Raw genomic sequence first — 57,369 nt, 5'->3', positions numbered from 1 at the left:
TATCTGCTCGAAGTCAAAACCGCGAGACTGCATAAAACGAAAGCGTTTTGCTTTTTCTTTCTGCGTCTCCATTGGCGTTTCACCATATTTACGTTGTGCCACAGCCCTGGCGTGCTCAAACCAATCAATTTCATGGACCGCCATGACTTGTTCAATCACTTGGCTATTCACCCCTTTCAGTTCCATCTCTTGTCTGATCCGCAACTCACCCCACCCTTTAGCAATACCATTACGTATCGTGGTGCCAGCATAGCGGACATCATCAAGCCACTTATAGTCTTGGCAAAAATCTATCGCTTGCTCAATATCGCCATGACTATAACCACGCCGCTTAAGCTTTTGCCTTAGCTCTTTTTCCGCATGGTCACGGCGAGATAAATACGCGACCGCAGCTTCTTTTACTGGTGGTAGCGGCCTTTTCTTACGCGGCGTGCTTTCATCTGTCATCTTGATTTCCTGTGATAAAACAAAACGGGCCCTGTATCGAATACAGAGCCCGCTGTTTACTTAGTCATTCGCTGTGCGAGAAGGAAGCCGTGATTAAAACGCTTCACCTTCTTCTGCATCGATATCTTCGATATCCGCACTTTCAGCATCTTCAAGTGGTGCTGTGTTTAGCAGCATGTCACGCAGTGCTTTTTCAATTTCAGCCGCAATCGCTGGGTTTTCTACCAAGTATTTGCATGAGTTTGCTTTACCTTGGCCGATCTTATCGCCCTTGTAGCTGTACCATGCACCCGCTTTTTCTACTAGCTTGTGCTTAACACCTAGGTCGATTAGCTCACCGTTACGGTTAAAGCCTTGACCGTAAAGAATTTGAGTCTCAGCTTGTTTAAACGGAGCTGCAACCTTGTTCTTCACCACTTTAATACGTGTTTCGTTACCAACTACTTCGTCACCTTCTTTGATTGCGCCAGTACGACGAATATCAAGACGAACAGAAGCATAGAATTTCAGTGCGTTACCACCCGTAGTTGTTTCCGGATTACCGAACATCACACCAATCTTCATACGGATTTGGTTGATGAAGATACACATACAGTTAGACTGCTTTAGGTTACCTGTTAGCTTACGCATTGCTTGCGAAAGCATACGTGCTTGCAAACCCATGTGCGAGTCACCCATTTCACCTTCGATTTCCGCTTTTGGTGTTAGAGCGGCAACGGAGTCAACTACGATAAGGTCAACGGCACCTGAACGTGCTAGTGCGTCACAAATTTCCAGTGCTTGTTCGCCAGTATCTGGCTGAGAAACAAGTAGTTGGTCGATATCAACACCCAGTTTTTGAGCGTAGATAGGGTCAAGCGCGTGCTCGGCATCGATGAAAGCACAGGTCTTACCCGCTTTCTGTGCACAAGCAATCGCTTCAAGTGTCAGAGTTGTTTTACCTGAAGATTCAGGACCATAAATTTCAACAATACGACCCATTGGTAAGCCACCAGCACCTAGTGCGATATCTAGCGACAGTGAGCCTGTAGAGATAGTTTCGATATCCATCGTTCGGTTGTCGCCCAATTTCATAATTGAACCTTTACCGAATTGCTTTTCAATCTGGCCTAACGCTGCGGCAAGAGCCTTCTGTTTGTTGTCGTCCATTCGACTCTCCAACGGATGATGAAATAAGGTTGATGAGGGTTAGTATACTGTCTATTCATACAGTATCAAGCACTGGTTAAAACTTTTTTATGGTAAATAGCACCAAGATCACGCTCAGCCCAGTGATAGCAAGCGATCCCGCATACCTTGCAAAGCAAATAACACCGCTTGCTCGCGAACTTGAGCGCGATCACCCGTAAATATTTGGGTATTTGTACAGTACCATCCAGTAGTATCCGCCCAACCAAAACACACGGTGCCAACAGGCTTGGTCTCGGTGCCTCCTGATGGACCCGCAATACCACTGATCGCCACACTGATCTGCGCTGCTGAATGGGCTAATGCCCCTTGCGCCATTTGAGTGACCACCAACTCGCTCACCGCACCTTGGTCGATAAGCGCCTGCTCGGTCACTCCCAGCATTTCCATCTTGGCCTCATTACTATAAGTAATAAAAGCACGATCAAACCAAGCTGAACTGCCCGCTACCTCGGTGATCGCCATCGATACCCCGCCACCGGTACAAGACTCTGCAGTGGTAGCCACCCAGCCTTGTGCCTGTAGATCCTCACCAAGCCCTTGCGCTACATCGACAATTTGACGATTTACATTGTCTTCTATCATCGTCACTTCCCTCTTCCCCAAGTAATGCACCGATACTATACCTATGAACGAGTAAATAAAATCTCAGCTACCTCTTTGCCACTAAAACGGTTTCACGTATCCTTACTCTCCAGAATTTATCTGGCATATTTTGAACGAACTAAGTAGGCAATATCGTGACAGTGAAAGGTTTAGAAAAACACACCCCAATGATGCAGCAATATCTCAGGATCAAAGCTGAGAATCCAGACACGCTGCTGTTTTATCGTATGGGGGATTTCTACGAACTCTTTTTCGATGATGCGAAAAATGCATCGCAACTGTTAGATATTTCTCTGACCAAGCGTGGCTCTTCAAACGGTGAACCTATCCCGATGGCGGGTGTGCCATACCATGCGGTAGAAGGTTACCTTGCCAAGCTTGTTCAACAAGGTGTGTCTGTCGCGATCTGTGAACAGATCGGCGATCCAGCCACCAGCAAAGGACCGGTTGAACGCCAAGTGGTGCGTATTGTCACCCCGGGTACCGTCAGTGATGAAGCCTTACTGAATGAACGTCACGATAACCTGATCGCGGCTATCTTCCACTCTGGCACTAAGTTTGGCTACGCTACACTCGATATCACTTCTGGTCGTTTTATGCTGTCAGAGCCTGAAACCGAAGAAGCGATGCAAGCGGAGCTACAACGCACCAGCCCTGCCGAACTACTATACCCAGAAGATTTCAGCTTCCTGCACTTGGTAGAGCCAATCAAAGGCACACGCCGCCGTCCACTGTGGGAGTTTGAACTGGAAACGGCCCGCCAACAACTTACGATGCAATTTGGCACTCGTGACTTGGTCGGTTTTGGAGTAGAAAACGCTGAGCACGGTCTATGCGCTGCTGGTTGTTTGCTTCAGTACGTAAAAGATACTCAACGTACCGCCCTGCCTCACATTCGTGCGATCACGCTAGATCGCAAAGATCATGCAGTGATTTTGGATGCAGCGACCCGTCGTAACCTTGAGCTAACCCAAAACCTTGCGGGCGGATTTGATAATACCTTGGCATCGGTACTGGATCACACAGCAACCCCTATGGGTAGCCGCCTTCTTAAACGTTGGTTACACCAGCCGATCCGTGACCACCAGCAGCTTAATGGTCGCCTTGATGCCATTGCTGCTTTTAAAGATGCTGGCTTGTTTGTTGATGTGGCGGGCAACCTGCGCAACATGGGCGATCTTGAGCGTATCTTGGCGCGCCTTGCGTTACGTTCTGCGCGTCCACGCGACTTAGCGCGTATGCGCACCGCACTTCAGCACTTACCAGAGCTGACCGATATTCTATCTGAGCTTGAGCAAAGCCGTATCCAGCAGCTAGCCAAAGATGCCGCGCCAATGGATGAGATTTGCGAGCTATTAGAACGAGCAATCAAAGAAAACCCGCCAGTAGTGATCCGTGACGGTGGCGTGTTAGCTGAAGGCTACAATGCAGAGCTCGACGAATGGCGCGATCTAGCTGACGGCGCGACTCGTTACCTTGATGAGCTTGAACAACGCGAACGTGAACACCACGACATCGACAGCTTAAAAGTGGGCTTCAACCAAGTTCATGGTTTCTACATTCAAGTAAGCCGTGGCCAAAGCCACTTAGTACCAAGCCACTATGTTCGTCGCCAGACGCTGAAAAATGCTGAGCGTTACATTATCCCTGAGCTCAAAGAGCACGAAGACAAGGTACTGAACTCTAAGTCGAAAGCCCTCGCGCTTGAGAAAAAACTGTGGGAAGAGCTATTCGACATGCTATTGCCACACCTTGAGCAACTGCAATTAATCGCCAACGCCCTATCTGAGTTAGATGTATTGGCGAACTTAGCCGAGCGTGCTGACACCTTAAACTACTGTCGTCCTGAACTGTGCGAACAAACAGGGATCGACATCACCGCAGGTCGCCACCCAGTGGTTGAGCAAGTCCTGAGCGAACCATTCATCGCTAACCCAATCTCACTGCATCGCGATCGCCGTATGCTGATTGTGACCGGTCCAAACATGGGCGGTAAATCGACTTACATGCGTCAAACAGCGCTGATCGCCTTGATGGCACATGTCGGCTCTTTCGTGCCAGCAGAAGCAGTAAAAATTGGCCCACTCGATCGCATCTTTACCCGCATCGGTGCATCCGATGATTTGGCATCAGGTCGCTCGACCTTCATGGTTGAAATGACGGAAACAGCTAACATTCTGCACAATGCAACCGAAAACAGCTTAGTGCTGATGGATGAAATTGGCCGTGGTACCAGTACCTACGATGGCCTCTCGCTAGCATGGGCAAGTGCCGAATGGTTGGCAGAAAAAATCGCCGCAATGACACTGTTCGCCACTCACTACTTCGAGCTAACCGAACTGCCTTCGCTGATGGATGGTCTTGCCAACGTTCACCTTGACGCGGTTGAACACGGTGATGACATTGCCTTCATGCATGCAGTGCAAGAAGGTGCAGCGAGCAAGTCATACGGTCTAGCCGTTGCGAGTCTAGCGGGGGTACCGAAAGCGGTGATCAAACGCGCCAAGACAAAGCTTCAACAGCTTGAAGCCAGTGGCCATCAGCAAGCGGTGAAGCCGGCAGGTGGCGTACCAAAAGAAGAAAATCAGCTGACTCTGATCCCAGAGCCAAGCGAAGTGGAAGAAGCACTGTCAAACATCAACCCAGATGAAATGACACCGCGCCAAGCCCTCGATGAGCTATACCGCCTTAAAGCGCTGCTTTAATCGCGACGGGCTAAAACAAGCACACCAAAAAAGTAAGAGGACGCATTCAGCGTCCTCTTTTGGATTACAATTTATGACGTCCAACCGCTACAACATATCTTGGTTAAACAGCGATTCAATATTCAATCCTTGGTGAGTCAGCATATCTCGTAAACGACGTAGACCTTCCACTTGGATCTGACGTACGCGCTCACGGGTTAAACCAATTTCACGCCCCACATCTTCCAAAGTTGATGCCTCGTAGCCCAGCAAACCAAAGCGACGCGCCAAGACTTCGCGCTGTTTCGGGTTAAGTTCTTGGAGCCAAGCGACAATCGAATGTTTGATATCGTCATCTTGGGTCGAGGTTTCTGGTCCACCATTCTTTTCATCTGGAATGATATCAAGTAAGGCTTTTTCCGAGTCACCACCAATTGGGTTATCAACCGAGCCGACTCGCTCGTTTAAGCGCAGCATACGATTAACATCATCGACCGGCTTATCCAGTTTCTGGGCAATATCTTCAGCCGTCGGTTCATGATCCAGCTTTTGGGCAAGTTCACGAGCCGTACGCAAATAGACATTCAGCTCTTTCACCACGTGGATAGGCAAACGTATGGTGCGGGTTTGATTCATGATCGCCCGTTCAATGGTTTGACGGATCCACCATGTGGCGTAAGTGGAGAAACGGAAACCACGTTCAGGATCGAATTTCTCTACCGCACGGATCAAACCGAGGTTACCTTCTTCGACCAGATCCAGTAATGCTAATCCACGGTTACTGTAGCGGCGGGAAATTTTCACCACCAAGCGGAGGTTACTTTCGATCATACGTTTGCGGGCAACGTCATCACCACGGAGGGCGCGGCGGGCATAAAGCACTTCTTCTTCAGCAGTTAAGAGGGGGGAGAATCCGATTTCTCCTAAATAGAGTTGGGTCGCATCAAGTGCTTTTTGGGTGTTGCCGTAGCGTGAGAGTTCAACTTCATCGGCAGCGGCGTTTTCCGCCTCTGCCTTAGTTTCAATCTCGGTGGCATCCATTTCCATGTTTTCATCAAAATCAAAATTTTCGATGTTCTTGGCTGTGCTGCTTCTACTCATAGCGCCTCCCAGATGGCGAGTTAGCAAACATTTTTATCGTGGTATCAACCAGCGTGTGATATCACTATTTAGGCAAGTACCTCATTGGATTAACCGACTTACCTTTGTAACGGATCTCAAAGTGCAAACGGACGTTCTTGGTGCCAGAGCTACCCATAGAGGCAATCTTCTGACCAGCTTTCACCGCCTGCTTTTCCTTCACCAATAACTTGTCGTTGTGCGCATAAGCACTGAGGTAGTCATCGCTGTGCTTGATGATCACTAGGTTACCGTAACCACGGAGCGCGTTACCGGCATAAACAACATGGCCAGCCGCCGTTGCTTTTACCGCTTGTCCGCGTCGCCCTGCAATATCGATCCCCTTGTTACCGTTTTCTGCATTAGAGAAACCGACGATCACTCGACCTTGAGTTGGCCATAGCCAACTATCAACCTTGTTATTGGAACTGGATTTATTTGTAACAACTTTGTTACTTTTGCTCTGAGAGTACTCCTTTGTGCGACCTTGATCAACTTTTTTGTTGGCTGTTTTTTGTGCAGTTTGTGCCTGAGTCTTCTTCGCTGGGGCGGTAGACTTAGGTTTTGGCTTCGGCTTCGGTGCTGGTTTTGCCTTAGTTGCCTTTGATTTCGAAGGTGTTTTGGCGACGACCACAGGAGCAGCATGGCCATAAGAAGGCGCCTTGTACTTGGGCTTCCACAGCTGAAGTTTTTGTCCTGGGTAAATGGTATAGGGAGGGGTGAGTCGGTTATGGGCAATAATGTCTTTTACATCACGGCCTGTCACGTAAGAAATAAAATAGAGCGTGTCACCTTTGTTCACTTGGTAATAGCTACCACGAAAGCTACCACGCTCTATATTGTTGTATTTACTGTTAACGCTTGATACAGGTGCTGGCGGATGCGAACTACAGGCTGACAACAATAGCAAACTGCTTGCTACTGCAGACAAACGCCAATACTTCTTCCCCAACCCTGTTCGCTTCATGCTTTACGCTAACTCTCCTGCTACTAGCGGAACAAAACGTACAACTTCAATATCTTGAGACACATACTCATTGCCCTTACGAACAATCAGTTTCAGCACTTGCTGATGCTCACCAACAGGCACAATCAGACGACCACCATCACTTAATTGTACCAACAACTCTGCTGGAATCGATTCTGCTGCTGCTGTCACAATAATGGCATCAAATGGCCCTTTACTGCGCCAACCTTGCCAGCCGTCTCCATGTTTAGTCGAGATATTATGCAAATCTAGCATTTTTAGACGACGTTTTGCCTGCCATTGCAGGGCTTTTATGCGCTCAACCGACCAAACGTGCTCCACCAGCTGCGCCAAAACCGCAGTCTGGTAACCTGAGCCTGTCCCAATTTCCAACACTTTAGATTGCGGCGTTAACCCAAGCAACTGGGTCATCTTAGCCACAATGTAAGGTTGTGAAATCGTCTGGCCACTGCCGATCGGCAAGGCATTATTTTCATAAGCTTTATGAGAAAAGGCTTCGTCGACAAATAACTCACGTGGCACATTTTCTACCGCCGCTAGTACCGCCGTATCGGTGATCCCTTGCTGCTGTAAATAAGCCATCAAGCCATGTCGCTCTCTCACATAGCGCATCCTTAATCTTTCTCCACATCTTGGAGCCATTGCTGCATACCAGCAATAGCATCGTGCGCGGTGAGATCAACCTGTAGCGGGGTGATCGACACGGCACCTTGTTCTACGGCGTAAAAATCAGTCCCAGGACCTGCATCCTGACAAGCCCCCGGAGGACCGAGCCAATAAATCGTTTTGCCTCGCGGATCCGTTTCTTTGATCATGTTCTCAGCACGGTGACGCGCGCCTAAGCGAGTAATTTGCCACGGCTTAAGCGCGGCATACGGCACGTCCGGTACATTGATATTCAAGATCTTATTGGTTGGCAGCGGGTGAGTCTTGGATTGCTTAATCACATCTTTAACCACCTGCGCAGCCGTCGCAAAATGCTGATCGCCAACCAAAGACACGGCAATGGCAGGGACACCCAAAAAGTGTCCTTCCGTCGCTGCTGCAACAGTACCCGAGTACAGTACATCGTCACCTAAATTAGCGCCGTGGTTGATCCCCGCCACCACTAAATCAGGGCGGTAATCCAACCATTCGTTCAATGCAAAGTGCACACAATCACTCGGGGTACCTTCAACCGATACATGATTAGGTTGCGGTTGACGAATACGCAATGGCGTTTCGAGCGTTAACGAATTCGAGGCCCCTGAACGATTACGATCTGGCGCCACAACAACAACTTCGCCTAAATCCGCTAATGCGTGCGCGAGCGTGTTGATCCCTTCAGCAAAGATACCGTCATCATTACTGATCAGAATTCGCATAGGTACGTCCTTCCTGTTCACGCACTTGCATTAACTCGCGTACCACCGACGTTGCAAAACAACCGGCTGGTAATGCAAACGACACCACGATGTCATTTTCTTCCTGACGCCAAGCCAACTCCGTTGGTTTCAGCAGCGCAGGACGACGCTCGTGACGCATACGGTTATCGCGGATCAGCTTCAGTAAAAGTGGTTCGGCTTCAATCACAGCCATTTCAAACGCTTCTGCTTCACCCGCACTCGGCAATGCATTATCACCCACCATCGGAATGGTAATTGCCAACTCGCCAGCATCAACTTTCGCTTGCCATTCATCCGACACGGCTTCGATTAAAGTAAAATCGCTACGCTCAGGTGCTTGCAAGCAATCACCCTCAAGTACCGAGTGTACTTTTTGCTGTTCAATACGCGCTGATAGCACCATATTAAACAACCATGAACGTGCCGCTGATAGGTAAAAGCTACGCTTGCTTTTATCGCGTACGCGGAACTCGTCGTTACCCCATGCGCGTGCTTTCACGACATTATTGCCACCGTGACCAAAGCGTTGCTCACCAAAGTAGTTCGGCACACCAAGAGCTTTCACTTGTTCCAAGCGACGCAGGATATCAGCACTGTCTTCCAGCTCTGTTAAACGCAGCTCGAACCAGTTTCCTTGCAAATCACCTGGGCGTAATTTTTTATCGTGGCGTGCCGTTTCTAGCACAATCACACCTGGGTGCTCGGCTTCAAACTGAGATAGGTCCGGATCCGCTTTGCCCGGTAAATGCACACTCAGCCATTGCTCGGTCACTGCGTGACGGTCTTTTAGACCGGCCCAACTTACATCGCGAGATTTTACACCACAGGCTTTTGCCAGCTCGTTCACCACATACTTGGTGTTTTCACCAACTTTGCGGATTTTCACCATGAAGTGCTCACCGTGACCGGCAAAGCTAAAGCCAAGGTTTTCTTTTACTACAAAGTGCTCAGGTAGCACTTTGATAGCACCTTGACTGGTTGGCTGACCATGTAGCCAGTGGAAGTTGTCCATTACATCAGACATAGTAATACCGTGTGTTTGGCCGCGCGTTAGCCGACCTTGTGAATAAGAACAACTGCTTCACACGCAATCCCTTCTTTACGTCCAGTAAAACCTAAACGTTCAGAAGTGGTTGCTTTGACATTAATATTTTCGATGTCTGTTTCTAAGTCTTCAGCAATTGCCTGACACATCGCTTCAATATGCGGTGCCATTTTAGGAGCCTGAGCAATAATAGTAACGTCAAGGTTACCAAGACGGTAACCTTTTGCTTTTACTTTTTTGTATACATCACGCAGTAAGAAGCGGCTATCTGCCCCTTCCCACTCGGCATCGGTATCAGGGAAGTGTTTACCGATATCACCAGCCGCAATAGCACCAAGCAGTGCATCACTAACAGCATGCAGTGCAACATCACCGTCGGAATGAGCAAGCAAGCCTTGCTCGTATGGGATAGCAACACCACCGATGATCACTGGGCCTTCACCACCGAATTTGTGTACGTCGAAACCGTGTCCAATTCGCATCATGCTTGTTCCTTTCCCCATTGTTGCAAATAAAATTCAGCCAAGGCTAAGTCTTCTGGCTGCGTGACTTTAATATTATCAGCCCTACCTTTAACTAAGGCGGGCGTTTGACCGCAATACTCAAGCGCCGACGCTTCATCAGTCACCGTCGCGCCTTGGCGTAATGCGGTCTCCAGCGCGCTACGCAGCGCACCGGCTTTAAACATTTGTGGCGTTAGTGCGTGCCATAAATCAGCACGATCTACCGTAGTTGCAATACCTTGTGCACCATTACCACGCTTCATGGTATCGCGCACTGGCGCTGCTAAAATCGCACCGCAATCACTGCGCAATGCACCTGCGATCAACGCGTCTAAGTCGCTATGACGTAAACACGGGCGAGCAGCATCGTGTACCAAGACCCAATCATCCTCTGCCACTTGCGCTAACCCAGCAAAAACAGAATCAGCACGCTCTGCCCCACCATCAACCACGGTTACTCGTGGATCGTCACCTAAGGCTAAAGTCGAAAAGTACGGATCAGTCGCGCTGATCGCTATCACTACTCGAGCAATCGCAGGATGGCTAAGTAAGCGGTTAACGGTATGTTCAAGAATGGTTTTACCCGCAATGGATAAATACTGCTTAGGTCGGTCGGCAGCCATACGACTGCCTACTCCTGCCGCTGGCACGACAGCAGTGAATTGTTGGGTCATGTCTCGATGTTCACTATCAATCAAAAGACGATAAGCCCACGTTCAACGCTTACTTATCGCCAACAATACGGAAAAATGTTTCGCCCGGCTTAACCATACCCAGTTCATTACGGGCACGCTCTTCCACCGCTTCAACACCACGATGGAGATCGTAGATTTCGACATACATTTGTTGGTTTCGCTGTACCAACTCGGCATTGGCCTGCTGTTGGATCTCGACATTATCTTTGACTTGAAGGTAGTCCATCATGCCGTTTTTACCCAACCAGAAATCATATTGTAGCCAAGCCAGCACTGATAGCATCAGTACAGTTAACAAACGCATTGAAATCTCACTCATTGATTTTAGTTTTGTTTCTTTTCCGCCTTTGCTACCAAGAGTAGCAGCCAATCACAACGGGCGATCAGTATCGAAATCAAGGCGTTCCAGAGAGCGGTTTAATCATCCCACAATAGTGGTTTGGTGACTAGGGGCAGAGAGGGGGATAGGGATAAAAAAAACCGCCTCTATTGAGGCGGTTTGGCAATCTTAAGTTAAAGTTAATTCAATGAAGAATTAAGCTTGACCTTTAACTTCTTTAAGACCGTTGAAAGGTGCTTTTTCACCTAGAGCTTCTTCGATGCGGATAAGTTGGTTGTACTTAGCAACACGGTCAGAACGGCTCATAGAACCAGTTTTGATTTGACCTGCAGCAGTACCTACCGCTAGATCAGCGATAGTTGCATCTTCAGTTTCGCCAGAACGGTGAGAGATTACAGCTGTGTAACCTGCATCTTTAGCCATCTTGATTGCAGCTAGAGTCTCAGTTAGAGAACCGATTTGGTTGAACTTGATTAGGATTGAGTTAGCAACACCTTTCTCGATACCTTCAGCTAGGATCTTAGTGTTAGTAACGAATAGGTCATCACCTACTAGTTGAAGCTTGTCACCTAGTAGTTCAGTTTGGTGTTTGAAACCATCCCAGTCAGACTCGTCTAGACCGTCTTCGATAGAAACGATTGGGAATTGGTTAGCTAGCTCAGCTAGGTAGTGGTTGAACTCTTCAGAAGAGAAAGTTTTACCTTCGCCTTTCATGTTGTAGATGCCAGCTTCTTTGTCGAAGAACTCAGATGCTGCACAGTCCATAGCTAGAGTAACGTCTTTACCTAGTTCGTAACCAGCAGCTGCAACAGCTTCTGCGATAACTTCTAGAGCTTCAGCGTTAGACTTAAGGTTAGGAGCGAAACCACCTTCATCACCAACTGCAGTGCTGTAGCCTTTAGACTTAAGAACTTTAGCTAGGTTGTGGAATACTTCAGCACCGATACGTAGACCTTCTTTAAGAGTCTTAGCACCAACTGGTTGGATCATGAACTCTTGGATGTCAACGTTGTTATCTGCGTGCTCACCACCGTTGATGATGTTCATCATTGGTAGAGGCATAGAGAACTGACCAGCAGTACCGTTTAGCTCAGCGATGTGCTCGTATAGAGGCATGCCTTTAGCAGCAGCTGCTGCTTTAGCGTTCGCTAGAGAAACTGCTAGGATTGCGTTAGCACCGAAGTTAGATTTGTTTTCAGTACCGTCTAGGTCGATCATTACCTGGTCGATGTCAGCTTGTGCTTTCGCATCTTTGCCAACTAGTGCTTCAGCGATTGGGCCGTTTACAGCTGCAACTGCTTTAAGAACACCTTTACCTAGGAAACGTGCTTTGTCACCGTCACGTAGCTCAAGAGCTTCGCGAGAACCAGTAGATGCGCCAGATGGAGCTGCCGCCATACCAACGAAACCGCCTTCTAGGTGTACTTCCGCTTCAACTGTTGGGTTACCACGTGAATCGATAATTTCACGACCTAGAACTTTAACGATCTTAGACATTGTGTTTCCTCTTGCTTTATCTTCAATTTAAAAGCTAAAAAATAGCAGTAGCATCCCCCGCTACTGCTACCAGTAATCCTTACTTGTTAAGCTCACCGCGTTGGTTTACACCAGCCGCTTTTACAAAGCCTTCGAATAGTGGGTGACCATCGCGAGGCGTTGATGTGAACTCAGGGTGGAACTGAGCTGCCACGAACCATGGGTGGTTCGGGATCTCGATGATTTCCACCAATTTCTTGTCTGCTGATAGACCAGAAATTTTCAGACCTGCTTTCTCTAGTTTAGGAAGTAGGTTGTTGTTAACTTCGTAGCGGTGACGGTGACGTTCGTGCACTGTTGGGCTGTTGTATAGCTCACGTGCTTTTGAACCGTCCGCTAGGTGACATAGCTGAGAACCAAGACGCATAGTACCGCCTAGGTCAGATTTCTCTGTACGCTCTTCAACGTTACCTTCGTTATCAACCCACTCAGTAATTAGACCAACTACTGGGTTCTTGGTTTCTGCATCGAATTCAGTTGAGTGCGCGCCCTCAAGACCTGCAACGTTACGTGCAAATTCAATCAGTGCCACTTGCATACCTAGACAAATACCTAGGTAAGGAATTTTGTTTTCACGAGCGTATTGTGCTGTCAGGATCTTACCTTCAACACCACGACCGCCGAAACCACCAGGTACTAGGATTGCGTCCAGACCCTCTAGTACTTCAGTGCCTTTAGATTCTACGTCTTGTGAGTCAACATACTTGATCTTCACAGATAGACGATTCTTAAGACCTGCGTGTTTCAATGCTTCGTTTACAGATTTGTAAGCATCTGGTAGTTCGATGTACTTACCAACCATACCGATAGTAACTTCAGCAGTAGGGTTAGCTTCTTCGTAGATTACTTGTTCCCACTCAGATAGATCCGCTTCTGGCGCTGTGATGCCGAAACGCTGACAAACAAGATCATCCAGACCTTGTGCTTTGATCAGTTGTGGGATCTTGTAGATTGAATCTACGTCTTTCATTGAAATAACAGCTTTTTCTTGAACGTTACAGAAAAGTGCAATCTTCGCACGTTCGTTCGCTGGGATCATACGGTCAGAACGACATACTAGGATGTCAGGCTGAATACCGATAGAAAGAAGTTCTTTTACAGAGTGCTGAGTTGGCTTAGTTTTCACTTCGCCCGCTGCCGCTAGGTAAGGTACTAGTGTTAGGTGCATAAACATTGCACGCTCACGGCCTAGTTCTACAGCTAGCTGACGAATAGCTTCCATGAATGGTAGTGATTCGATATCACCTACAGTACCACCCACTTCAACGATAGCAACGTCGTGGCCTTCTGCACCTGAGATAACGCGTTCTTTGATTGCGTTAGTAATGTGTGGGATAACCTGAATGGTTGCACCTAGGTAATCACCACGGCGCTCTTTACGTAGTACGTCCGCATACACACGGCCCGCAGTAAAGTTGTTACGCTTAGTCATCTTGGTGCGAATGAATCGCTCGTAGTGACCAAGGTCAAGGTCGGTCTCTGCACCGTCTTCCGTTACGAATACCTCACCGTGTTGAATTGGGCTCATAGTGCCTGGGTCAACGTTGATGTAAGGGTCTAGTTTCATCATAGTCACTTTAAGACCACGTGCTTCTAGAATAGCCGCTAGAGATGCAGCAGCAATACCTTTACCTAGAGAGGAAACAACTCCGCCCGTAACAAAAATGTAATTCGTTGTCATATTTAACCTGGAAGATTGGTGTAGAGGATATAAAAACTATCTGGACGGAGAGTAATCATACCAGACAGCTTTTATCGCCACAACGTGAAAACTATCACAGCAATCATGAGTATTATTTGTTTCAAATCAATTATACCGGTTGCACAAACTGTTCGTGTAAATTTACAACACTTTCAGTGCCACTACCTTGCTCGCAAAATATTCGCCAGCTGTATACATTGCTCACTGATTAGCCTTTTCACGCTGTTTTACTTGGTCCCAAATCGCATCAAGCTGGGCCAATGAACATTCTTCAAGCCGTAGACTTTGTTCTAGCACATTTTCTTCCACTTGGCGAAAACGTCGCTCAAATTTTTTATTTGCTTGCTGCAAAGCCTGCTCTGGGTTGACCTCCAGATGGCGACTCAAGTTCACGGTCGCAAATAACAAATCACCAACTTCTTCGGCAATCTTGGTTTGATCGGGGGCGATTTGGACGACTTCATCCATCACTTCGTCGATCTCTTCGCGCACTTTATCCACGACTGGACCCAGGGTATCCCAATCAAAACCGTGCTTGGCACAACGGCGTTGTATTTTTTCTGCGCGGCTTAATGCGGGCAAGGCTAAAGGTATATTAGCCAATACACTCGGATCCTGCCCTTTTTGCTCACGCTCTTTGGCTTTTTCTGCTTCCCAATTCGCATTAATCGCCGCTTCATCGCTAAATTCTTGCTCATCGAACACATGCGGATGACGACGCGTCAGTTTCTCGTTTAACCCTGCGACCACGTCATCAAAATCAAACAAACCCTGCTCTTTCGCCATCTGACAATAAAACACCACTTGGAACAGCAGATCCCCCAACTCCCCTTTCACGTCCTGCCAATCTTGCTGGTGAATAGCATCGGCCACTTCATACGCTTCTTCAATGGTGTACGGCACAATGGAATCAAAAGTCTGCTTGATATCCCACGGGCAACCTTTTTGTGGGTCACGTAGGGTCGCCATGATTTCAAGCAATTGCGCCATAGGGTGAGTCGCTGTCTGCGATGAAGAAGATGGAGATTGTGGGGCGCTCATAGGGGGCTCTCTTATGATGTAATAAATTTTCAAATGACAAAACGGGAAGCCATTGGCTTCCCGTTGAGTGTAATTAAGGCTAACGCGATTCGCACTTAGTACAAGCGTTTTACTTCAGCGACGTCTTTCACTTGCTCAAGACGCTTGATGACCTTCGCCAGCACTTCTAAATCGGTCAGCTCAAGCTCGAAGTCCATGATCGACACTTGTTTCTTGTAGTCGATACGGTTCTTCATGCCCGATACTTTGGTTTTTTCATTGGCTAAGGTATTGGTTAGCTCTTTGATCAAACCATTACGCTCAGAAGCAATCACACGCACGGTGATATTATAGTTACCAACAAAGCCACCGCCCCAAACCGTTTTGATCAAACGCTCAGGCGCATGATGGCGCAACTCTTCAAGCTGCTCACAATCGCTGCGGTGCACCGAAATACCACGCCCTTGGGTAACAAAACCGGTAATGTCATCGCCCGGGATCGGCTGACAGCAACGCGCCAAGTGGGTCATCAGGTTATCAACCCCTTCAACCACCACGGCATCACGCTGTGGCTTCTGCGCACTGGTGCTGCTCTTCTCGCTCGCTTCCGTCAGTTTATCAAGCAGTTGCTTGTCTTCTTCTTCCGCGGTCGGTTTATTTGCCAAAGTGTTGATGTGGTTGATCACTTGGTTGATGCGCAAGTCACCACTACCGATCCCCACATACAGCTCATCAAGCGAACTCGCATTAAAACGCTTCAGCGCATAGGCTTCGGCATCTTTCATGGTTGCGCCGATCTTGTGTAGCTCAGCGTCCAAGATTTCACGCCCTGCGACTTGGTTTTTATCACGCGCTTGTTTGCGGAACCACGCATGTACCTTGGCACGGGCACGACTCGAGGTCACAAAGCCCAAGTTAGGGTTCAACCAATCACGAGAAGGGTTCGGCTCTTTCTGGGTAATGATTTCGACCTGATCACCCATTTGTAGGTGGTAGGTGAACGGTACGATACGCCCCTCGACTTTAGCACCAATACAGCGGTGACCCACTTCTGAGTGAATATGGTAAGCAAAATCAAGCGGCGTGGCATTCATTGGCAAATCAACCACATCCCCTTTTGGCGTAAAGGCATACACACGATCATCAAACACTTGGCTACGAAGCTCATCGAGCATCTCACCAGAATCTGACATCTCTTCTTGCCATGCCAGTAGTTTACGCAGCCACTCGATTTTCTCATCGTAAGCAGACTTACTCCCTGTGGTGCCTTCTTTGTATTTCCAGTGGGCAGCCACACCCAGTTCCGACTCTTCGTGCATTTGCTTGGTACGGATCTGGATTTCAATCGTCTTGCCTTCAGGGCCAAGCACCACAGTGTGGATCGACTGGTAGCCGTTCGGCTTTGGATTCGCCACATAGTCATCAAACTCTTTTGGCAGATGACGATATTTGGTGTGCACAACCCCTAGCGCGGCATAACAGTCTTGCAGTTGATCAGCAATGATACGTACCGCACGCACATCGAATAGCTCATCAAACTCAAGGTTCTTCTTCTGCATCTTACGCCAGATGCTATAGATATGCTTCGGACGACCTTGCACTTCCGCATTGATATGGGCGCTCTTCATCGAGTCCGCTAAATCCGTGACGAAGTGCTCGATGTATTGCTCACGGACAATACGACGCTCAGACAACTGTTTAGCAATGCGTTTGTACGTATCAGGGTGCTTGTAGCGGAACGCGTAATCTTCGATTTCCCACTTAAGCTGACCAATACCCAAGCGGTTCGCCAGCGGCGCATAGATATTGGCACACTCTTTAGCAGCAGCGCGACGCACCTCATCCGGCTCGTCTTTCACTTCGCGTAAGTGACAAATACGTTCAGCCAGCTTGATCACCACGCAGCGGAAATCATCCACCATCGACAGCAACATACGGCGAATATTATCGACTTGGATCGATTGCGAAGCCCCTTCAGTGGTCGCACTCAAATGGCGGATCGCTGCCATTTGCTCAACCCCCGCCGCCAATTGCATGATGGCGGTGTTGTAGTCTTCCTTCACTTGCTCAAGCGGATAGATACCCGCTTCCACGATAGGGCAAAGTAAAGCGGCAACTAACGTCTCGGTGTCCATGCTTAAGGTCACCAAGATTTCGACCATTTCACGGCCACGCCACAACAGCAGCGTCGCTGATTCTTCCTTTGATGTTATGTCGATACAATGCTGATAGGTTTTTAACAGACGTTTTGAGGTTTTCGCATCCTGCTGCAAACTCTCAACCCATGCTGCTAGCTCAAATGTATCGTTTTCCTTTAAGTGCGCACCGCGAACTGCGACCATTATTCTGTCCTGTTTTGCTTTCGGTAATGGCGATTAAGCTTTTACAAACAACGCCATTGATTCTAAATGCCCGGTATGTGGGAACATATCCATCATACCTAAGCGTTCCAACTGATAACCTTGTTGCAGCAATGGCTGGCTGTCTCGTGCCAAGGTTGCCGGATTACACGACACATACACCACTCGTTGTGGTTGAAGCGCAATCACATGCTGCATTACCCCTGCTGCGCCTGCGCGTGCAGGGTCGAGTAATATTTTATTAAATGGCTCTTTGGCCCATGATAACAAAGTAACGTCCTCTTCCAAGTTTGCTTGGTAGAAGGTTGCGTTGTTAATACCGTTTTGTTCGGCGTTATTTGCAGCACGATGAACCATTTCATCGACACCTTCAACACCGACCAGCGCTTTTGCGCGCTTCGCCAACGGTAAACTGAAATTACCTAACCCACAGAATAGATCAAGCACCCTATCGTCCGCCTGAACATCCAACCACTCGATGGCTTGCGCCACCATAGTTTGGTTCACGCTCGCATTCACCTGAATAAAGTCTTTCGGAGAAAATGTCAGGTTAATGTCTTCCAAGCGATACAACGGCTTGTCACCACGGCAATGCTTCAATTCATCACTGCTTGGTGCCAAAAACAGCATCAAGTCATGTTGCTCAGCAAAAGCGAGGATCTTAGCACTGTCTTGGTCGTTAAACGGCTGTAAGTGGCGGATCAACAACACGCGGCCATTGTCAGCTTGAGTTAGCTCCACATGACCAACATGCTTTTTGCCTTTAAGTCCGCTTAACAGAGTGCGTAATTGTGGCAAAAGTTCATTTAATCCTTGCGCCAATACTGGGCACTGCTGAACTTCAACAATGTCTTTACTTTGCTTTTTGCGAAAGCCAAACGCGAGTTGCCCTTTTTTATCGAGCTTAACCGCGAAGCGAGCACAACGGCGATATTGCCATTCATTCGCCACAATTGGCTCGGCTTGTTGCTCGGTAAAATCCGCTTTCGCGAACTTAGACATTAGCTCGCCCAGCGATTGCTGCTTGGCTTTAACTTGTGCCGGATGAGATAAATGCTGCAAGTTACAACCACCGCACTGGTCATAGATAGCACAATGCGGTTTAATACGGTCTGCATTATCGGTTAGACGTTTAATTACAGTCGCGCGCGCGTACTGTTTTTTGTCTTCTGTTAACTGAACAACAGCTTTTTCGCCCGGCAGCAAACCGTCAACAAATACCGGCTTTTTATTCAGGTGGCCCACTCCCGCGCCAAGGTGGTCTAAGCGACTGATCTGAATTTCCTTGTGCTTAGTGTCGGTAATTTTTCGTTTTTGAGGCTTAAAAAAGCGTGCCATAGGTGTTTCGCTCACTGTTCAGACATTGAGAATTTGTCGAATGACCCGAGTTTCATTAAGCTATGGGCCACAGATGGACGCCAATTCTCCCACAGAATCGCATTCTTGTAATTAAGAGAACCATGACCAAATATGGACTTCGTGCCAGGGTTTTCACCCTGACATTAGCACCGACGCTGATTATCGGCTTACTTTTAAGCGCTTTTTTCACCATGAGCCGCTATCAGGACTTGGAACACCAACTGGTGTCGACCGGTGCCAGCATCATTGAACCTCTCGCTATTTCGACCGAATTCGGCATGACCAAAGACAACCGTGAAGCGGTGCGTCGGTTAATTGGTTACGCCCACCGTAAACATTCACAAATTATTCGTAGTATCGCGGTGTTTGACGCCGATAACGAACTCTTTGTGACCTCGAACTTCCATCGTAATTTCGAGGCTTTGATGTATCCTGACGATGAGCCGATCCCGCTACTGCTCAATACCCGCTTGAATGAAAACTCGATGATCTTGCGCGCGCCGATCATCAGTGAAAGCCAATTTGGTCAGCTATCTGGGATCCAAGGTCAAGAACGTATCCTTGGCTACATTGCCATTGAAATGGATCTCAGCAGCCTGCGCCTACAGCAATACCAAGAAGTCTTTACCGCCTTGATGGTGCTACTGCTTGGCTTGACGCTATCAGGGCTGTTCGCTTTCCGCCTAATGCAAGATGTGACCCGTCCTATCTCCCATATGGTAAGCGTAGTTGACCGTATTCGTCGTGGTCACCTTGATATCCGTATCGAAGGGCAATTATTGGGTGAGCTGGATACCTTGAAAAACGGGATCAATGCGATGGCAATTTCGCTGGCGGAATACCACATCGAAATGCAGCAAAGCATCGATCAGGCAACCTCTGATTTACGAGAGACCCTAGAGCAGCTCGAAATTCAAAACGTCGAGCTCGACATTGCCAAAAAACGCGCCCAAGAAGCGGCCCGTGTGAAATCAGAATTCTTGGCGAATATGTCGCACGAGCTTCGCACCCCGCTTAACGGTGTGATTGGCTTTACCCGCCAAATGCTGAAAACACGCCTCAGCACCAGCCAACAGGATTATCTGCAAACCATTGAGAAGTCAGCTAACAACCTGCTGACCATCATCAATGACATCCTCGACTTCTCGAAACTGGAAGCCGGTAAACTGCTCTTGGAAAACATTCCATTCGACTTTACCGAATCGCTCGATGAAGTGATGCGCTTACTAGCGCCAAGTGCCCACGAAAAAGGCCTTGAGCTGACCCTGAAGATCGACGAGCGTATTCCAACCGGCTTAATTGGTGACCCTCTACGTATCCAACAGGTACTGACTAACCTGATCGGTAACGCAGTTAAATTTACCGAGCGTGGCAACATCGATGTTTCGGTGGAGCTCAAAGCCGACAAAGATGAAAACGTCGAACTGCAATTTGTGGTTCGCGATACTGGTATCGGTATTTCTGAGCGTCAACAAGCCCAGTTATTCCAAGCCTTTAGCCAAGCCGATGCCAGCATTTCACGCCGCTACGGTGGTACAGGTCTAGGTTTGGTGATCACCCAGAAACTGGTCACGCAGATGGGCGGCGAAATCAGCCTAACCAGTCGTCTGCACCAAGGTTCAACCTTCTGGTTTAGTCTACGTCTGCTGAAAACCGATCTGCCAGTGTCACAACCGATTGATACAGCAAGCTTAGTCGGTATGAAGCTGCTATTGATCGAACCAAACATGCAAGCCGCATCGATAACCCAGCAACGCTTGATCAGTGCTGGTCTGCAAGTGACTTATCGCTCAACCATGCCAGATGACGATCTTGAGCAGCACCAATTTGCCTTGTTGAGCTTAGCGCCAGGGGAACAACCACCAATCGCGACCTTGCTCGATAACGTCTTTAAAGCCGAGCAGATCGCCGACAAAGTGATTGTCAGTCTGCCAGCGACAGAGCTTGCTCTATCAGAGCGCTTGTTGGCATCTGGAGTCTCAGCGTGTCTTGGTAAACCGCTTCCACAGCGAAAACTGTTTGAAGCACTGGCAGGAAGTAATGAACTGAGCCAAGAGCCAGAAGTACCACTGCTACCTGAGGGCGAGCCTGCGATCTTGCCACTGACAGTGATGGCGGTGGATGATAACCCAGCGAACTTAAAACTGATCTCTGCACTATTGAGCGAGCGGGTTGAAACCGTGATCACCGCCACTGGTGGTCGTAAGGCGGTGGAGTACGCCCATCAGAAAGATTTCGATTTGGTGTTCATGGATATCCAGATGCCAGAAATGGACGGGGTAACCGCTTGTCAAGAAATCCGCAAAACCGAGCTCAACCACACCACCCCAGTGATTGCGGTTACCGCTCATGCTATGGCGGGTGAGCGCGAGCGTCTGCTCAATGCTGGTATGGATGATTACCTCACCAAGCCAATTGAAGAACATATTCTGCAGCAGATGTTGGCGAAGTGGACCACCAGCAACGACAACCACCACAGCCAATCTGTGGATGAAGGAACGATTGAGGACGCCGAGTTTACTCCGGTCACAGACCAACCGGCTGTCGAAAAGGTCAACACGAATGTCAGCTGGGATTGGGATTTAGCCTTGAAGCAAGCGGCAGGTAAAGAAGACTTAGCCAGAGACATGCTGCAAATGCTGCTCGATTACATGCCGGAAGTTGAGATGTTAGTGAATGAAGCGCTAGACGGTAAAGATATCGAGCTATGGCCGCCTATTCACAAGCTTCATGGTAGTAGTGCCTACAGCGGTGTACCGCGCCTAAAATCGCTCTGTCACACCATTGAGACCGAGCTAAAAGCTGGGGCTTCCACCGACGATATCGAGCCTGAACTGTTCGAGTTGATCGATGAAATGAACAATGTGGTGAAAGCTTCGAAGCAATATCGCCACTAACCATATTCACATCACGATATACGACACAAAAAAGGAGAGCCGAGGCTCTCCTTTTTCATAACTAGTGGCTCACCTGTTAGGCGTCATCCCCTTGGGGGTGAAAGCTAGCTTTCCAAGATCACGGTCGCCACCGCATAACGGCGCTCATCAGCAATCGTAAGGTGAACATGGTTAACGCCCATTTGCGCTGCCAACTCTGCCGCCTTACCTGATAAGGTTAAGATCGGCTTACCGAGTTCGTTGTTCTCAACATTAAAATCTTGAAAACTCACGCCACAAGCAATACCTGTACCCAAGGCTTTAGACCCCGCTTCTTTCACTGCAAACCGCTTTGCAAGAAAGCGAGCTTGGAGCTTGATGCTAGCAAAGGTTGCCAACTCAGGTTCGGTTAGCACTCGCTCTGCAAAGGCTTGCCCCGTACTGCGCGACAACACCTTTTCCAACCGAGCAATCTCAACGATATCGGTGCCCAAGCCAAGGATTGCCATTACTGACGCGCTTCCTGCATGATGGCACGCATATCAGCAACCGCTTTACTTAAACCGTCAAACATTGCACGTCCCATGATTGAGTGACCAATGTTCAGCTCGTAGATTTCAGGTAGTGCAGCTAGTGGCTTCACGTTGTGGTACGTCAGACCATGACCTGCGTTCACTTTGATACCAAGACCGTCAGCGTAACTTGCTGCTGCCGCGATACGTTTAAGCTCTGCTTGCTGCTCTTCTTCGGTTTCCGCATCCGCGTAGTGACCCGTATGAAGCTCAATGTAAGGTGCATTACAAGCAAGCGCGGCATCAATTTGCTCGCGATCAGCATCGATAAATAGCGACACTTTAATGCCAGCGGCAGTCAGTTTTTCGGTCGCTGCTTTCACTTTCTCAAGTTGACCTGCAACATCCAAACCACCTTCAGTAGTCAGCTCTTCACGCTTTTCTGGTACCAGACACACGAATTCTGGTTTAGTGTTCAAGGCGATCTCCACCATTTCATCCGTTACCGCCATCTCAAGGTTCATGCGGGTTTGGATTGTCTCGCGCAAGATACGTACATCACGGTCATTGATGTGACGACGGTCTTCACGCAGGTGAATAGTAATACCATCAGCACCGGCACGCTCAGCTACTTCTGCTGCATGCACAGGATCAGGGTAACGCGTACCGCGCGCATTACGCAGGGTAGCCACATGATCGATATTGACGCCGAGTAGTATGTTGTTCATTTTTCGAGACTCCTTGAACGAGGGATAAATAATTCCCTACTTTTTAATGGTTTCCCGCCAAGATACGGTTTTAAGGCAATACGTGTAAAGCGTTTTGCCGCCCGAAGCTGATCTGGGGTGGTAAAATGACGTGCCGCTATCGCTTTGAGCTGTTCACCCGTAAAGGTCAACTGACTCACCGTCATCGATGCGGTAAAGCCGCGCTGTTCGCGATAGTTGTAGGTCATGGTGTCTTCAACCGGTAAACCGCTTCCCGCGCAATGAAGAAAGTCGATTCCGTATCCGAGGTGGTTGAGCAAAGCAAGTTCAAACCGTCGCAATGCTGGCTCTGGGTTATCCGCTTGTGCCAATTCTCGCAGCACATTCAAATAGTCCAGAAACAACACAGGGTATGGGGTGTTAGCTTCTAATACTCGAGCAATTAATTCGTTGACGTAAATCGCGGAATACAAAATATAACCGCGCATTGGCAAACCAATCGAAATCGGTTCTGCCTGAGTCAGAGTTGGCATACTGCCACGCCCCGTCCACTTCATGAATAAAGGGGTAAAGGGTTGTAAACAGCCTTTGAGATTGGAACGTTTTCGGCGGGCGCCTTTGGCAAGTAAAGTAAGACGGCCGTGATCCTCGCTAAAGACGTCAAGGATCAGGCTCGTCTCACTGTAAGGACGAGTATGGAGGACAAAACAACGCTGTAGCCCTTCCATAGTGCCTTCTTATAGATCGTCGATGTAACCTAGGCTACGCAGTGCGCGTTCGTCATCTGCCCAACCTGATTTCACTTTCACCCACAGTTCTAGGTAAACTTTACGCTCGAACAAATCTTCCATATCAATACGTGCTTCACGGCCAATAGTTTTGATCTTATCGCCACCTTTACCGATCACCATTTTCTTCTGGCCTTTACGTTCAACCAGAATCAAACCATTGATATCGAAACCATCGGTATCAGGGTTGTAATCGAAACGCTCGATTTCTACCGTTACCGAGTATGGCAATTCATCGCCAGTGAAACGCATCAGTTTTTCACGGATGATTTCCGAGGCCATAAAACGTTGCGAACGGTCAGTCACGTACTCTTCAGGGAAGTAGTATTCACATTCAGGTAGGTGCTCGCGCACGATTTTCTCAACCGCGTCCACGTTAGTACCGTGTTTCGCAGATACAGGCACAACGTCCACAAATTTCATCTTCTCAGATAGGTGTTGAAGATGTGGGAACAGCTCGTGCTTGTCTTTCACGTTGTCGACTTTGTTAACCAATAGCACTGTTGGCAGCTCAGCTTTCGCTAGCTTGTTCAGTACCATTTCATCGTCTTTAGTCCACATGGTGCCATCCACCAAGAACAGCACTAGCTCAACATCGGTCAATGAACTGCTTGCTGCACGGTTCATCAAACGGTTGATCGTACGCTTCTCTTCGATGTGAAGCCCTGGGGTATCAACGTATACCGCTTGGTAACCATCACGGGTATCAACACCCATGATACGGTGACGCGTAGTTTGCGGTTTACGCGAAGTAATCGAAAGCTTCTGGCCCACCAAGCGGTTCAGGAGCGTCGATTTACCAACGTTCGGGCGACCTACAATGGCAACAAAGCCGCAATGTTGTTTATCTGTCATGATTCCAACTGCTTAAGCGCAATTTCTGCCGCTGCCTGCTCTGCCTTGCGCCGACTGCCGCCTTTACCGATCACAGGCTTATCCAAACCTGTTACTTCACACTGTACAGTGAACTCTTGGTTATGAGCTTCACCGTGTACCTTAGTTACAGTATACGCAGGCAGTGGCAAACGACGGCCTTGCAAGCATTCCTGTAGTCGTGTTTTTGGATCTTTCTGGTTGATACCCGGCTTGATCGTCTCTAAGCGAGTTTTGTACCAGCTCAATACAATGCCGCGTACCACTTCGATATCGCTATCAAGGTAGATAGCACCGATGATCGCTTCCACACAGTCCGCCAAAATGGAATCACGACGGTAACCGCCACTCTTCAATTCACCCGGACCAAGTAGCAGGTGATCACCCAAATCAAACTCACGACCTAGCTCTGCTAGCGTTTTACCACGTACGAGTGTGGCACGCATGCGGCTCATATCACCTTCGTCCACTTCAGGGAAACGGTGGTACAAGTCATCAGCAATCACAAAGCTCAGGATCGAGTCACCTAGAAATTCTAGACGCTCGTTGTGAGTACCATTGGCGCTGCGGTGAGTCATCGCCAAAGTAAGTAATTCTAAATTGTTAAATTGGTAGCCCAGCTTACGCTGAAGTCTATTTGCAGGAGATGTCATCTTATCTCGATCAGTCTATGCCACCGACACGGCTAAAACGCACGTCGGTAGGAATCCAAGAAGGTAGTGCACTATCTGCACCTCGTTCAAACTCAAAGCTGATCCAGATCCCGACCGCCTTGCCCACTAGGTTAGCTTCAGGTACGAAGCCCCAGTAGCGGCTGTCAGCACTGTTATCGCGGTTATCACCCATTACAAAATACTGGCCTTCCGGCACTACCCACTCGCTCACGCCAGGACGTGGTTGATAGGCAAGCGTACGGTCACGCTTAAGTGGGTTCACCAAAATTTGGTGACCAGTTTCTGTCAGCTGTTCATCAAACTGGACCAGTTGTGTACGACCGTCAATGAAGTCAGTATCCACCATATTAGACAGCGGTACTGGCTGACAGTCTGCGCTTCCTTTTTTCGCCACACACAATTGCTTGTTGGCGCCGTAACGCACTGTGTCACCAGGTAAGCCAATCACACGTTTGATGTAATCGATGTTTGGTTGAGGTGGGAACTTAAACACCACGATATCGCCACGCTCTGGCTCACCAGTTTCAACCAACTTGTGGCGGAACACAGGATCACGCATGCCGTAGCTAAATTTCTCAACCAGAATGAAATCCCCCACGAGTAACGTCGGCATCATTGAGCCGGATGGGATCTGGAACGGCTCATAAATAAATGAGCGAAACACCATTATCAGTGCGATAACCGGAAAGAGCGAAGCCGTTTGCTCAACCCATACCGGTTGTGGGGCAACAGAATTAAGAACTTCGGCATCTACATCTTCGCCTGCATTGGCGGCGGCTGCCTCAATCTTTAACTGGCGCTTTGGCGCCCAGACAAATTTATCCAATGCCCAAATGATACCGGTCGCTAAGGTTGCCAATACCAAAAATAACGAAAACAGATTTGCCATTATAATCCCTAATAGTTGAACCCAACTCTGCCTAACAGCAGAGCTACTGTTGTATAAGACAGCAAAATTTACAGCCTTACTCAACAAGCAAAGAGAAAGTACAAGTTTACGTAAATAAACTCAGACTTTCTCTTTTTCTTAATAAAAACCATCAGTTATTCTTTGCTTGCAAAGAGCTAACCTCACGATCCTTATTTATCTTTACCTACATGCAGAATAGCGAGGAAAGCTTCTTGAGGCAGTTCAACGTTACCGATCTGCTTCATACGCTTCTTACCTTCTTTCTGCTTCTGTAGCAGTTTCTTCTTACGGCTCACGTCACCACCGTAACATTTCGCGATTACGTTTTTACGTAACTGCTTAACGGTAGAACGCGCAATGATGTGGTTACCAATCGCCGCTTGAATAGCAATATCGAACATCTGACGAGGGATGAATTCTTTCATCTTCTCAACCAGATCACGACCACGGTACTGTGCGTTGTCTTTGTGCGTAATGATAGCCAGTGCATCAACACGGTCACCATTTAGCAGGATATCAACACGTACCATGTCTGATTCTTCGTAGCGGTGGAAGTTGTAATCCAACGATGCGTAGCCGCGAGACGTTGATTTCAAGCGGTCGAAGAAATCCAGTACTACTTCAGACATTGGAATGTCGTAAGTTAGCGCTACTTGGTTACCGTGGTAAACCATGTCTACCTGTACACCACGTTTTTCAACACACAGTGTAATTACGTTACCCAAGTAATCAGAAGGTACTAGGATGTTACAACGTGCGATTGGCTCACCAACAACTTCAATGTCGTTCACAGCTGGCAGTTTTGCTGGGCTATCAACATACATAGTTTCGCCGTCGGTCTTGGTCACTTCGTACACTACTGTTGGTGCCGTGGTGATCAGGTCCAAATCGTATTCACGCTCAAGACGCTCTTGGATGATTTCCATGTGCAGCATGCCAAGGAAACCACAACGGAAACCAAAGCCTAGTGCCGCAGAGCTTTCTGGCTCGTAGAACAACGATGCATCGTTCAGGCTTAGTTTGCCTAGTGCATCACGGAAGTTCTCGTAATCGTCAGACGATACAGGGAACAGACCCGCGTATACCTGTGGCTTCACTTTTTGGAAACCCGGTAGCTGTTCTTCACAACCATTTTTCGCATGCGTTAAGGTATCACCTACAGGTGCACCTAGGATGTCTTTAATACCACAAACAACCCAACCTACTTCGCCAGTGTTTAGCTCTTGTGTGTCGATTTGTTTCGGCGTAAAGATACCCAAGCGATCCACACCCCATACTTGGCCGGTGCTCATCACTTTAATTTTGTCGTTTTTCTTCAGCTTACCGTTTTTGATACGTACCAAAGAAACAACACCTAGGTAGTTATCGAACCAAGAGTCGATAATCAGCGCTTGTAGCGGCGCTTCTGGATCACCTTCTGGTGCTGGAATTGCAGATACGATGTTTTCTAGAACATCTTCAACACCTAGACCCGTCTTCGCAGAACAGCGCGTCGCTTCTAGGGCATCGATACCTACAATTTCTTCAATCTCTTCTGCCACACGCTCAGGATCAGCAGCTGGAAGGTCAATCTTGTTCAAGATTGGCACAACCTCTAGATCCATTTCGATAGCGGTGTAACAGTTAGCCAGAGTTTGTGCTTCCACACCCTGACCAGCATCGACAACCAATAACGCACCTTCACAGGCCGCCAATGAACGCGATACTTCGTACGAGAAGTCAACGTGCCCTGGGGTGTCGATAAAGTTTAATTGGTAGGTTTCGCCATCTTTAGCGGTGTAATCAAGGGTTACACTTTGCGCTTTGATAGTGATACCGCGTTCGCGTTCAAGATCCATGGAATCCAGAACCTGAGCAGCCATTTCACGATCGGAAAGGCCACCACAGACTTGAATCAAGCGGTCGGATAAGGTCGACTTACCATGGTCGATATGTGCAATAATCGAAAAGTTACGAATGTGCTTCATGAATTGGCGTGACTAACTCGTGATTAAAATGAATGGGATCAAACGATCAAGTTGACGGATTCTACCGAATTTCCCGCCTAGTCGCTATCTTTGCTTGCGGCATTTATTACTGCGCCAGTCGATATTTTCGCCCCAAGTACGCGAATTAAGCTCGGGGTATAGGCAGATTGCCCTTCAATGCGTCGTGCAATAAAGCGCGCGACCGCTAATCCGATTGCTGCGCAGCTCACCGCACTGGCAATCACCCCGAGTTCACTCCCTTGGGCCAAATCAATAAACCACCACTGACCTGCCACTGTCCCTACTATTAAAAAGAGTAGCGGAAGCAGGTAAACCAGCAAGGCTGAACTCAACATACTTTTTTCAGCTAGACCGATTTCGACCACATCACCCACGGCCACTTTTTCAGTGGTCGTGATTGTCATCGTATGCGCGCGGCCCGGTACGGCTTTTGACACTATCCCTGTGCCGCAACTATCACGCGACGCACAGTGCCCGCAGCTGGTTTCTTGCTGACAGCTCACCGTGATCGCCTGAGGTTCCACAGCCACCACAGTGGCTAATGATCGCATCATTGTACTTGTTCCGTTTTCGCCGGACGATTAAACGACACCGACTCGGCAACACGACGGGCGGTGGCTGGCGGAATATCACCCACCACAGTCACCTCGATATTGCCTTTCATATAGCTGTGTAGTGTGCGGCGCCCTTGGCGTACCAATTGCTCACGCACGGTAAAACCATCGGCTTCACCCACGTAGATAGAGAAGCTAAACAACCCATCGCTGAACATTTTGCTCTCAACGGGACGCTCGGTCATCAATAAACGGTGGCGATTACGCGACACCGACTCAAAGCCTTGTGGCAACCATTTCACTTGCCAAGCTAACTCAGCTTGCGGTTGCGGCGGCACTTGCACCACAACGGGACGTTCAACACTGATCAAACGCTGCTTGAGCACATCGCTAATTTTAGGGTTCACAACATAAGACACAGCACGGTATTGCTCTAACGGCTCACCATCACGGTCAAGCAAATCAGCACGCATCACCAAGTTACTGCGGGTATCAAGCCACAATAAGTAGGAATAACGAGTACCATCTTTGGGGGCAATACGCACTACATCACAAGCCACACCCGCTTCGCGAGCTCTGCCCATGGAGATGAAGTCGTAGTTATCGACTAAATCATCCACATTCACTTTCATCATTGGCGGCAGAGGTGCCACCATTTTATTGCTGTCGATAGTGAAGGCATCTAGCCCAGGCTCAAAGTAACTGACTTCGCTGCCGCGCTGGATCACCTCGCGCGGTGGACCGCTCAAATACACGAGCTGGGCAAAGGTCTCGCCTTCAACTTGTGCATGAGAATAGCGCAGTGGCTCAATACTGTTTTTCTTAATAAGAATGTACGACAACTCGTAGCTCAGCTCGCGGCTTGCTACATCCATTTGATGCAACAAAGCCTCCGCAGAAGAAACCGGCTCTTCTGCGGAGGCTTGCCATGGCATCAATAGGCTGACCAGTGTCGCCGCACCGACCAGGAATTTTTTCATTTATCCGCCATCAATTACGCCGAACCTCACCGTCGTCAGATTCGGCTTATTTTTGAATTACTGATTTTCCAGCAACGAACGATCAATGCTGCCATCTTCGGCATTGAGGCGTAGCTGTAATTCATAATCTTGCAACATCGCGTTGATGCGACGACGCTGCTCCATGATTTGTGCTTCGCTTGGCGCTTGGTTATGCGCAGGACGAACACTTTCACGGGTTAAACTAACGGGTTCAGCAGTACCAGCAAAAGGTACAGTAGGTAAAACGGAAAGCTGAGAATCTGACGCCGTTTCGATCATAGTGCCATCGCCACCATTGTATTGTTGTACGCCAACAATTACAGCTAATGACACCCCTGCCGCCATGGCAACCTGACCAAACTGAGTTAACCAACCTGGCAAGCTACGACGCGCTTCACGTGGTGTTGGCTGAGCTTCTGGTGTTTGGCGAACCGTATTGATGTCCACCACAGGCGCCAACTCTTCAGCCGTTTCAACTGTCGTCACCGCACCTGTATGAGCAGGCTCGGCTTCGAGCGCCAACGCGACACTGTCAGCAATATTCCATTCCTTGCATTGCGGTGCATCGCCACGCATGACATCACCAATAAGGTTGAAGTCTTGCCAAGCTTGCTCGCTTTCTCTGTCGACTGTCAGCGCATTGATAATGCTCTGATCTAAATCTTCACCGTCTAACAACGCCGAAATTTTTTCTTTATCAGCCATCTTTTTTCACCGTTTGGCTCAACATTAATGTTGTTGCATCAAAGGACGGATGCGTTTTTCGACCGCTTCACGCGCTCGGAAAATACGAGAACGTACCGTACCCACAGGACACCCCATTACCTCAGCAATTTCCTCGTAACTTAGACCATCCAGTTCACGTAACGAGATTGCGGTTTTGAGATCATCAGGCAGCCCTTCAATGGTACTGAACACAACCTGCTTTAATTCTTCTGACAACATATGGTTCTCAGGGTTCGATATTTCTTTTAACGCACTGCCACTTTCGTAATATTCCGCATCTTCAGCGTCAACATCGAAAGCTGGCGGGCGACGCCCCTGAGCCACTAAGTAATTTTTTGCAGTATTAACCGCGATACGATAAAGCCATGTGTAAAACGCACTTTCGCCACGGAAAGTCGGCAATGCACGGTACGCTTTAATAAACGCTTCTTGTGCCACGTCTGGCACATCACCGGAATTGCTCACATAGCGAGACACCAAGTTACACACCTTATTTTGGTACTTCACCACTAATAAGTTGAAAGCTTGTTTGTCACCGCGTTGTACTCGCTCGATTAATACCTGATCAGTTTGCTGCTCGCTCATTCGAGCGGTTACTCCTATATCTGTCTTGCACTCGTGCGTCACTAATTTGTTACTAGCGAATCCAATGCCTTCACCTTGCCCTTGTTGAATATCAGCACATTGGCTTCACTTTCAATTGGCTATAACCCTTTCGGCTACAAGGCAAAATAAAAGCAATTTACAGCATGAGCACTAAGTAAGACTTACCGAACTAGGTAAAGTTCCCAATGGTAAAAAATAAATTCTCTACAATAATGCGCGATTTTTTTATCACAGTGGCGCAAAATACCACCAGTATACAAGGTTACGCCCTCGATGAATCAATCTCAGTCAAGATAATTCGAGGTTGAGCCGTTTTTATAATAAATAAAATGTTGGCCTACTAACCGAAAAAGGAATGCAGCGGAGTGTGAGCATAGTTGCGCTGAATAATCATGCAACTTAAGCCTGAGTCGATAGCCGCCACCACAACAATAAGTGGGGTGAGATTCACATAGTTACGCATATTGGTATACCATAATGCGGATTGCCACAGGGATATGAAATTAATATGAACGAAACTCACGAGCATCAATGTGATGTACTAGTCATTGGTAGTGGAGCGGCGGGTTTATCTCTCGCCTTGCGATTAGCACCACTGGGCAAAGTCATTGTATTGAGTAAAGGATTGCGCAGCGAAGGGGCAACCTTCTACGCTCAAGGCGGGATCGCCGCAGTATTCGACGAATCAGACAGCGTTGAATCTCACGTTGAAGACACCCAAATTGCCGGTGCCCATCTTTGTGATGAAGACGTGGTTCACTTCATTGCTGACAATGCAAAAAATTGTGTGCAATGGTTGATTGATGGTGGCGTACCGTTCGATCAGGAAGATTCTGATGACGAACAACCGCGTTACCATCTAACGCGCGAAGGCGGCCATAGCCACCGCCGTATTCTCCATGCCGCAGATGCCACAGGTATGGCAGTGCAAAACTCTCTTCAAGACAACGTTCTCAACCACCCTAATATTGATGTTCTTGAGCGCCATAACGCGCTCGATTTGATCACTCAACAAAAGTTAGGCAACCAAGACGAGCCAAACCGTGTACTCGGGGCGTATGTCTGGAACCGTGATTTAGAAGCGGTTGAAACCGTTCGCGCTAAATTCGTGGTGCTCGCAACGGGCGGTGCGTCAAAAGTGTACCAATACACCTCCAACCCCGATGTGTCTTCTGGTGACGGTATTGCGATGGCGTGGCGTGCAGGGTGTCGCGTTGCCAACTTGGAATTTAACCAGTTCCACCCAACCTGTTTATTCCACCCGGAAGCTCGTAACTTCCTGCTTACCGAAGCCTTACGCGGTGAAGGGGCTTATTTGCGTCGCCCTGACGGCAGTCGCTTTATGCTGGACTTTGATCCTGAGCGTGCTGAACTCGCCCCTCGCGACGTGGTGGCGCGGGCTATCGACTTCGAGATGAAGCGTTTGGGTGCTGATTGCATGTTCTTAGATATCAGCCATAAACCTGCTGATTTTGTCGCTAAGCACTTCCCGACTATTTACGAAAAACTGCTGACCTACGGCATTGATATCACCAAAGAGCCGATTCCTATCGTACCTGCCGCTCACTACACCTGTGGTGGCGTGATGGTCGATAAGCAAGGCCGTACCGATCTCGATGGTTTATACGCCATTGGTGAAGTGAGTTACACTGGCTTACATGGGGCCAACCGCATGGCTTCAAACTCACTATTGGAATGTGTGGTCTACGCGTGGGCGGCAGCGGAAAGCATAACCAAACAGTTTAACGACGTTTCCTTACCGAAAGATTTACCGCGCTGGGATGAAAGCCAAGTCGGCTGTTCGGATGAAGAAGTGGTGATCCAGCACAACTGGCACGAGTTACGCCTATTCATGTGGGACTATGTCGGTATTGTGCGTTCAACCAAACGTTTAGAGCGCGCGATGCGCCGTATCCAACTGCTCAAGCAAGAAATCCACGAGTACTACAGCAACTTTAAAGTATCGAACAACTTATTGGAGCTGCGTAATCTGGTTCAAGTCGCAGAGCTCATGGTGCGCTGTGCTATGGAACGTAAAGAAAGCCGAGGTCTGCATTACACCTTGGATTACCCTGAACTCAATGACGAAGCTAAGCCAACAATCCTAACTCCGGATCAACCTTGCTAAGCAAGTTCTCAGCGCTTTGAATCGCGCATAAAAAAATCCCAGCCGATGCGATAAAACAATCGCGTACTGCTGGGATTTTTTATATCTAACAGCTCTCGTTTTAGCGAGATTATCAGCAACGAAGTCTTTCTACTTCGCACTGATACATGACAAACGACAACTTAGCCGCTTGGTATTTAACTGAAACTAAGCATGGTACTGGGCAATTGCCTGACCTAAACTCTGCGCCTGAGTCGCCACCGCGCTTGCCGCTTGCGCGTTCTCATGTGAGATTTCAGCATTGCTGGTGGTGATATCACGAATGGTCGTCACGTTCTGTGCGATCTCATCCGACACATGGGATTGCTCTTCAACAGCGGTCGCAATCTGGCTGCTGGTATCTAAGATCGCCTGCATGTCCGTCATGATTTGGTTGATCTTAATTTCCGCGCTATCAACCTGCTCAACACTCATGTCACCTTGCTCACGACAGCGGCTAATGTGTGATACCACTTGCTCAGTCTGTCCTTGCAGCGAGCCAATAATGGTCGTGATTTCTTCGGTCGATTGACGGGTACGTAACGCCAGCGTGCGCACTTCATCTGCTACTACCGCAAAGCCACGACCTTGCTCACCGGCACGCGCCGCTTCAATCGCTGCGTTCAACGCCAACAGGTTGGTTTGCTCAGCAATGCCCTTAATCACATCCAGCACAGAGCCGATATTATCGGACAATGCCGACAAGCTGGTGATCTCTTCACTGGTTTGCGCCAATTCATCCGAAAGCTGACGAATACGTGCTTTGGTTGCATTCACTTCTTGCAGACCTTCAGTCGCGCCAGTGTGGCTGCTTTGCGCATTGCCCGCAGCAGTTTCAGTATTCGCGGCGATATCGCGAATGGTCACGCCCATCTCAGTGATAGCTGTCGCGACCGAATCAGTTTCTGCTTGTTGCTGCGCCATCGCAGACTCAGTATCACTGCTACGACGTTGTAGCTGCTCTGAGGCCGCCCCTAGCTCGGTGATCGCTGTTTGTACATCGCTCACCAACTGGCGTAACCCCGTCAGCAAGTAGTTGAAGTGTACCGCCATCTCACTAATTTCATCGTTACCCGTTTCGTCTGCACGACGGGTTAAATCATGGCTGCTAGCAATGTCTGTCATGAGTTGACTCATCGAGCTAATGCGACGCTGAATACCTTGGCTGATCATCAACGACAGTACCAATAGGCCAACGATAACAAGCACAACAGCAAGCACAGTGATCATCACTGTCTGTTGACGCTGCGCGGCACTGATTTCAGCCAGTTGCGTCGACATTTCATCAAATGCTTGCTCAAGCTGATGGGATTGACGACGAATATCGCCGCGTAATCCTGATTTATGATCCAGCCCCACCACTTTGTACTGAGCCAATACAGCCTCTAACGCAGCATTAAACTGCACCAGTTGCTGCTTAACCGCAGGTAAAACACCACCCAACTCTTGTTGATACAAGCTTTGGTAGCTCTGGTAATACTTCATATCTTGAGTAAGAGCGAACAAAGTCGCGTCTTGGATCAGATTCATCACCACTTGCGCATCGTACTGACCCGCCGCCACTTGCTGCAAACGATCGGTTTGCTCGGTGAAAGTGCGATTCAATCCTTGCTCAGGTGTTAGCCCTAAGGTTTGGTAACCAGACATCACTGCCATCATGCCTTGCTGATAGTTTTTCATCAGCGGTGGTAATGCGCTTAATTGAGCTAACTCAATATCCAATGCAGTGACATTTTGTTCAAGCGCTGCCAATTGCTGCTCAAATTTCGTCACATTGGCGTTAAAAGTGCCTTGATACTTCATATCAAAGCGCGCCAAAAAGTCTTTTTCGTTTCGGCGTAAGTTCAATAAGGTCACTTCTAATTTGCTAACCGTTAAAGTCGCTTTATCGATCGCCGCCACACGTTCATTCGCCAACCAACTAAAGAATAACGAAAGTAGCAGTGCACTCACTGACAATCCCGTCAATCCAAATAACTTATGTTTAATTTTCACAGCAATAGGTCCTCAACAACACCCGAGTATCTCCAAGGTCGGTGGTCCACCACTACGCCTTGGATAATTGTTATTAGGTTATTCAACCTTCTAGGATGATATCGACCAAAACTTATGAAGATTTAACACAAAATGTGACAAATTTAACTCCTTATTAGTCATGGAGTTATGAGCGAGCATTTACTCTAGTTTGATATGCAACACGATCAGCAATATGCAACCAATCAAAGCAAATAGTAGCGGGTATAAAAAGAAAGAGTACGAAAGTCAGCATCGCTGCACATATCGCGGCTGATCACCCAGTGCTGACTATTTGCATCACCTTTGCTAGTCACGCGCAGTACTATCACTTGGCTAGTGATTAACTGAACCGCTCGCAATTTGCCTTTGTTGATAGAATTAACGTGCGCTGGAGTTTGCCAGTTAAAATCACCGCTCTCTGTAACGGTGACCGTGCCCGACATTCGGTAACAACGCCCAACTAAGCGCAGCCACTCGGTATGAAGCCACTCAAATACAACGACTATCGACAACAGGCTCAAGAGAGGAAATTGGGCGAACCACTGACATTGCACCCAACAAACAAAAATAGCCACCAGCGCATAACCAAGATGCAAGGCAGCTATTTGATAGGAAGAGGGGGTAAAAGAAAGATTAGCGAAGCTTACTTTCGTTGTGAGCAATGATTTTATCTACCATAGCGGCGAGGGCTGGGTTCTCACTGCGACCGTGTTTCATCACCCAAGTGAAAAGATCTGGATCATCGCACTTCAATAACGCAATGAAATCTTGCTGTTCTTGATCCGACAATTCATCGAAGCGTTCTTCAAAGAACGGCATGATAATTACATCCAGTTCTAGCATGCCACGGCGGCAAGCCCATTTAACTCGTGCTCTGTCATCGGCACTAATCATGTTCAACCTCAATTGCTAACTTGGCTGGAAAAATTATAGCCATAGTAACAGCGACCTATAGCCACGACTATGCGCCAGAACAAGCAATCATCTAAGATGAGAGCTAAGTCAGATCCACAGCTGACAAATTCGCCTTCGCCCATTACCATAGCAACATCGACATTCTTTATTGTGGAACACCTTATGAGCACTTGGTCAGACGCTTTACACTTTGCCCCACTCTCTTTAACGTCCAGCGATAGCTTACCTACGCTGGCACTGGTTGATCTTGCCGATTGGGCATTGGTTACCTTAGTGGGCGACGACAAGAAATCTTACCTCCAAGGTCAGGTCACTTGCGACGTCGTATCACTCTCCCCAGAACAATCGACCCTGGGCGCACATTGTGATGCCAAAGGTAAAATGCGTACCATTTTCCGCCTGTTCCATCATCAACAAGGCTATGGTCTTTTCCAACGCCAAAGTGTCATGGCAACCCAACTGCCAGAACTGAAAAAATACGCGGTCTTCTCTAAAGTCGACATCGAGCCAAGCGAAGATGTTTTGCTTGGCTTATGTGGCGAGCAAGCCCAAGCACGCATCGACAGCCTATTTACAGGCGATAGCGATGTTCGCCAACAAGACAATGCCACCGCAGTCAAAATCGATGACCAACGTTGGTTAATCGCCGTTGCACCACAACAGGCTGAAGCACTAGCACAAACCTTGGCTGCAGACGCCCAGCTGAGCACCAGTGCACTGTGGGATCTGTACGACATTCGCGCTGCCCTGCCACGTATCGACGCTTCCACAGAGCTAGAGCACGTACCACAAGCCCTAAACCTACAAGCGGTTGATGGTATCAGCTTCAAAAAAGGTTGTTACGTAGGTCAAGAAACCGTAGCCCGCGCCAAGTACCGTGGTACTAACAAGCGCGCGATGTTCATCATGCAGGGTGACGCGGCACAATGTCCGCAAGCGGGTGATGCCATTGAACGTAGCGTGGGTGAAAACTGGCGTAAAGGCGGTACTGTGATTGCGGGTTACCAATTTGCTGACCAACAAGCTATCGCCTTGGTAGTACTGCCAAATGATTTGGATGACGACACCCAGTTCCGTTTAGCTGATGCCCCTGAGTCGCGCTGGACAGTACAAGCGCTACCTTATTCACTGGATGACGAATAAGTCATGAGCTCACCTGTAACACAAACCCGCGTTACCCGAGTGCTCGAAGAAGAAGGCGTCACATTTCGCCTTCTTCCTCACACTAAGCCCGCGAAAACCATTGAAGAGGCCGCCCAAGAGCGCGGTGTCGACCCAGAGCAAATGGTAAAATCTATTTTGCTGCGCGATATGAGTGGTTTTCATGTGCTGGCGTGTGTGCCAGGGCCAGCCCAAGTTGATCCGAAAAAAGTACGCGCTTTATTTGGTTGTCGCCGTATGACCTGTGCTGATGCTACTGACGTCGAGAAAGTCACAGGCTTGGTGATTGGCACTGTCGCTCCGATTGGCTTAAAACGCCCACTACCGCTGATTTTTGATCACCAGATCCAACAACATCAAAAGGTGAACATCAGTAGCGGTGATCGTATGGCTGGCGTTGAGTTGAGCACCGAAGACCTCTTGATTTTATGCGACCCTATGTTTGCGGATATTTGCCGATAATCGCCAACCATAGTGAGCTTTGACTAGCTAGGTTTTGAAAGTAGGGATAGAAGATGAAAACAATTAACTGGCGTGGGGTCGATCTTAATTTGTTGGTTGCCTTTGCAACCTTGATGGAGCACCGCAGCGTTACCCGTGCTGCCGACAAATTATCGATCGGTCAATCAGCGATGAGTCATAACTTATCGCGTCTACGCCAGTTACTTGATGACCCTTTATTCGAACGCCAAGGGCACTTAATGGTCCCGACCGAGCGCGCACTTGAGCTTGCTCCGATTGTCGAGACGATTTTAAGCATGATCACCAACGAGGTTCTAAAGCCGGATCGTTTTGACCCGAGCGCCTATCAAGGCACCTTCACCATAGGTCTCACCGATTATGCCGAACTGCTGTTTGCGCCTTCACTGTTTGATACCTTGCAGCAACTTGCCCCACAATGTCATTTAAGCTTTTGCAATATTGATCGTCATAACTACCAAGCCGCTTTCGATGAACGTCACGTTGATCTCGTGATCGGCTCAATGGCCGTCACCGCCAAAAAGCTGGAAAGCCAGTATTTATATACCGAAGATCATGTGTGCTTATTTGATGCCAGCGCCACTGGGCTAACGGCGCCAGTCAGTCTTGGCGACTATATTCGCACCCCGCATGCTTTAGTCTCGCCAGAGGGGCATCTTTCGAGTGGTGTCGACAAGCAACTCGCAGAGCAAGGTTTTCAGCGCCACATCGCCATCGGCTCGCGCAACTTCCTCACCATCCGCCGCCTACTTACCGACCGCAATTTGATTTGTGTGGTGTCACGCTTAATGGCGCAACTGGCGATTTTTAACGACCAACTCAGTCAGTGCCCACCACCAGTCACCATTCCTGACTTTGATATCAATATGCTGTGGCAACGGCGCAACACCACCCATCCCAAGCTATGCTGGCTGAGAGAAGTGGTGAAAGACACCATCACCCAAGAAGTGAGTCGTTTACGACAGCGTTAACGCTTCTCGCTAGGTTCTTGAATTTGGTAAAGCTTATGCGTGTCACACACTTCTTCGCAGTCACACTCTTTTTCAATCCCAACATTGGCTAAGCCACCACAACTGCCTGCAATGGTTTTCTTTTTCACAATCCAACCAATTGCCATTGCTAAGATCACGGTCAAGAAAATGGCCAAAGTAAGTACGTAAGTCATGAGATGTTCCTTATTTCAGCTTAAAACGAGTAAGACCGGATAGCGCAGCATTCATATTCATCATGCCCACTTTCGGTGCTGCTTTTTTCTTGCTGCCACAACCACACTCGCCTTTTTCGCGTTTACACGGACGACCTTGCTCTGCCGCTGTCAGCGTTAACATATCCGCGCTGCCCGCCAACACATCCGCCAACGGAGTACGTGCAGCCACTTGACGTACAGTAAAGCCAGCATTAAGCATTCGCGCGAGTGATCGCTGACCAATACTTCCCAACACCACTTCACTTACCCCACGATCGCTAAACTGTTTTTGCAGCATTTTTTTATGCTTACAACCTACCGCTCTGCTACCCGTATTGGTAATACGTTCGATGATTTCACCTTGTGCATTAGCAATAACAAACGTCGGTGCCTTGCCAAAGTGACCAGCCACATTATCAGCGGCATTAATCGCAATTGCTTTTAACATGATTTCGTTCTCTCTGATTGTCATCCCCTTTGCATGCCATCAACATGGTGAAGTAAAAGCAGGGGAAGCAATACAAGTGCACTGGCACATAACGCTATCTACCACACTTGTATCGTAAATTGATTGTTATTATGGGCGCTTACTCGTTACGGCTTAGGCGCGGTTTCCAATTCCAGCGCCATCCCTTCCACCAAAGCTTGAGCAACCTTTTTTCGGGCGGAAGACAAGATATTACCCAGTGTCTGACGCGACACACCCAGTTGTTCAGCCGCAGGTTGTTGCTGAAGCCCTTGGAGATCCACCAGACGTAATGCTTCCAGTTCATCTGCCGCCAACTGATTGTGTGCCAGTTCACTCATAGGTACACCGTTAGGCTTAAAGCAACTATAAGCCGGACGACAACCGATCCGGCGGGCTAATTTAGGTCGAGGCATCATTCATTCCCATTAATTGGCATATGCCAGAAACCTATTATTGGCATATGCCAATAATAGAGCTTTGATCCAAAGCAAGTTCACTGCTAATACCAGTGAAACAAATCAGCACAAAACTCTGCAACTCACCGCCCCACGCTTAAAAACTGGATAAACTTCAATCAACTCATTACACATAAAACAGGGGCAAATACGACATAACAGACGAAAAACATGCCATAAGATCTTATAAAACAAACACTAAGCAATGAATTTTATGCAAAATATTCAGCTGTTATTTTTTGCTTTTATTAACATATAAACTGAACACAAACAGAATAATTCGCTACCAAGAAAGATCTAAATAAATAATTAAACCAATCAATAGTAGCTAACAGATTAGATATGCTAAATATGTCACAAAAGTGAAATAGCTGTTGTTTTATAATGGCCGCATGCAAAACCAATGGAAGGTTAATGTTTTATGCGTATGTTCAAACGTTACATGCCAAAGCTAGTCGCTAAACATGTAAGTCGTTTATTTAGTGGCCGGGTATATATCGATGGTCGTGGTGGGTATGAATTTGACAAAGGATTGTTACTGGTACCTATTAATGCTCAACAGCGTCATTATCAAACAGTCAAAGAAGTGAATCAGGAAATCCGTCGGATCCGCGAGTTCTAACGCCTTTTCCCTTCGAGTACTAAGCCCACTTTGGTGGGCTTTTTTGTATTTGTTAGTCAGACGATAGCTACTCATCATCTGCGATCAGATCTTGATAGCGCTCAGCATCAAGCAACTCATCCAGCTCTCCATCATCCTCAGCTTTGATTTTAAATAACCATCCATCGCCATAAGGGTCGCTATTAACGAGCTCAGGTGAACCTTCCAACTCTTCGTTGATCTCCAACACAATCCCTGTCAAAGGGGCATAAATATCAGAGGCCGCTTTCACCGACTCGGCAACTGCACACTCTTCACCAGCATCCGTTGCCGCATCGATTTCCGGTAAATCGACAAATACCATATCCCCTAATAGCGCTTGGGCATGATCAGAAATCCCAATGGTGTAAACCCCATCGCCTTCATCTCGGATCCACTCATGGGTATTGGTAAAACGCAGTTCAGTCGGCACGTAACTCATAGCTAAACATCCTTTTGAAATACAGCCGCAACAAAAAGCGGGCTGGCAATAACAACAGAACAAAACTGATAAGTGGCTGCGTAACATGATCGATTGCTATCCAGTAGAAGCCATTACGCATTATCGCACTGATAATTAATGTAGATGAAAAGTTGAAATAGGAGAAATTTGTTGGTGTGACTCGAATCGTAAACCTATTAGGCTGTCGTTCATTACGGGTAATAAAAAACCCTGTCATCGGTGATCACAGGGTTTGAAAATACTGTTACTTCAAGTAGTTACTTATGTTTTGCCAACTCAGGTAAACTTCCGCTTAGCCCTAAAGCACGGCGCATAAATTCGTCTTTCACGCCCGGCGCATGGTTCGCAAACATCATCCCGATATCGCGCACCAACTTCTTCGCTGGATTGCTACCAGCAAACAAGTCACGAAACGCTTGCATGGCAGTGATCATCTTCGCCGCTTCGGTCTTACGCCAGCGTTCATACTGACGTAAATGAACACGCTTACCGATATCTTGCTCACTCAACCACAATGATTTGAGTTCCTGCGCCAAGCTGGCTGCATCAAGCAAACCAAGGTTAACGCCCTGCCCCGCCAACGGGTGAATGGTATGTGCAGCATCGCCCACTAGAGCAATACGATCGCGAACAAAGTCACGGGCATAACGCATTTTTAACGGAAATGCCTGACGTTCGCCTTCGACCTGACACAAGCCAAGCTTGCTATCAAACGCCACCGTCAGTGCTTTATTAAATTCTTCATCACTCATGGCGCACAACTGTTGTGCACGCTCTGGCGATACAGACCACACAATCGAGCACAAATCCGGTTCGTGTAACGGTAGGAAAGCCAGTGGACCTTCAGGGCAGAACACTTGACGTGCGGTGTGGTTATGCGGCTCGGAACAACGAATGTTCGCTACAATCGCACTATGACCGTAATCCCAATGCGTTAATGGGATCGACATCTGGTTACGTAGCCACGAATTGGCACCGTCAGCCCCCACCACCAGCTTGGCGGTTAAGCTCTTGCCCGAGTCTAAACTTAGCCAAGCTTCGGTTTCACCAAAAGCGATATTGTGGCAACGCTCTGGCGCCAATAGCGTGACATTGCTCAGTTGCTTAACACGATCAAGTAATGACAGCTGAATCGTGCGGTTCTCGACGATATGACCTAAGTCAGGTTGCGACAAACGCGTTGCATCAAAGTCGATGCAGGCAAAGCTGTCTTGCTCCCAGACTTGCATTTGCGAGTATGGCGTCATACGACGAGCAGCAATACCGTCCCATGCCCCGACACGGCGCAGAATACGCTCACTTGCACGACTCAAAGCCGATACACGTACGTCGGGTAAATCGGCCAATTCCGGCTCAGGAAGCTGACCTTCAATTACTGCTACTCGCAGTTCGGTATCAGCCAACGCTGCTGCCAGCGTTAACCCCACCATGCCGCCGCCGATAATGGCAACATCAACACTTTGCATCATTATTATCTTTCTACCTGTCCCAAAGCACGCTGAACCAGCGGCGCTTTTAACGTATCGAAGGCACTCATTGCCATTAAACCTAAGTTTCGCCCAGCCACTAGCGGTAAGCAATCATTGGCAAAAATACCCACTAAGCCCGCCGTCATCGTAATGGTTGCTTGGCGATCAGGCATTCGACGTTGGCGATAACGGCTGAGCATCGCGCTGCCACCGACATCTTGATGCTGCTCGTAAGCGGCAACCACTTCTTCCGCTAGACTCATCACATCGCGCAAGCCTAAGTTAAACCCTTGTCCCGCAATCGGATGAAGCGTTTGGGCGGCATTGCCAACCACGGCTACACGGTGGGTAGTAATTCGCTCTACTTGGCGCAACAATAAAGGATAAGACGCTCGCTGACCGGTTTTCACCATGGTCCCCAAACGCCAACCGAACGCTTGTTGCAATTCAGCAAGAAATTGTTCGTCACTCCAACTCATGACTTGGTGATGATGTTCGGGTTTCACGCACCACACTAAGGAGCTACGTCCTTCTGACATTGGTAACAGTGCCACCGGCCCATAAGGCGTAAAGCGCTCAAACGCACGACCTTGATGCGCTTGCGAAGTCGTCACATTGGCAATCACCGCCACCTGCTCGAAATCATATTCAGTGCGACGAATACCTAGCATGTCACAACAGCCAGATAACGCGCCATCCGCCGTCACCAGTAAACCTGCACTTAATTGCTCGCCCGAGCCTAAGGTCAAGTTCACTTGCTGTTGCTGACGCTCGATATTAGCAATCGTATCAGGGCAATACATGGTCACGGCTTGGCAATCCGCCAAACGCTGGTGGAACACCCGCCCCGCGTCCGCCAATTCAATCACATAACCGAGCGCATCGACTGCTTCGTCATCAGCACCAATACGCACTATGCCTGCATGACCACGGTCGGAAACATGAATATCTGCAATCGCGGTCGCTTGCGGCAATAATTGTTGCCACAAGCCAATGCGTTCCAGTAAGGCTACCGAGCCAAGTGACAAAGCAATACAGCGCGAGTCATAGCCAGGATGACTATCGAGTTGAGGCTCAACAGCCTCAACGACCGCCACGCTTAACCCTTGCTGGCTCAAAGTATCGAGAGCAATCGCTAACGAAGCGCCTGCCATTGCACCACCAGCTATCACCACATCAAAGTGCTTCACATTTATCCCTTATTACTTATTGCATCCAAATGATGTTATTGGATTAGTGTAAGGTTGGTTTTAGATCTGCTGGCATGCCTGGGATCTCAGGTTGCTCAACAGAATCAGGACGTTGACCTAGGCCCACCAAACAGCTCAACACACACTCAGGTACAAACGCGATGATCTGTTCAAGCATATGCGCTTGCTCTGCCATATCTTCATCTTCGTCGACACCCAGTTGGGCAATTTCTTCTAATGAAGCAACCGCTTCCGTCACTTCAGGGGTAAGCTCAGCTTTTTTCATCCCCATCAGACCCATGCCCGAAATAAAGTTGGTCACCCACTCGCCCAAAGCTTCTGCACGCAGTTCCAATTCAACATCGGCATCCGGTAATAGCAAGGTCACTTCAAACTGACTTTCCGCTAATTCTGAAGCAGTTGAAGTAAACAGTACCTGCGCCATGCCGTGTAACTCAGCAGATGCCGCATCAAAAACTTTACGCACTGTTGCTTTAGCACTGTCGATTAACGGTTCACCTTGGTTTGCGTAGTCCGAAACCGCAGCGACCCAGCTATCGTCAGAAACTGCCATTCCACCACAAATCATCCCCATCAGTAGACCGTGTAATTCAGAAGGAGACACAGCTAAACCGTGACTTTTCAGTTCACTATCAAGCACATTGTAAGCGGGTAATTTTGCTTCACTCATTGTGGGAAACCTTATCTAGATTGGCGTAAATCGTTATTGTGGTATGCTACCACTTATGCCTTGTGGCATAAATAACCAAGGGCGAGCGGAGCCACTGCATCGCTTGATCCGTTAGACAATTTTGGGTGATGTTTACACCAAGCTGACTATTAACTGTGTAGTCAAACGGCATTAAACCGCAAAGCACAACACGCATACTTGCATGTTGAAAGGGCTTTATTCTATATTTACCCCCTATCGCAAGCAGCGTGTTACTTTAAACCCGCTGACATGGAGCAGATAAGAGACTTTATGAGTAATCAGGCAGTTGAAATCAAAATTCTAGGTCGCACCTTAAAGGTAAACTGTCCAACAGGCCAAGAAGATGCGCTTATAGCAGCCGCCGAAGATTTTGATAACCGATTAAAAGAGTTATCGGAACGCACCAAAGTCTCTAATCCAGAACAGTTATTGATGTTCACGGGGCTAAATATTTGTAGCGAACTGCACAATGAACGCCGTGAAAAGAACAACTATGCAGATGATTTATCTAATAAGATCAGTCAATTGACAGAAAATCTGGATAAAGCATTGCAAAATCAACCAAAGCGTTGATAATGAATTGACCCTGGGGTGTACGTCAGTGAATTAACGTCCCCGAGCCGATAAGCAAATACCCAGGATTAGCTTTTTATTAGCTATTGAGCATGCTCAGCCCGACTGAGAAGCCTACGGTTAATGTTGCTGATCCACCTTGAACATCTGGTTCAAGGGCCACAATTCGCAACGGCACCTTGGGGCATACCTTCCCAATCAAACATTCCTTTACCGCTTCATTTAGTCATTGGATGACCTATGAATTCAACGGTTACACCTTCGTCACGTCAGCAAATTCGCCAACATATTCGTACTCTACGACGTGGCTTAAACACCCAGCAACAAGATAGCGCCGCTCAAGGGCTACTTAGCCAGTGTCAGCAATCCGCTTGGTTTAGTCACGCCCAGCACATTGCCTTGTACCTATCGAATGATGGGGAAGTCAGTACCCAACCAATCATCGAATGGCTGTGGCAGCAAGGTAAACAGGTTTATCTACCAGTCTTACACCCATTCAGTCGCGGGCATTTACTTTTTCTGCGCTATTGCTCTGATACTCTTATGGTCAACAACCGTTATGGGATCAGCGAACCTCGCCTCGATGTACGGCTTGTGAAACCAGCCAGTGAGCTCGATTTAATTTGCACCCCGTTGGTCGCATTTGATAACACTGGTCAGCGCCTTGGCATGGGCGGCGGCTATTATGACCGTACCCTCGCTCCTTGGCACCAAGCGCGGCTATTACCTCGCCCACTCGGCTTAGCCCACGATTGCCAACAAGTCAGCGCCTTACCCCATGAAGCGTGGGATGTACCATTACCGACAATCTTAACGCCTTCACAAACCTTCAATTGGGAATAGTGCCCAGTACCGCTTTTACGTACTAACAGCGAATTAGACGGTTATCGCGCCCATTAAGCGCAAACGTTTGGCTTGATGGCGTGTTTTTTGTAGCCCTAAGTCGCTGTTCTACAAAGCGCTCTTTGTTTTTATTGATGAAACAGAGACATAGGTCAACATTTTCTCCTGACGAAAGTCACACTGTTAGCTATAATCAGCGCTCCCAACGCTCGTCATCATTTACGACCAGGAGATAAAGCATGACTCAAGATGAAATGAAAAAAGCTGCCGGCTGGGCCGCACTAGAATACGTGAAAAAAGGCAGCATTGTCGGTGTGGGCACAGGCTCAACCGTGAATCACTTCATCGATGCTCTTGAAACACGTAAAGAAGAAATCAAAGGTGCAGTATCAAGCTCGGTTGCCTCTACTGAGCGTCTAGAGCAAATTGGTATTCCAGTATTGGATGCGAATGAAGTCTCTAGCTTCGACATCTATGTTGATGGTGCCGATGAAATCAACCACGATTACGACATGATCAAAGGTGGCGGTGCTGCGTTAACACGCGAGAAAATCGTAGCAGCGATTGCTAAGAAGTTCATCTGTATTGTCGACAACACCAAGCGTGTTGAGGTACTGGGTGAGTTCCCACTACCAGTTGAAGTGATCCCAATGGCTCGCTCTTACGTGGCGCGTGAACTGCTGAAACTTGGCGGCGATCCAGCATACCGTCAAGGTGTGGTAACCGATAACGGCAACGTGATCCTTGATGTCCACAACCTTAAGATCACCGATGCTAAAGAGCTAGAAAAGCAAATCAACGCAATCCCTGGCGTAGTGACGGTAGGTCTATTCGCAGCACGTGGCGCAGACGTATTGCTAATGGGTAGCCCTGAAGGCGTACAAAAATTCGAAAAAGCGTAATACAGGCAGATCCAGACGCAGGATCATGTCATTAGATTACAGAACGGCACTTAGGTGCCGTTTTTTTATTCAACTTTTTGTAATATTCTTACCCTTAGCGATTATTTTTTGATAGGTTATTAACCAATATATGCTTTCAAGCTAGGCTATAAGTATCGAGCTGGAAAAACAGCATCCCTACAAACCACTGATATTAAGTAACTTTACTTAAGCATCATGCCAACGCTTCCTAGTGTATCTAGACTTCACTTGCGTTTTTAAGGATAAGAACCACATGGCCAAAAATTCACTGGATAAAGAAAAGATCAAAGTCCTTCTCCTCGAAGGTGTCCACCCTTCTGCCATTGAAGTACTGCAACAAGCAGGCTACACCAATATCGAATATCACAAAGGCTCCCTAGCTGGTGATGAACTGCTTGAAGCCATCGAAGACGCACACTTTGTCGGGATCCGCTCCCGTACTCAACTGACTGAAGAAGTCTTTGCTGCCGCGAAAAAACTGACTGCCGTGGGCTGTTTCTGTATCGGGACCAATCAGGTCGAGCTTGATGCCGCCACCAAACGCGGTATTCCGGTGTTTAATGCCCCATTCTCAAACACCCGTAGTGTTGCCGAGCTGGTACTGGGCGAAATTCTATTACTGCTACGCGGTATTCCAGAAAAGAACGCCAAAGCCCATCGTGGCGAATGGTTTAAATCCGCTGACGCTTCGTTTGAAGCGCGTGGTAAACGCCTCGGTATTATCGGCTACGGTCATATCGGGACTCAATTAGGTATTCTGGCTGAAAACTTGGGGATGCGCGTCTACTTCTACGACATCGAAAACAAGCTGTCGTTAGGGAATGCCACCCAAGTACATTCGCTGACCGAGCTTTTAAATAAGTGTGACGTGATCAGCTTGCATGTCCCTGAGACACCTGAGACTCAAGACATGATGGGCGCTGATGAGTTTGCCCGCATGAAGCCGGGATCGATTTTCATCAATGCCGCGCGCGGTACTGTGGTTGATATCGACTCTTTGTGTAGTGCGTTAGAAAGCAAGCACATTGCAGGGGCTGCGATTGATGTCTTCCCTGTGGAGCCAAAGACTAACAACGACCCATTCGAATCGCCATTGATGCAATACGACAATGTACTGCTTACCCCACACATTGGTGGTTCGACTCAAGAAGCACAAGCCAATATCGGCCTTGAAGTAGCAGGGAAAATGGCGAAATACTCAGACAACGGTTCAACCCTGTCTGCGGTAGGTTTCCCTGAAGTATCGCTGCCAGAGCACCGCGATTGCTCTCGTTTACTTCACATTCACGAAAACCGCCCAGGTATTCTAAACCAAGTCACCACCATCTTTGCGACCGACGGCATCAACATCGCCGCGCAATACCTGCAAACGGGAGCTGAGATTGGTTACGTGGTGATTGATGTCGAAACCGAACGAGCGGAAGAAGCATTGGATAAATTGAAGCAAATCGAAGGTACGATCCGCGCTCGTATTCTTCACTAAGCACTGACTTCCTAAGTTTACTTAGGTACCAAAACCACAAAGGCCGCAATCGCGGCCTTTGTTTTAAAACTCAGTGTCTAACTGGCTTCTGATTACAATTAATCAGCCAATTTGAAAATAACATCCACGCTATCTTCAATCACAATCTTATCGTTCTGGTACGACTCACCAACATCATTGCTCATCAATGACATGGTACGAGCCTGCATGACATAAGGCTGCACACTTTGTGTTAGGTAAGTGATTTGCCATACCCCATCGACACTTTCCCCAAAGCCATTCGCTACTGATTGCGCTTTTTCTTTGGCATCTTTGATCGCTGCGGTACGAGCTTGTTGTTTCAGCTCTGCTTCTTTGCTGCTCTTAAGCTCGATATTACGAATGCGGTTAATGCCGTCCACAAGCGAGCCATCAAGATAGGTATTCAGCGCTTCCAATTTGTGTACCGTAACGGTCACTTCACGTTCTGCACGGTAACCAACTAGCTGCGGCTCTTTATTTTTCGGGTATTTGTATTCAGGGTGCAGTGAAATGTTCGCGCTTTGAATATCAGCACGCTTCACCCCTTGTTTTTCCAAACGGGCAATAAAGGCAACGACGGCTTTATCAACGGCTTGTTTGGCTTCTTTGGCTGTTGCGCGTTTCTCAGTCACTTCAACGTGCAGTTTTGCCATATCTGCCGTAGCGATGATTTCGCCATGGCCTTGAGTCACAAGATGAGGAAAGCTCACTTCTGCCGCTTGCAGTTGTGTCGATAGCAGTGCTGTCGCACCCAATACTGTAGCCAGTAATTTCTTATGCATGTTCTCTCTCCTACGAGCAGTGATACTCACCAGAATAAGTGTTCATTCCGATTGGTATAATTCGGGTTGGATAACCAACAATGGTGCTAATCCTAGCAGAGCACCCTTAAAATGAACAGTGTTTTATTTATCAGAAATGCCAACTGTTTAACTTTTGCTCCCTTGCTCACAAACTAATGTAATCGCAAGTAACAGTGGGGAACTTCTGCCAATTTGAACAATCCAATGCCGCTAAAATCACCTTTAGCTCTGACTCGCCTCACTTTATCTCCGTAAGAAAAGTCGCGATTCAAGAGATATTTACACTAGCTTTTAGAGCACTCTATTGCGGTAATACTTGCTGGGCATGATTAACCAATTGGCTCGACAACTCGGCTAACACCCCACTTTCAAGCGCCCAGTGGTGCCAGTACATACGGCGGATCAAGGTAATATCTGGGGTTAAGTTCACCAGCTCACCACTTGCCAGCTCATCGATGATTTGCACCCGAGGGATCAAGCAATACGCCACTCCTTCGGTTGCCATCTTTACGAAAGCTTCTGATGAACGTACCGTGTGTTTCATCATGCTGCCAGCAGGTAAATTAAAGTGCTGCTGGATAAAACGCTCGTGCATATCATCATGCTGATCAAACGCCACCGCCGGTGCCGCGCATAAGGTTTCGCGAGTAACCCCATCTGGAAAATAACGTTCGCGAAACTCGGCATTAGCCACACACAGAAAGTCGACTCGTCCTAAATAATCAGCGACACAGCCCGACATTGGCGTTGCTTCCATACTGATCGCGCCTACCACTTCACCACTACGCAATCTATCTAAGGTGCGGACTTCATCTTCAATCAATAAGTTCAGCTCTATGCGACGTGCCTTGAGCAATGGACTGAGTGCAGGCAGCAACCAAGTCGCTAAACTATCAGCGTTAGTCGCCAGTGCTACAGATAGTGGTTGGCTAATATCATCTGGCGTCAGCTCTGGCAAAAGCTCTTGCTCTAGCAGTCTGACCCGACGGTACAACCCTAAGATCTTTTGCCCAGCCGCTGTCGGACGTGGCGGTTGCTCACGAACCAATAGCGGTTGTGCCATTAACTTTTCAAGCTGCTTCACCCGTTGTGATACCGCTGATTGAGTAATACACAAATGCTCTGCTGCCCGCTCAAAACCTCGTTGCGCAATCACTGCATCCAATGCTTCTACCCAACGATAATCTAACCCTCGCATTCCGCTCCCTCTCAGTATTAGGCGAACTAATGATATATAAGTTTTATTAGTTGTACTTAATGCTATCCCTAAGTGTACGCTGACGCCATTCCTTTCTTTCAACCTGAGCATACCACTCAGAAAACAACACTTTAGGGCGATTTAGCACATGGGCATTGGGGCACTTTTACAAGGTTTTTTCTTAGGCGCGAGTTTGATCATTCCTATCGGCGCGCAAAATGCTTATGTTTTAAATCAGGGCATCAAACGCAATCATCACTTAACCACAGCTACTATCTGCAGTATCTGTGATGTGGTTTTTATTAGTTTGGGCGTCTTTGGCGGTGGTGCATTACTATCAAGCAACGAAACACTGCTCACCACTGTCACTGTTGGCGGGATCTTGTTTTTACTCTTCTACGGCAGCATGTCACTACGCAGCGCCTTGCAATCACAAGATCAAATCGAGCAAGCACAACAGGTGAATGCTCGCGGTCGCCGCGCTGTGATCCTCGGTGCATTAGCCGTAACTGTACTTAACCCGCATTTATACCTAGATACAGTTGTTATATTGGGGTCAATTGGCGGACAATTTGAAGGCAACGATCGTATTGCCTTTGCCGTTGGCACCATCTTCGCCTCTTTCACATGGTTCTATACCTTGTCGATTGGCGCAGCCAAATTAGGGCCAACACTGTCAAAACCTAAGGTTAAACGCGGTATCGATTTTGCTGTTGCAGGCATGATGCTGTTTATTGCCACTCACTTAGCCAACGGACTGTGGATCAAGTATGTCGCATAATCAATTAGATCAACTTTATCAATTCAACCTTGCACTGTTTGCCAACACTGAGGTTGCGTACCAATCATGGCAGCATGAGCCCATTCTCGATTATGAAGCCGACGCTAAGATGGCCGAACAACTCGGATGGACAGCGGCGCCAAGTAAAAGCTTGTTCATGAAAATTAAAGGGGGCGGTCACTGTTTGTTACTCACTCACAGAGACAGCAGACTCGATAGCAAGCTGGTTAAGAACCTGATCGGCAAGCGCGTCTCGGTGTGTAACAACGAAGAGATGCAAGCTGCCATTGGCTGTGAGCCGGGGGCAGTCTGCCCATTTGGCTTACCTGCAGACGTGATTATCTTGGTTGACCCTGTGCTCTATCTTCACCTCGAAATGATGTACACTCCGGGTAAACCAGACTATACCTTTGCCTTTGCAACGAAAGATTTAGATACCATCTTAGCAGCATTACCTAACCGTATAATCCGCTTACCTGCTGATATTCCGGCTTAATACGGCAAGTGGCTAGATAAAAAATGGTTAGATAAAAAAATGGCGCTCACTGAGCGCCATTTTTATGTATCTGAGGCTATCTGATTAGCTTTCTAGCTTGTTCAGATGAACATCCATTTGTGGGTATGGGATACCGATATTTTCTTTATCCAACTCTTCTTTGATCGCTTGAAGCAAATCAAAGTACACACCCCAGTAATCTTCGGTTTTCACCCATGGGCGAACCACAAAGTTCACTGAAGAGTCTGCTAGTGCAACCACACCAATGGTTGGCTCAGGATCTTTTAGAACACGAGATTCAGCCGCAACCACACGCGCTAGCACTTCTTTGGTCTTTTTCAGATCCGCATCGTAAGACACGCCAATCACGTAGTCGATACGACGGGTCGCGTGGCGAGAATAGTTAGTGATTGGGCTACCAATAACAGAGCCGTTTGGTACCACCACCATCTTGTTATCTGGGGTTTTTAGCACTGTTGAGAAAATTTGGATCGATTCAACCGAACCTGCAACACCACCGATTTCTACGTAGTCACCCGATTTAAACGGACGGAAGCTAACAATAAGCACACCTGCCGCAAAGTTAGATAGTGAGCCTTGTAGCGCAAGACCAATCGCTAAGCCCGCGGCACCGATCACGGCTACCACTGACGCTGTTTGTACGCCTAAACGACCTAGCGCAGCAATCAGCACGATCACAAACAGCAAGTAACGCACTAGCGAATGCAGGAACTCAACCACTGCATCATCCATGTTTTTCTTACGCAGTACTTTAGCAACGCCGTTAGCAATGCCTTTCACGATCATGTTACCAATGAACAAGATCAGCAGTGCTGAAATCAGGTTTACCGCGTATTGAATGAGCAAGTCTTGGTTGTCTGCCACCCAAGTACCAGCGTTTAATACACCTGTTGTTAATTCATTTTCAGTAATGGTGTCGACAACCTTGTCGGCTACACTCTCGGTCATATTTACTCTCTCTCTTTTTTATTAATTGCCACTTTGGGCATCCCTGTTGAGTGGGGTAACCAATCAATCTGGGGCAATACTCGAATTACCGCTAGATCGCAAACCAGCACCTAGCCGCACCGGATTGCGCGCATTATCAGTTATTCTTCCCTGACAATAAAACAATAACGTTTATCGTTGTAACAAAAATACTTTATACCAGCCTCGGCGAATTATTAAGCGCTTTATTGCTACGATGCATCTATCCGTTTCGTGATATTCGCAATCCCGCTAAGCCGCTATTTATTCTAGACAAAAAAAAGCCCGCTAACTGCGGGCTTTCCAAATCTTCAGCGCTTACGCTGCAATATCAGACGAATTATAGTACGTCGATTGCGTTAAGGTCAGCGAATGCTTTCTCAAGACGAGCAACCATTGATGCTTGACCAGCACGTAGCCATACGCGTGGATCGTAGAACTTCTTGTTTGGCGCATCTTCGCCAGTTGGGTTACCGATTTGACCTTGTAGGTAATCACGGTTTTCAGCTTCGTATGCACGGATGCCGTCCCATGTAGCCCACTGTGTATCAGTATCGATGTTCATTTTGATAACACCGTAACCGATAGACTCTTGGATTTCTGCTTCAGTTGAACCAGAACCACCGTGGAATACGAAGTTTAGTGCGTTTGGTGCAATACCAAATTTCTCAGCACAGTAAGCTTGAGAATCGCGTAGGATAGTTGGAGTTAGAACAACGTTACCTGGCTTGTATACACCGTGTACGTTACCGAAAGAAGCTGCGATAGTGAAACGTGGGCTGATAGCAACTAGTTTCTCGTATGCGTAAGCAACGTCTTCTGGAGAAGTGTATAGCTCAGATGCGTCCATGTCAGAGTTATCAACGCCGTCTTCTTCACCACCAGTACAACCTAGTTCGATTTCTAGCGTCATGTTCATTTTAGCCATGCGCTCTAGGTACTTACCAGAGATCTCGATGTTCTCTTCTAGAGACTCTTCAGAAAGGTCGATCATGTGAGAAGAGAATAGAGGCTTACCAGTTTGAGCGAAGAACTCTTCACCCGCGTCTAGTAGACCGTCGATCCATGGAAGCAGTTTCTTAGCAGCGTGGTCAGTGTGAAGAATAACTGGAACACCGTAAGCTTCAGCAACAGCGTGCACGTATTTAGCACCTGCAACAGCACCTTTAACTTGTGCTTCTTGACCTTCTAGTTTCAGACCTTTACCAGCGAAGAATGCAGCACCGCCGTTAGAGAACTGAACAACAACTGGAGCTTTAACTTTTGCAGCCGCTTCTAGAACAGCGTTTACAGAGTCAGTGTTAACAACGTTAACTGCTGGAAGTGCAAACTTGTGCTCTTTAGCAATTTCAAAAACTTTCTGTACGTCGTCGCCAGAAATAACACCAGGTTTTACAAAATCGAAGATCTTAGACATAACAATAGTCCTATTTGCCTTGTTGTCTTTGTGAATTTTAAATCTTTGCAAACGTTTGCTTTAGGTCAAGCATTCTATAAAAACTTGCTTGAAGAAACAAACGCTAAAAAGGAGGGAGCCAAGCTCCCACCTATAAAAATTAAGCTTTTGCGCGCTCTTCTAGCATAGCAACTGCAGGAAGTACTTTACCTTCAACGAACTCAAGGAATGCACCGCCACCAGTAGAGATGTAAGAAACGTCAGCTTTGATACCGAATTTATCGATAGCTGCTAGTGTGTCACCACCACCTGCTACAGAGAAACCTTCAGACTCTGCGATTGCGCGAGAGATACCTTCTGTACCTGCTTCGAAGTTCTTGAACTCGAATACACCTACAGGGCCATTCCATAGAATAGTTTTAGCGTCTTTTAGGATTTTCGCTAGCTCTGCAGTTGAATCAGGGCCTAGGTCGAAGATCATGTCGTCGTCTTGAACTTCAGAAACGTGCTTGATTTCAGCTTCTGCGTTCTCGTCGAATGCTTTCGCACATGCAACGTCAGTTGCTACAGGAATCGCACACTCATCCATTAGCTTCTTAGCAGTGTCTACTAGATCCGCTTCGTATAGTGATTTACCAACGTTGTGACCTGCAGCTGCGATGAAGGTGTTCGCGATACCACCACCAACTACAAGTTGGTCTGCAACTTTAGATAGTGACTCAAGAACAGTTAGCTTAGTAGAAACTTTAGAACCACCTACGATAGCAACCATTGGACGTGCTGGCTTGTCCATTGCTTTACCTAGTGCATCTAGTTCGTTTGCAAGTAGAGGACCTGCACATGCAACTGGCGCGTGCATACCAACACCGTGTGTTGACGCTTGTGCACGGTGAGCAGTACCGAATGCATCCATTACGAATACATCACATAGTGCTGCGTATTTCTTAGATAGTTCTTCTTCGTTCTTCTTCTCGCCTTTGTTGAAGCGAACGTTTTCAAGAACTACTAGCTCACCAGTGTTTAGCTCTAGGCCTTCTAGGTAATCTTTTGCTAGCTTAACTTCGCAATCTAGTGCGTCGTTTAGGTAGTTAACTACAGGTTGTAGAGAGAACTCTTCTGCGTATTCGCCTTCAGTTGGGCGACCTAGGTGAGAAGTAACCATTACTTTCGCGCCTGCTTCTAGGCAGTGCTTGATAGTAGGTAGAGATGCAAGGATACGTGCATCTGAAGTTACTTTACCGTCTTTCACTGGTACGTTTAGATCAGCACGGATAAAAACGCGTTTACCAGCAAGATCTAGGTCAATCATTTTGATTACAGACATTCTTCGTCCCTTCTCAAAGTTAGCTAAAATTTTTAAAGCTCGGCACTATGCCTAACTCACGAATTCTTTACTTAATGTCTCTGTGCCCTTCTTTAGCTCTAAACCTGAGCTAAATTGCTACTCTCCTTCTTGGAGACCTTCGTAGCTTTGGTGCATCGCCAAGGCGGTATCTAACATCCGGTTGGCAAATCCCCATTCGTTATCGCACCACACCAGCATTTTGATCAAATGCTGATTACTGACCCGGGTTTGTGTCCCATCGACAATCGCGCTATGGGGATCGTGATTAAAGTCGATTGAAACCAGCGGTGCTTCGGTGTAATCCACAATGTTGGCTAATGTACAACGAGTCGCGTCCATCAGTGATTGATTTACGTCATTAACTTTCACTTTTGTCTGAACTGTGACGCTTAAATCCATCGCCGTCACATTTATTGTCGGCACGCGCACAGAAATAGCTTCAAACTTGTCAGAAAATTTCGGAAAAACACGACCAATACCTAAATGCAATTTGGTATCAACCGGAATAATTGACTGACTAGCAGCGCGGGTACGACGTAAATCCGTGTGGTATGCATCAATGACCTGTTGGTCATTCATAGAGGAGTGAATCGTTGTGATAGTGCCAGACTCGATCCCGAAGGCTTCGTCCAGCACTTTAATAACAGGAACAATACAGTTGGTGGTACATGAACCATTGGAAACAATACGGTCGCTGGCTTTCAGCGTCTCGTGGTTCACACCATAGATAATGGTATTGTCGATATCATTTGCAGCAGGATGAGAGAAAAGTACTTTTTTAGCGCCAGCTTGAATGTGGGCTAAACCATCCTCGCGTGAACCATAGAACCCGGTACAGTCGAACACAATGTCGACCTCGAGATCTCGCCAAGGCAAAAGGTTGATGTCACTTTGATGGAGGATGCGGATAGAGTCTTGTTCCCCATTTTGATGGGTAATAAACAAGTGCTCCTGATCGTGAGAGACAGGCTTAAAAAAGCGACCGTGGCTAGTATCGTACTGTAACAAGTGCGCCATAGCTTCAGGCTCAGCTAACTCGTTAACCGCCACGACTTGAATCTGCTGGTGTTTACCACTCTCATAAAGAGCGCGTAAAACACTGCGGCCAATACGGCCAAATCCGTTGATTGCGACTTTTAGTGTCATATCCGTGCTACAAAAGAAATAAGCCGCGTAAGTGTATACCAAGCTCGGCACAGAATCACCTTAAATGTGACACTTCTCACCATTATGGACTTTTATGCTTCTAGCACATAAATAACGCACAAATTGCACTCTATTTCATAAAAAGCAAAAAGGCTTCCCGCAGGAAGCCTTTCTTTCATCCGACACGCCCGACAAAATCAGTCGTACGTTGTCATCGCTAACAGCAGATTATGCTAGTAGCTCTTTTGCTGTGTTCACAACGTTTTCAGTGGTGAAGCCGAACATCTTGAATAGCTCGCCTGCTGGTGCAGATTCACCGAAGGTCGTCATACCGATGATCTTGCCACCGAAACCTACGTACTTGTACCAGAAGTCTGCGATGCCCGCTTCGATAGCGATGCGCGCTGTTACGTCTGATGGTAGTACTGCTTCACGGTATTCCGCGTCTTGCTTGTCGAATGCATCTGTTGATGGCATTGAAACAACGCGTACTTTCGTACCTTCAGCTGTTAGCTCTGCTGCTGCCGCAACTGCTAGCTCAACTTCAGAACCCGTTGCGATAAGGATAAGCTCAGGCTTGCCTTCACAATCTTTCAGGATGTAAGCACCTTTAGCGATGTTCGCTAGTTGCTCAGCATCACGCTCTTGTTGCGCTAGGTTCTGACGCGAGAAGATAAGTGACGTTGGGCCGTCTTTACGCTCGATAGCCAGTTTCCACGCTACAGCTGACTCAACTTGGTCACATGGACGCCATGTGCTCATGTTAGGTGTTAGACGTAGCGATGCAATTTGCTCAACGGGTTGGTGCGTAGGACCATCTTCACCCAGACCGATTGAATCGTGAGTGTAAACTTGGATGTTTTGCACTTTCATTAGCGCA

At 47.8% G+C, this 57,369-nt stretch carries 57 protein-coding genes and 1 other RNA gene (1 of these 58 only partly in view); 14 read left to right on the top strand and 44 right to left on the bottom strand.

Annotation, left to right across the window (positions count from 1 at the left end):
* The 3 genes from recX to A3K86_RS17685 all read right to left on the bottom strand — a co-directional run.
* On the bottom strand, window positions 1-447 hold the 5' portion of the coding sequence (gene recX / locus A3K86_RS17695; protein WP_068334427.1) for a recombination regulator RecX. It extends 33 nt beyond the left edge of the window; 447 of the gene's 480 nt are visible here — the first part of the coding sequence; the start codon lies at window positions 445-447; the stop codon falls past the left edge of the window.
* Window positions 448-540: 93 nt separating this feature from the next.
* Complete coding sequence (recA, locus tag A3K86_RS17690) at window positions 541-1,596, bottom strand: recombinase RecA (protein ID WP_068334424.1); 1,056 nt, start codon at window positions 1,594-1,596, stop codon at window positions 541-543.
* Between the two features lie 114 nt (window positions 1,597-1,710).
* Complete coding sequence (locus tag A3K86_RS17685) at window positions 1,711-2,220, bottom strand: CinA family protein (RefSeq protein WP_068334418.1); 510 nt, start codon at window positions 2,218-2,220, stop codon at window positions 1,711-1,713.
* Between the two features lie 188 nt (window positions 2,221-2,408).
* Here A3K86_RS17685 and mutS point away from each other — a divergent pair, with 188 nt between their 5' ends.
* Entirely contained in the window at window positions 2,409-4,946 is a 2,538-nt protein-coding gene (gene mutS, locus A3K86_RS17680; RefSeq protein WP_415860043.1) for a DNA mismatch repair protein MutS, read from the top strand.
* An 87-nt stretch (window positions 4,947-5,033) separates the two neighbouring features.
* Here mutS and rpoS read toward each other — a convergent pair whose 3' ends face one another.
* The 13 genes from rpoS to rlmD form a co-directional block, all read right to left on the bottom strand.
* Window positions 5,034-6,026 (bottom strand): RNA polymerase sigma factor RpoS, encoded by a 993-nt coding sequence (rpoS, locus tag A3K86_RS17675; RefSeq protein WP_068334414.1) that lies wholly within the window; start codon window positions 6,024-6,026, stop codon window positions 5,034-5,036.
* Between the two features lie 64 nt (window positions 6,027-6,090).
* Entirely contained in the window at window positions 6,091-7,011 is a 921-nt protein-coding gene (locus A3K86_RS17670) for a peptidoglycan DD-metalloendopeptidase family protein (protein WP_068334411.1), read from the bottom strand.
* Window positions 7,012-7,014: 3 nt separating this feature from the next.
* Window positions 7,015-7,644 (bottom strand): protein-L-isoaspartate(D-aspartate) O-methyltransferase, encoded by a 630-nt coding sequence (locus tag A3K86_RS17665; RefSeq protein WP_068334407.1) that lies wholly within the window; start codon window positions 7,642-7,644, stop codon window positions 7,015-7,017.
* A gap of 2 nt (window positions 7,645-7,646) precedes the next feature.
* The gene (surE, locus tag A3K86_RS17660; RefSeq protein ID WP_068334402.1) at window positions 7,647-8,396 is read right to left on the bottom strand and encodes a 5'/3'-nucleotidase SurE; all 750 of its coding nucleotides are present in this window, start codon (window positions 8,394-8,396) and stop codon (window positions 7,647-7,649) included.
* Window positions 8,377-9,441 carry a tRNA pseudouridine(13) synthase TruD gene (gene truD, locus A3K86_RS17655; RefSeq protein WP_068334399.1) on the bottom strand — a complete coding sequence of 355 codons (1,065 nt, stop codon included), beginning with the start codon at window positions 9,439-9,441 and terminating at the stop codon, window positions 8,377-8,379. Before truD ends, surE begins: the two co-directional genes overlap by 20 nt.
* Window positions 9,442-9,467: 26 nt before the next feature.
* Window positions 9,468-9,944, bottom strand: coding sequence for a 2-C-methyl-D-erythritol 2,4-cyclodiphosphate synthase (gene ispF / locus A3K86_RS17650; protein WP_198160443.1), 477 nt, complete (start codon window positions 9,942-9,944; stop codon window positions 9,468-9,470).
* The gene (ispD, locus tag A3K86_RS17645; RefSeq protein ID WP_068334389.1) at window positions 9,944-10,639 is read right to left on the bottom strand and encodes a 2-C-methyl-D-erythritol 4-phosphate cytidylyltransferase; all 696 of its coding nucleotides are present in this window, start codon (window positions 10,637-10,639) and stop codon (window positions 9,944-9,946) included. Before ispD ends, ispF begins: the two co-directional genes overlap by 1 nt.
* Window positions 10,640-10,688: 49 nt before the next feature.
* Complete coding sequence (gene ftsB / locus A3K86_RS17640; RefSeq protein WP_068334387.1) at window positions 10,689-10,964, bottom strand: cell division protein FtsB; 276 nt, start codon at window positions 10,962-10,964, stop codon at window positions 10,689-10,691.
* A 231-nt stretch (window positions 10,965-11,195) separates the two neighbouring features.
* Window positions 11,196-12,497, bottom strand: a complete 1,302-nt coding sequence (eno, locus tag A3K86_RS17635) for a phosphopyruvate hydratase (RefSeq protein ID WP_068334382.1) — start codon at window positions 12,495-12,497, stop codon at window positions 11,196-11,198.
* 79 nt (window positions 12,498-12,576) lie between these two features.
* Window positions 12,577-14,217, bottom strand: coding sequence for a CTP synthase (locus A3K86_RS17630; RefSeq protein ID WP_068334381.1), 1,641 nt, complete (start codon window positions 14,215-14,217; stop codon window positions 12,577-12,579).
* A 222-nt stretch (window positions 14,218-14,439) separates the two neighbouring features.
* Complete coding sequence (mazG, locus tag A3K86_RS17625) at window positions 14,440-15,279, bottom strand: nucleoside triphosphate pyrophosphohydrolase (protein WP_084406670.1); 840 nt, start codon at window positions 15,277-15,279, stop codon at window positions 14,440-14,442.
* Between the two features lie 95 nt (window positions 15,280-15,374).
* A complete protein-coding gene (relA, locus tag A3K86_RS17620; RefSeq protein WP_068334379.1) occupies window positions 15,375-17,600 on the bottom strand; it encodes a GTP diphosphokinase in 2,226 nt (741 codons plus the stop codon).
* Window positions 17,601-17,633: 33 nt separating this feature from the next.
* Window positions 17,634-18,956 carry a 23S rRNA (uracil(1939)-C(5))-methyltransferase RlmD gene (rlmD, locus tag A3K86_RS17615; RefSeq protein WP_068334377.1) on the bottom strand — a complete coding sequence of 441 codons (1,323 nt, stop codon included), beginning with the start codon at window positions 18,954-18,956 and terminating at the stop codon, window positions 17,634-17,636.
* Window positions 18,957-19,078: 122 nt separating this feature from the next.
* Here rlmD and barA point away from each other — a divergent pair, with 122 nt between their 5' ends.
* Window positions 19,079-21,874, top strand: coding sequence for a two-component sensor histidine kinase BarA (gene barA / locus A3K86_RS17610; RefSeq protein WP_068334374.1), 2,796 nt, complete (start codon window positions 19,079-19,081; stop codon window positions 21,872-21,874).
* Window positions 21,875-21,978: 104 nt separating this feature from the next.
* On the opposite strand, the gene acpS is transcribed toward barA, so the two are convergent.
* The 11 genes from acpS to rpoE all read right to left on the bottom strand — a co-directional run bounded on the left by acpS (window position 21,979) and on the right by rpoE (window position 31,171).
* Window positions 21,979-22,362, bottom strand: coding sequence for a holo-ACP synthase (gene acpS, locus A3K86_RS17605; RefSeq protein ID WP_068334372.1), 384 nt, complete (start codon window positions 22,360-22,362; stop codon window positions 21,979-21,981).
* Window positions 22,362-23,093 (bottom strand): pyridoxine 5'-phosphate synthase, encoded by a 732-nt coding sequence (gene pdxJ / locus A3K86_RS17600; protein ID WP_068334368.1) that lies wholly within the window; start codon window positions 23,091-23,093, stop codon window positions 22,362-22,364. The genes acpS and pdxJ overlap by 1 nt, the downstream gene beginning before the upstream one ends.
* Entirely contained in the window at window positions 23,090-23,800 is a 711-nt protein-coding gene (recO, locus tag A3K86_RS17595; protein ID WP_068334367.1) for a DNA repair protein RecO, read from the bottom strand. The genes pdxJ and recO overlap by 4 nt, the downstream gene beginning before the upstream one ends.
* 9 nt (window positions 23,801-23,809) lie before the next feature.
* Complete coding sequence (gene era / locus A3K86_RS17590; RefSeq protein ID WP_068334362.1) at window positions 23,810-24,715, bottom strand: GTPase Era; 906 nt, start codon at window positions 24,713-24,715, stop codon at window positions 23,810-23,812.
* Entirely contained in the window at window positions 24,712-25,386 is a 675-nt protein-coding gene (gene rnc / locus A3K86_RS17585) for a ribonuclease III (protein WP_068334359.1), read from the bottom strand. Before rnc ends, era begins: the two co-directional genes overlap by 4 nt.
* A gap of 10 nt (window positions 25,387-25,396) precedes the next feature.
* A complete protein-coding gene (gene lepB, locus A3K86_RS17580; RefSeq protein ID WP_068334352.1) occupies window positions 25,397-26,296 on the bottom strand; it encodes a signal peptidase I in 900 nt (299 codons plus the stop codon).
* A gap of 191 nt (window positions 26,297-26,487) precedes the next feature.
* Window positions 26,488-28,284: a translation elongation factor 4 gene (gene lepA, locus A3K86_RS17575; protein WP_068334350.1), complete on the bottom strand. Its 1,797-nt coding sequence runs from the start codon at window positions 28,282-28,284 to the stop codon at window positions 26,488-26,490.
* A 77-nt stretch (window positions 28,285-28,361) separates the two neighbouring features.
* Window positions 28,362-28,859, bottom strand: coding sequence for a SoxR reducing system RseC family protein (locus A3K86_RS17570; RefSeq protein WP_068334347.1), 498 nt, complete (start codon window positions 28,857-28,859; stop codon window positions 28,362-28,364).
* Window positions 28,856-29,839 carry a sigma-E factor regulatory protein RseB gene (rseB, locus tag A3K86_RS17565; RefSeq protein WP_068334344.1) on the bottom strand — a complete coding sequence of 328 codons (984 nt, stop codon included), beginning with the start codon at window positions 29,837-29,839 and terminating at the stop codon, window positions 28,856-28,858. The genes A3K86_RS17570 and rseB overlap by 4 nt, the downstream gene beginning before the upstream one ends.
* Before the next feature lie 57 nt (window positions 29,840-29,896).
* A complete protein-coding gene (locus A3K86_RS17560) occupies window positions 29,897-30,565 on the bottom strand; it encodes an RseA family anti-sigma factor (RefSeq protein ID WP_068334341.1) in 669 nt (222 codons plus the stop codon).
* Between the two features lie 24 nt (window positions 30,566-30,589).
* Window positions 30,590-31,171, bottom strand: coding sequence for an RNA polymerase sigma factor RpoE (gene rpoE, locus A3K86_RS17555; RefSeq protein ID WP_068334340.1), 582 nt, complete (start codon window positions 31,169-31,171; stop codon window positions 30,590-30,592).
* A 529-nt stretch (window positions 31,172-31,700) separates the two neighbouring features.
* Here rpoE and nadB point away from each other — a divergent pair.
* Window positions 31,701-33,320 carry an L-aspartate oxidase gene (gene nadB / locus A3K86_RS17550; RefSeq protein ID WP_068334339.1) on the top strand — a complete coding sequence of 540 codons (1,620 nt, stop codon included), beginning with the start codon at window positions 31,701-31,703 and terminating at the stop codon, window positions 33,318-33,320.
* Window positions 33,321-33,506: 186 nt separating this feature from the next.
* Here the strand turns inward: nadB and A3K86_RS17545 are convergent, their stop codons facing one another.
* The 3 genes from A3K86_RS17545 to A3K86_RS17535 all read right to left on the bottom strand — a co-directional run bounded on the left by A3K86_RS17545 (window position 33,507) and on the right by A3K86_RS17535 (window position 36,248).
* Window positions 33,507-35,333, bottom strand: coding sequence for a methyl-accepting chemotaxis protein (locus tag A3K86_RS17545; protein WP_068334328.1), 1,827 nt, complete (start codon window positions 35,331-35,333; stop codon window positions 33,507-33,509).
* Window positions 35,334-35,557: 224 nt separating this feature from the next.
* Window positions 35,558-35,950 (bottom strand): protein YgfX, encoded by a 393-nt coding sequence (locus A3K86_RS22730; RefSeq protein ID WP_332310134.1) that lies wholly within the window; start codon window positions 35,948-35,950, stop codon window positions 35,558-35,560.
* A gap of 37 nt (window positions 35,951-35,987) precedes the next feature.
* Window positions 35,988-36,248, bottom strand: a complete 261-nt coding sequence (locus A3K86_RS17535) for an FAD assembly factor SdhE (RefSeq protein WP_068334319.1) — start codon at window positions 36,246-36,248, stop codon at window positions 35,988-35,990.
* 183 nt (window positions 36,249-36,431) lie between these two features.
* Here A3K86_RS17535 and ygfZ point away from each other — a divergent pair, with 183 nt between their 5' ends.
* The 3 genes from ygfZ to A3K86_RS17520 are packed head-to-tail and all read left to right on the top strand — an operon-like array spanning window position 36,432 to window position 38,881.
* Window positions 36,432-37,412 carry a tRNA-modifying protein YgfZ gene (ygfZ, locus tag A3K86_RS17530; protein WP_068334318.1) on the top strand — a complete coding sequence of 327 codons (981 nt, stop codon included), beginning with the start codon at window positions 36,432-36,434 and terminating at the stop codon, window positions 37,410-37,412.
* 3 nt (window positions 37,413-37,415) lie between these two features.
* Window positions 37,416-37,892 carry an aminoacyl-tRNA deacylase gene (locus A3K86_RS17525; RefSeq protein WP_068334314.1) on the top strand — a complete coding sequence of 159 codons (477 nt, stop codon included), beginning with the start codon at window positions 37,416-37,418 and terminating at the stop codon, window positions 37,890-37,892.
* 53 nt (window positions 37,893-37,945) lie between these two features.
* Window positions 37,946-38,881 (top strand): LysR family transcriptional regulator, encoded by a 936-nt coding sequence (locus A3K86_RS17520; protein ID WP_068334312.1) that lies wholly within the window; start codon window positions 37,946-37,948, stop codon window positions 38,879-38,881.
* Here the strand turns inward: A3K86_RS17520 and nqrM are convergent.
* The 3 genes from nqrM to A3K86_RS17505 all read right to left on the bottom strand — a co-directional run bounded on the left by nqrM (window position 38,878) and on the right by A3K86_RS17505 (window position 39,978).
* Window positions 38,878-39,075 carry a (Na+)-NQR maturation NqrM gene (gene nqrM, locus A3K86_RS17515; RefSeq protein ID WP_068334308.1) on the bottom strand — a complete coding sequence of 66 codons (198 nt, stop codon included), beginning with the start codon at window positions 39,073-39,075 and terminating at the stop codon, window positions 38,878-38,880. The genes A3K86_RS17520 and nqrM overlap by 4 nt on opposite strands.
* Window positions 39,076-39,085: 10 nt before the next feature.
* Window positions 39,086-39,544: a NifB/NifX family molybdenum-iron cluster-binding protein gene (locus A3K86_RS17510; RefSeq protein ID WP_068334306.1), complete on the bottom strand. Its 459-nt coding sequence runs from the start codon at window positions 39,542-39,544 to the stop codon at window positions 39,086-39,088.
* 146 nt (window positions 39,545-39,690) lie between these two features.
* Window positions 39,691-39,978 carry a DUF134 domain-containing protein gene (locus A3K86_RS17505; RefSeq protein ID WP_068334302.1) on the bottom strand — a complete coding sequence of 96 codons (288 nt, stop codon included), beginning with the start codon at window positions 39,976-39,978 and terminating at the stop codon, window positions 39,691-39,693.
* A gap of 463 nt (window positions 39,979-40,441) precedes the next feature.
* On the opposite strand from A3K86_RS17505, the gene A3K86_RS17500 reads away from it, so the two are divergent.
* A complete protein-coding gene (locus A3K86_RS17500; protein WP_068334295.1) occupies window positions 40,442-40,642 on the top strand; it encodes a DUF1107 domain-containing protein in 201 nt (66 codons plus the stop codon).
* A gap of 67 nt (window positions 40,643-40,709) precedes the next feature.
* Here A3K86_RS17500 and gcvH read toward each other — a convergent pair whose 3' ends face one another.
* The 4 genes from gcvH to A3K86_RS17480 all read right to left on the bottom strand — a co-directional run bounded on the left by gcvH (window position 40,710) and on the right by A3K86_RS17480 (window position 44,473).
* Window positions 40,710-41,093, bottom strand: a complete 384-nt coding sequence (gcvH, locus tag A3K86_RS17495; protein WP_332310136.1) for a glycine cleavage system protein GcvH — start codon at window positions 41,091-41,093, stop codon at window positions 40,710-40,712.
* Between the two features lie 287 nt (window positions 41,094-41,380).
* On the bottom strand, window positions 41,381-42,592 hold the full coding sequence (locus A3K86_RS17490; RefSeq protein ID WP_068334289.1) for an FAD-dependent 2-octaprenylphenol hydroxylase: 1,212 nt from the start codon (window positions 42,590-42,592) through the stop codon (window positions 41,381-41,383).
* Between the two features lie 2 nt (window positions 42,593-42,594).
* Window positions 42,595-43,782, bottom strand: a complete 1,188-nt coding sequence (gene ubiH / locus A3K86_RS17485; RefSeq protein WP_084406669.1) for a 2-octaprenyl-6-methoxyphenyl hydroxylase — start codon at window positions 43,780-43,782, stop codon at window positions 42,595-42,597.
* Window positions 43,783-43,825: 43 nt separating this feature from the next.
* Window positions 43,826-44,473: a UPF0149 family protein gene (locus A3K86_RS17480; RefSeq protein WP_068334287.1), complete on the bottom strand. Its 648-nt coding sequence runs from the start codon at window positions 44,471-44,473 to the stop codon at window positions 43,826-43,828.
* Between the two features lie 291 nt (window positions 44,474-44,764).
* Here A3K86_RS17480 and zapA point away from each other — a divergent pair, with 291 nt between their 5' ends.
* The 5 genes from zapA to serA all read left to right on the top strand — a co-directional run bounded on the left by zapA (window position 44,765) and on the right by serA (window position 48,316).
* Window positions 44,765-45,067: a cell division protein ZapA gene (zapA, locus tag A3K86_RS17475; RefSeq protein WP_068334283.1), complete on the top strand. Its 303-nt coding sequence runs from the start codon at window positions 44,765-44,767 to the stop codon at window positions 45,065-45,067.
* A gap of 7 nt (window positions 45,068-45,074) precedes the next feature.
* Window positions 45,075-45,257: non-coding RNA, 6S RNA (gene ssrS, locus A3K86_RS17470), on the top strand.
* Window positions 45,258-45,307: 50 nt separating this feature from the next.
* On the top strand, window positions 45,308-45,910 hold the full coding sequence (locus A3K86_RS17465; RefSeq protein ID WP_068334282.1) for a 5-formyltetrahydrofolate cyclo-ligase: 603 nt from the start codon (window positions 45,308-45,310) through the stop codon (window positions 45,908-45,910).
* Between the two features lie 239 nt (window positions 45,911-46,149).
* Window positions 46,150-46,812, top strand: coding sequence for a ribose-5-phosphate isomerase RpiA (gene rpiA, locus A3K86_RS17460; RefSeq protein ID WP_068334275.1), 663 nt, complete (start codon window positions 46,150-46,152; stop codon window positions 46,810-46,812).
* A gap of 274 nt (window positions 46,813-47,086) precedes the next feature.
* Window positions 47,087-48,316 carry a phosphoglycerate dehydrogenase gene (gene serA / locus A3K86_RS17455; protein ID WP_068334273.1) on the top strand — a complete coding sequence of 410 codons (1,230 nt, stop codon included), beginning with the start codon at window positions 47,087-47,089 and terminating at the stop codon, window positions 48,314-48,316.
* Window positions 48,317-48,414: 98 nt separating this feature from the next.
* Here serA and A3K86_RS17450 read toward each other — a convergent pair whose 3' ends face one another.
* Complete coding sequence (locus A3K86_RS17450; RefSeq protein ID WP_068334271.1) at window positions 48,415-49,119, bottom strand: oxidative stress defense protein; 705 nt, start codon at window positions 49,117-49,119, stop codon at window positions 48,415-48,417.
* Between the two features lie 322 nt (window positions 49,120-49,441).
* Window positions 49,442-50,338, bottom strand: coding sequence for a LysR family transcriptional regulator ArgP (locus A3K86_RS17445; protein WP_068334263.1), 897 nt, complete (start codon window positions 50,336-50,338; stop codon window positions 49,442-49,444).
* 148 nt (window positions 50,339-50,486) lie between these two features.
* Between A3K86_RS17445 and A3K86_RS17440 the strand changes: the two genes are divergently transcribed.
* The gene (locus tag A3K86_RS17440; protein WP_068334260.1) at window positions 50,487-51,119 is read left to right on the top strand and encodes a LysE/ArgO family amino acid transporter; all 633 of its coding nucleotides are present in this window, start codon (window positions 50,487-50,489) and stop codon (window positions 51,117-51,119) included.
* Window positions 51,109-51,615, top strand: coding sequence for a YbaK/EbsC family protein (locus A3K86_RS17435; RefSeq protein ID WP_068334257.1), 507 nt, complete (start codon window positions 51,109-51,111; stop codon window positions 51,613-51,615). Before A3K86_RS17440 ends, A3K86_RS17435 begins: the two co-directional genes overlap by 11 nt.
* Before the next feature lie 84 nt (window positions 51,616-51,699).
* Here the strand turns inward: A3K86_RS17435 and mscS are convergent, their stop codons facing one another.
* The 5 genes from mscS to A3K86_RS17410 all read right to left on the bottom strand — a co-directional run.
* The gene (mscS, locus tag A3K86_RS17430) at window positions 51,700-52,584 is read right to left on the bottom strand and encodes a small-conductance mechanosensitive channel MscS (protein ID WP_068334254.1); all 885 of its coding nucleotides are present in this window, start codon (window positions 52,582-52,584) and stop codon (window positions 51,700-51,702) included.
* Window positions 52,585-52,942: 358 nt separating this feature from the next.
* The gene (gene fbaA / locus A3K86_RS17425) at window positions 52,943-54,019 is read right to left on the bottom strand and encodes a class II fructose-bisphosphate aldolase (RefSeq protein WP_068334250.1); all 1,077 of its coding nucleotides are present in this window, start codon (window positions 54,017-54,019) and stop codon (window positions 52,943-52,945) included.
* A gap of 139 nt (window positions 54,020-54,158) precedes the next feature.
* Entirely contained in the window at window positions 54,159-55,322 is a 1,164-nt protein-coding gene (locus A3K86_RS17420) for a phosphoglycerate kinase (RefSeq protein WP_068334247.1), read from the bottom strand.
* 117 nt (window positions 55,323-55,439) lie between these two features.
* The gene (gene epd, locus A3K86_RS17415; RefSeq protein ID WP_068334436.1) at window positions 55,440-56,489 is read right to left on the bottom strand and encodes an erythrose-4-phosphate dehydrogenase; all 1,050 of its coding nucleotides are present in this window, start codon (window positions 56,487-56,489) and stop codon (window positions 55,440-55,442) included.
* 228 nt (window positions 56,490-56,717) lie between these two features.
* Window positions 56,718-57,369, bottom strand: a 652-nt coding sequence (locus A3K86_RS17410) for a transketolase-like TK C-terminal-containing protein (protein WP_332310133.1), incomplete at its 5' end; no start/stop codon positions are given.

It is taken from the genome of Photobacterium jeanii, from assembly GCF_001650345.1.
GTDB lineage: Bacteria > Pseudomonadota > Gammaproteobacteria > Enterobacterales > Vibrionaceae > Photobacterium > Photobacterium jeanii.
Note: the sequence above shows the minus strand (reverse complement) of the source record. Positions and strands in the feature narration are given on the sequence as shown.

What these genes read in the sequence shown, in the direction of transcription:
- relA (WP_068334379.1), bottom strand. Translation starts at nt 17,600, where the DNA reads ATGGTCGCAGTTCGCGGTGCGCACTTAAAGGAAAACGATACATTTGAG.
- A3K86_RS17480 (WP_068334287.1), bottom strand. Translation starts at nt 44,473, where the DNA reads ATGAGTGAAGCAAAATTACCCGCTTACAATGTGCTTGATAGTGAACTG.
- fbaA (WP_068334250.1), bottom strand. Translation starts at nt 54,019, where the DNA reads ATGTCTAAGATCTTCGATTTTGTAAAACCTGGTGTTATTTCTGGCGAC.
- A3K86_RS17570 (WP_068334347.1), bottom strand. Translation starts at nt 28,859, where the DNA reads ATGATGCGATCATTAGCCACTGTGGTGGCTGTGGAACCTCAGGCGATC.
- nqrM (WP_068334308.1), bottom strand. Translation starts at nt 39,075, where the DNA reads ATGACTTACGTACTTACTTTGGCCATTTTCTTGACCGTGATCTTAGCA.
- lepB (WP_068334352.1), bottom strand. Translation starts at nt 26,296, where the DNA reads ATGGCAAATCTGTTTTCGTTATTTTTGGTATTGGCAACCTTAGCGACC.
- rpoS (WP_068334414.1), bottom strand. Translation starts at nt 6,026, where the DNA reads ATGAGTAGAAGCAGCACAGCCAAGAACATCGAAAATTTTGATTTTGAT.
- recA (WP_068334424.1), bottom strand. Translation starts at nt 1,596, where the DNA reads ATGGACGACAACAAACAGAAGGCTCTTGCCGCAGCGTTAGGCCAGATT.
- A3K86_RS17500 (WP_068334295.1), top strand. Translation starts at nt 40,442, where the DNA reads ATGCGTATGTTCAAACGTTACATGCCAAAGCTAGTCGCTAAACATGTA.
- pdxJ (WP_068334368.1), bottom strand. Translation starts at nt 23,093, where the DNA reads ATGAACAACATACTACTCGGCGTCAATATCGATCATGTGGCTACCCTG.
- rseB (WP_068334344.1), bottom strand. Translation starts at nt 29,839, where the DNA reads ATGAAAAAATTCCTGGTCGGTGCGGCGACACTGGTCAGCCTATTGATG.
- A3K86_RS17445 (WP_068334263.1), bottom strand. Translation starts at nt 50,338, where the DNA reads ATGCGAGGGTTAGATTATCGTTGGGTAGAAGCATTGGATGCAGTGATT.
- serA (WP_068334273.1), top strand. Translation starts at nt 47,087, where the DNA reads ATGGCCAAAAATTCACTGGATAAAGAAAAGATCAAAGTCCTTCTCCTC.
- mazG (WP_084406670.1), bottom strand. Translation starts at nt 15,279, where the DNA reads ATGAGCGCCCCACAATCTCCATCTTCTTCATCGCAGACAGCGACTCAC.
- A3K86_RS17670 (WP_068334411.1), bottom strand. Translation starts at nt 7,011, where the DNA reads ATGAAGCGAACAGGGTTGGGGAAGAAGTATTGGCGTTTGTCTGCAGTA.
- A3K86_RS17665 (WP_068334407.1), bottom strand. Translation starts at nt 7,644, where the DNA reads ATGCGCTATGTGAGAGAGCGACATGGCTTGATGGCTTATTTACAGCAG.
- A3K86_RS17630 (WP_068334381.1), bottom strand. Translation starts at nt 14,217, where the DNA reads ATGACAACGAATTACATTTTTGTTACGGGCGGAGTTGTTTCCTCTCTA.
- ftsB (WP_068334387.1), bottom strand. Translation starts at nt 10,964, where the DNA reads ATGCGTTTGTTAACTGTACTGATGCTATCAGTGCTGGCTTGGCTACAA.
- epd (WP_068334436.1), bottom strand. Translation starts at nt 56,489, where the DNA reads ATGACACTAAAAGTCGCAATCAACGGATTTGGCCGTATTGGCCGCAGT.
- ygfZ (WP_068334318.1), top strand. Translation starts at nt 36,432, where the DNA reads ATGAGCACTTGGTCAGACGCTTTACACTTTGCCCCACTCTCTTTAACG.
- truD (WP_068334399.1), bottom strand. Translation starts at nt 9,441, where the DNA reads ATGTCTGATGTAATGGACAACTTCCACTGGCTACATGGTCAGCCAACC.
- mscS (WP_068334254.1), bottom strand. Translation starts at nt 52,584, where the DNA reads ATGACCGAGAGTGTAGCCGACAAGGTTGTCGACACCATTACTGAAAAT.
- acpS (WP_068334372.1), bottom strand. Translation starts at nt 22,362, where the DNA reads ATGGCAATCCTTGGCTTGGGCACCGATATCGTTGAGATTGCTCGGTTG.
- recO (WP_068334367.1), bottom strand. Translation starts at nt 23,800, where the DNA reads ATGGAAGGGCTACAGCGTTGTTTTGTCCTCCATACTCGTCCTTACAGT.
- surE (WP_068334402.1), bottom strand. Translation starts at nt 8,396, where the DNA reads ATGCGAATTCTGATCAGTAATGATGACGGTATCTTTGCTGAAGGGATC.
- A3K86_RS17510 (WP_068334306.1), bottom strand. Translation starts at nt 39,544, where the DNA reads ATGTTAAAAGCAATTGCGATTAATGCCGCTGATAATGTGGCTGGTCAC.
- zapA (WP_068334283.1), top strand. Translation starts at nt 44,765, where the DNA reads ATGAGTAATCAGGCAGTTGAAATCAAAATTCTAGGTCGCACCTTAAAG.
- rnc (WP_068334359.1), bottom strand. Translation starts at nt 25,386, where the DNA reads ATGACATCTCCTGCAAATAGACTTCAGCGTAAGCTGGGCTACCAATTT.
- rpoE (WP_068334340.1), bottom strand. Translation starts at nt 31,171, where the DNA reads ATGAGCGAGCAGCAAACTGATCAGGTATTAATCGAGCGAGTACAACGC.
- ispF (WP_198160443.1), bottom strand. Translation starts at nt 9,944, where the DNA reads ATGCGAATTGGACACGGTTTCGACGTACACAAATTCGGTGGTGAAGGC.
- lepA (WP_068334350.1), bottom strand. Translation starts at nt 28,284, where the DNA reads ATGAAGCACATTCGTAACTTTTCGATTATTGCACATATCGACCATGGT.
- ispD (WP_068334389.1), bottom strand. Translation starts at nt 10,639, where the DNA reads ATGACCCAACAATTCACTGCTGTCGTGCCAGCGGCAGGAGTAGGCAGT.
- A3K86_RS17520 (WP_068334312.1), top strand. Translation starts at nt 37,946, where the DNA reads ATGAAAACAATTAACTGGCGTGGGGTCGATCTTAATTTGTTGGTTGCC.
- nadB (WP_068334339.1), top strand. Translation starts at nt 31,701, where the DNA reads ATGAACGAAACTCACGAGCATCAATGTGATGTACTAGTCATTGGTAGT.
- era (WP_068334362.1), bottom strand. Translation starts at nt 24,715, where the DNA reads ATGACAGATAAACAACATTGCGGCTTTGTTGCCATTGTAGGTCGCCCG.
- A3K86_RS17490 (WP_068334289.1), bottom strand. Translation starts at nt 42,592, where the DNA reads ATGATGCAAAGTGTTGATGTTGCCATTATCGGCGGCGGCATGGTGGGG.
- A3K86_RS17560 (WP_068334341.1), bottom strand. Translation starts at nt 30,565, where the DNA reads ATGGCTGATAAAGAAAAAATTTCGGCGTTGTTAGACGGTGAAGATTTA.
- barA (WP_068334374.1), top strand. Translation starts at nt 19,079, where the DNA reads ATGACCAAATATGGACTTCGTGCCAGGGTTTTCACCCTGACATTAGCA.
- A3K86_RS17525 (WP_068334314.1), top strand. Translation starts at nt 37,416, where the DNA reads ATGAGCTCACCTGTAACACAAACCCGCGTTACCCGAGTGCTCGAAGAA.
- A3K86_RS17505 (WP_068334302.1), bottom strand. Translation starts at nt 39,978, where the DNA reads ATGCCTCGACCTAAATTAGCCCGCCGGATCGGTTGTCGTCCGGCTTAT.
- rlmD (WP_068334377.1), bottom strand. Translation starts at nt 18,956, where the DNA reads ATGGCACGCTTTTTTAAGCCTCAAAAACGAAAAATTACCGACACTAAG.
- A3K86_RS17465 (WP_068334282.1), top strand. Translation starts at nt 45,308, where the DNA reads ATGAATTCAACGGTTACACCTTCGTCACGTCAGCAAATTCGCCAACAT.
- A3K86_RS17685 (WP_068334418.1), bottom strand. Translation starts at nt 2,220, where the DNA reads ATGATAGAAGACAATGTAAATCGTCAAATTGTCGATGTAGCGCAAGGG.
- A3K86_RS17535 (WP_068334319.1), bottom strand. Translation starts at nt 36,248, where the DNA reads ATGATTAGTGCCGATGACAGAGCACGAGTTAAATGGGCTTGCCGCCGT.
- rpiA (WP_068334275.1), top strand. Translation starts at nt 46,150, where the DNA reads ATGACTCAAGATGAAATGAAAAAAGCTGCCGGCTGGGCCGCACTAGAA.
- A3K86_RS17435 (WP_068334257.1), top strand. Translation starts at nt 51,109, where the DNA reads ATGTCGCATAATCAATTAGATCAACTTTATCAATTCAACCTTGCACTG.
- A3K86_RS17450 (WP_068334271.1), bottom strand. Translation starts at nt 49,119, where the DNA reads ATGCATAAGAAATTACTGGCTACAGTATTGGGTGCGACAGCACTGCTA.
- eno (WP_068334382.1), bottom strand. Translation starts at nt 12,497, where the DNA reads ATGTCTAAGATCGTTAAAGTTCTAGGTCGTGAAATTATCGATTCACGT.
- A3K86_RS17420 (WP_068334247.1), bottom strand. Translation starts at nt 55,322, where the DNA reads ATGTCTGTAATCAAAATGATTGACCTAGATCTTGCTGGTAAACGCGTT.
- mutS (WP_415860043.1), top strand. Translation starts at nt 2,409, where the DNA reads ATGATGCAGCAATATCTCAGGATCAAAGCTGAGAATCCAGACACGCTG.
- A3K86_RS17440 (WP_068334260.1), top strand. Translation starts at nt 50,487, where the DNA reads ATGGGCATTGGGGCACTTTTACAAGGTTTTTTCTTAGGCGCGAGTTTG.